General features: G+C 50.3%; 42 protein-coding genes, 3 rRNA genes, 1 pseudogene and 1 riboswitch (2 of these 47 only partly in view). Of the genes and pseudogenes, 36 read left to right on the top strand and 10 right to left on the bottom strand.

Annotation, left to right across the window (positions count from 1 at the left end; all coding sequences use genetic code 11):
- Together MKX76_RS18970 and MKX76_RS18965 are read right to left on the bottom strand one after the other, a co-directional pair.
- Positions 1 to 374, bottom strand: the 5' end (the start) of a protein-coding gene (locus tag MKX76_RS18970) for a Fe-Mn family superoxide dismutase (RefSeq protein ID WP_341034447.1). The gene continues 835 nt to the left of window position 1, outside the view; the window shows 374 of its 1,209 coding nt (coding positions 1-374); its start codon is at positions 372 to 374; its stop codon lies beyond the left edge, outside the window.
- 137 nt (positions 375 to 511) lie between these two features.
- Complete coding sequence (locus MKX76_RS18965; RefSeq protein WP_341034446.1) at positions 512 to 1,513, bottom strand: alpha/beta fold hydrolase; 1,002 nt, start codon at positions 1,511 to 1,513, stop codon at positions 512 to 514.
- Between the two features lie 334 nt (positions 1,514 to 1,847).
- Here MKX76_RS18965 and MKX76_RS18960 point away from each other — a divergent pair, with 334 nt between their 5' ends.
- The gene (locus tag MKX76_RS18960; protein WP_341034445.1) at positions 1,848 to 2,588 is read left to right on the top strand and encodes an IclR family transcriptional regulator; all 741 of its coding nucleotides are present in this window, start codon (positions 1,848 to 1,850) and stop codon (positions 2,586 to 2,588) included.
- Positions 2,589 to 2,829: 241 nt separating this feature from the next.
- Here MKX76_RS18960 and MKX76_RS18955 read toward each other — a convergent pair whose 3' ends face one another.
- Both MKX76_RS18955 and acnA read right to left on the bottom strand, forming a co-directional pair.
- Positions 2,830 to 2,991, bottom strand: a complete 162-nt coding sequence (locus MKX76_RS18955; protein ID WP_007133049.1) for a hypothetical protein — start codon at positions 2,989 to 2,991, stop codon at positions 2,830 to 2,832.
- 184 nt (positions 2,992 to 3,175) lie between these two features.
- On the bottom strand, positions 3,176 to 5,893 hold the full coding sequence (acnA, locus tag MKX76_RS18950; RefSeq protein WP_007133048.1) for an aconitate hydratase AcnA: 2,718 nt from the start codon (positions 5,891 to 5,893) through the stop codon (positions 3,176 to 3,178).
- 298 nt (positions 5,894 to 6,191) lie between these two features.
- On the opposite strand from acnA, the gene MKX76_RS18945 reads away from it, so the two are divergent.
- The 8 genes from MKX76_RS18945 (at position 6,192) to MKX76_RS18910 (ending at position 13,296) form a co-directional block, all read left to right on the top strand.
- Positions 6,192 to 7,214: an amidase domain-containing protein gene (locus tag MKX76_RS18945; protein WP_007133047.1), complete on the top strand. Its 1,023-nt coding sequence runs from the start codon at positions 6,192 to 6,194 to the stop codon at positions 7,212 to 7,214.
- A 46-nt stretch (positions 7,215 to 7,260) separates the two neighbouring features.
- Positions 7,261 to 8,355 (top strand): D-alanine--D-alanine ligase, encoded by a 1,095-nt coding sequence (locus MKX76_RS18940; RefSeq protein ID WP_007133046.1) that lies wholly within the window; start codon positions 7,261 to 7,263, stop codon positions 8,353 to 8,355.
- Positions 8,356 to 8,452: 97 nt separating this feature from the next.
- On the top strand, positions 8,453 to 8,770 hold the full coding sequence (locus tag MKX76_RS18935; RefSeq protein ID WP_007133045.1) for a hypothetical protein: 318 nt from the start codon (positions 8,453 to 8,455) through the stop codon (positions 8,768 to 8,770).
- Positions 8,767 to 9,768, top strand: a complete 1,002-nt coding sequence (gene uvsE / locus MKX76_RS18930; protein WP_341034444.1) for a UV DNA damage repair endonuclease UvsE — start codon at positions 8,767 to 8,769, stop codon at positions 9,766 to 9,768. The genes MKX76_RS18935 and uvsE overlap by 4 nt, the downstream gene beginning before the upstream one ends.
- Positions 9,769 to 10,029: 261 nt before the next feature.
- The gene (locus MKX76_RS18925) at positions 10,030 to 10,893 is read left to right on the top strand and encodes an inositol monophosphatase family protein (RefSeq protein ID WP_341034442.1); all 864 of its coding nucleotides are present in this window, start codon (positions 10,030 to 10,032) and stop codon (positions 10,891 to 10,893) included.
- 206 nt (positions 10,894 to 11,099) lie between these two features.
- Positions 11,100 to 11,393 carry a hypothetical protein gene (locus MKX76_RS18920; protein ID WP_007133042.1) on the top strand — a complete coding sequence of 98 codons (294 nt, stop codon included), beginning with the start codon at positions 11,100 to 11,102 and terminating at the stop codon, positions 11,391 to 11,393.
- Between the two features lie 224 nt (positions 11,394 to 11,617).
- Positions 11,618 to 11,950 (top strand): hypothetical protein, encoded by a 333-nt coding sequence (locus MKX76_RS18915; RefSeq protein WP_007133041.1) that lies wholly within the window; start codon positions 11,618 to 11,620, stop codon positions 11,948 to 11,950.
- 86 nt (positions 11,951 to 12,036) lie between these two features.
- Positions 12,037 to 13,296 carry a stalk domain-containing protein gene (locus MKX76_RS18910; RefSeq protein WP_341034441.1) on the top strand — a complete coding sequence of 420 codons (1,260 nt, stop codon included), beginning with the start codon at positions 12,037 to 12,039 and terminating at the stop codon, positions 13,294 to 13,296.
- A gap of 141 nt (positions 13,297 to 13,437) precedes the next feature.
- Here MKX76_RS18910 and MKX76_RS18905 read toward each other — a convergent pair whose 3' ends face one another.
- The 5 genes from MKX76_RS18905 to MKX76_RS18885 form a co-directional block, all read right to left on the bottom strand.
- On the bottom strand, positions 13,438 to 14,295 hold the full coding sequence (locus MKX76_RS18905; protein ID WP_244152808.1) for a DUF4367 domain-containing protein: 858 nt from the start codon (positions 14,293 to 14,295) through the stop codon (positions 13,438 to 13,440).
- A 76-nt stretch (positions 14,296 to 14,371) separates the two neighbouring features.
- Entirely contained in the window at positions 14,372 to 14,971 is a 600-nt protein-coding gene (locus MKX76_RS18900; RefSeq protein WP_007133038.1) for an RNA polymerase sigma factor, read from the bottom strand.
- Between the two features lie 329 nt (positions 14,972 to 15,300).
- Positions 15,301 to 16,173 carry an aminoglycoside 6-adenylyltransferase gene (locus tag MKX76_RS18895; RefSeq protein ID WP_007133037.1) on the bottom strand — a complete coding sequence of 291 codons (873 nt, stop codon included), beginning with the start codon at positions 16,171 to 16,173 and terminating at the stop codon, positions 15,301 to 15,303.
- Between the two features lie 184 nt (positions 16,174 to 16,357).
- Positions 16,358 to 17,674 carry a glutamate-1-semialdehyde 2,1-aminomutase gene (locus MKX76_RS18890; protein WP_007133036.1) on the bottom strand — a complete coding sequence of 439 codons (1,317 nt, stop codon included), beginning with the start codon at positions 17,672 to 17,674 and terminating at the stop codon, positions 16,358 to 16,360.
- A gap of 86 nt (positions 17,675 to 17,760) precedes the next feature.
- Positions 17,761 to 18,837, bottom strand: coding sequence for an LCP family protein (locus tag MKX76_RS18885; protein WP_341034440.1), 1,077 nt, complete (start codon positions 18,835 to 18,837; stop codon positions 17,761 to 17,763).
- 141 nt (positions 18,838 to 18,978) lie between these two features.
- Here MKX76_RS18885 and bcp point away from each other — a divergent pair, with 141 nt between their 5' ends.
- The 14 genes from bcp (at position 18,979) to MKX76_RS18815 (ending at position 37,829) form a co-directional block, all read left to right on the top strand.
- Positions 18,979 to 19,449, top strand: coding sequence for a thioredoxin-dependent thiol peroxidase (bcp, locus tag MKX76_RS18880; protein ID WP_007133034.1), 471 nt, complete (start codon positions 18,979 to 18,981; stop codon positions 19,447 to 19,449).
- A gap of 183 nt (positions 19,450 to 19,632) precedes the next feature.
- Positions 19,633 to 20,973 carry a polysaccharide deacetylase gene (locus MKX76_RS18875; protein ID WP_341034439.1) on the top strand — a complete coding sequence of 447 codons (1,341 nt, stop codon included), beginning with the start codon at positions 19,633 to 19,635 and terminating at the stop codon, positions 20,971 to 20,973.
- Between the two features lie 271 nt (positions 20,974 to 21,244).
- Positions 21,245 to 21,703: a DUF1641 domain-containing protein gene (locus MKX76_RS18870; RefSeq protein WP_007133032.1), complete on the top strand. Its 459-nt coding sequence runs from the start codon at positions 21,245 to 21,247 to the stop codon at positions 21,701 to 21,703.
- Between the two features lie 33 nt (positions 21,704 to 21,736).
- Entirely contained in the window at positions 21,737 to 22,915 is a 1,179-nt protein-coding gene (locus MKX76_RS18865) for an NAD(P)/FAD-dependent oxidoreductase (protein ID WP_007133031.1), read from the top strand.
- Between the two features lie 569 nt (positions 22,916 to 23,484).
- Complete coding sequence (locus MKX76_RS18860; RefSeq protein WP_007133029.1) at positions 23,485 to 25,260, top strand: cache domain-containing sensor histidine kinase; 1,776 nt, start codon at positions 23,485 to 23,487, stop codon at positions 25,258 to 25,260.
- Positions 25,238 to 26,794, top strand: coding sequence for a response regulator (locus MKX76_RS18855; RefSeq protein ID WP_144867574.1), 1,557 nt, complete (start codon positions 25,238 to 25,240; stop codon positions 26,792 to 26,794). Before MKX76_RS18860 ends, MKX76_RS18855 begins: the two co-directional genes overlap by 23 nt.
- A gap of 154 nt (positions 26,795 to 26,948) precedes the next feature.
- A complete protein-coding gene (locus MKX76_RS18850; protein WP_144867572.1) occupies positions 26,949 to 28,268 on the top strand; it encodes an ABC transporter substrate-binding protein in 1,320 nt (439 codons plus the stop codon).
- 29 nt (positions 28,269 to 28,297) lie between these two features.
- The gene (locus MKX76_RS18845; protein ID WP_007133026.1) at positions 28,298 to 29,251 is read left to right on the top strand and encodes a carbohydrate ABC transporter permease; all 954 of its coding nucleotides are present in this window, start codon (positions 28,298 to 28,300) and stop codon (positions 29,249 to 29,251) included.
- A 29-nt stretch (positions 29,252 to 29,280) separates the two neighbouring features.
- Positions 29,281 to 30,114, top strand: a complete 834-nt coding sequence (locus tag MKX76_RS18840; RefSeq protein ID WP_007133025.1) for a carbohydrate ABC transporter permease — start codon at positions 29,281 to 29,283, stop codon at positions 30,112 to 30,114.
- Between the two features lie 323 nt (positions 30,115 to 30,437).
- Positions 30,438 to 31,445, top strand: a complete 1,008-nt coding sequence (locus tag MKX76_RS18835) for an AAA family ATPase (protein ID WP_085978431.1) — start codon at positions 30,438 to 30,440, stop codon at positions 31,443 to 31,445.
- Entirely contained in the window at positions 31,442 to 32,749 is a 1,308-nt protein-coding gene (locus tag MKX76_RS18830) for a DUF58 domain-containing protein (protein ID WP_341034437.1), read from the top strand. Before MKX76_RS18835 ends, MKX76_RS18830 begins: the two co-directional genes overlap by 4 nt.
- Positions 32,724 to 35,096, top strand: coding sequence for a transglutaminase-like domain-containing protein (locus tag MKX76_RS18825; protein WP_341034436.1), 2,373 nt, complete (start codon positions 32,724 to 32,726; stop codon positions 35,094 to 35,096). The genes MKX76_RS18830 and MKX76_RS18825 overlap by 26 nt, the downstream gene beginning before the upstream one ends.
- 78 nt (positions 35,097 to 35,174) lie before the next feature.
- Positions 35,175 to 36,713 carry a glutamine-hydrolyzing GMP synthase gene (gene guaA / locus MKX76_RS18820; protein WP_341034434.1) on the top strand — a complete coding sequence of 513 codons (1,539 nt, stop codon included), beginning with the start codon at positions 35,175 to 35,177 and terminating at the stop codon, positions 36,711 to 36,713.
- Between the two features lie 159 nt (positions 36,714 to 36,872).
- On the top strand, positions 36,873 to 37,829 hold the full coding sequence (locus MKX76_RS18815; protein ID WP_341034432.1) for a tyrosine-type recombinase/integrase: 957 nt from the start codon (positions 36,873 to 36,875) through the stop codon (positions 37,827 to 37,829).
- Between the two features lie 702 nt (positions 37,830 to 38,531).
- Here the strand turns inward: MKX76_RS18815 and MKX76_RS18810 are convergent.
- Positions 38,532 to 39,200 carry a hypothetical protein gene (locus MKX76_RS18810; protein WP_341034431.1) on the bottom strand — a complete coding sequence of 223 codons (669 nt, stop codon included), beginning with the start codon at positions 39,198 to 39,200 and terminating at the stop codon, positions 38,532 to 38,534.
- A gap of 745 nt (positions 39,201 to 39,945) precedes the next feature.
- Here MKX76_RS18810 and MKX76_RS18805 point away from each other — a divergent pair.
- The 13 genes and pseudogenes from MKX76_RS18805 to MKX76_RS18745 all read left to right on the top strand — a co-directional run.
- Positions 39,946 to 41,100, top strand: a complete 1,155-nt coding sequence (locus MKX76_RS18805) for a hypothetical protein (protein ID WP_341034430.1) — start codon at positions 39,946 to 39,948, stop codon at positions 41,098 to 41,100.
- A gap of 524 nt (positions 41,101 to 41,624) precedes the next feature.
- Positions 41,625 to 42,719: a PIN domain-containing protein gene (locus MKX76_RS18800; RefSeq protein WP_341034429.1), complete on the top strand. Its 1,095-nt coding sequence runs from the start codon at positions 41,625 to 41,627 to the stop codon at positions 42,717 to 42,719.
- 166 nt (positions 42,720 to 42,885) lie between these two features.
- Positions 42,886 to 43,500 (top strand): recombinase family protein, encoded by a 615-nt coding sequence (locus MKX76_RS18795; RefSeq protein WP_341034428.1) that lies wholly within the window; start codon positions 42,886 to 42,888, stop codon positions 43,498 to 43,500.
- A gap of 217 nt (positions 43,501 to 43,717) precedes the next feature.
- The gene (locus MKX76_RS18790; RefSeq protein WP_341034427.1) at positions 43,718 to 44,704 is read left to right on the top strand and encodes a hypothetical protein; all 987 of its coding nucleotides are present in this window, start codon (positions 43,718 to 43,720) and stop codon (positions 44,702 to 44,704) included.
- Between the two features lie 623 nt (positions 44,705 to 45,327).
- The gene (locus MKX76_RS18785; RefSeq protein WP_341034426.1) at positions 45,328 to 46,185 is read left to right on the top strand and encodes a hypothetical protein; all 858 of its coding nucleotides are present in this window, start codon (positions 45,328 to 45,330) and stop codon (positions 46,183 to 46,185) included.
- A gap of 429 nt (positions 46,186 to 46,614) precedes the next feature.
- Entirely contained in the window at positions 46,615 to 48,009 is a 1,395-nt protein-coding gene (locus MKX76_RS18780; RefSeq protein WP_341034424.1) for an ATP-binding protein, read from the top strand.
- A 154-nt stretch (positions 48,010 to 48,163) separates the two neighbouring features.
- Positions 48,164 to 48,346 (top strand): annotated as a pseudogene (locus MKX76_RS18775) (GMP synthase (glutamine-hydrolyzing)); the annotation flags it as partial.
- 274 nt (positions 48,347 to 48,620) lie between these two features.
- Positions 48,621 to 48,719: riboswitch (purine riboswitch) on the top strand.
- 213 nt (positions 48,720 to 48,932) lie between these two features.
- Positions 48,933 to 50,303 (top strand): NCS2 family permease, encoded by a 1,371-nt coding sequence (locus MKX76_RS18770; protein WP_007133020.1) that lies wholly within the window; start codon positions 48,933 to 48,935, stop codon positions 50,301 to 50,303.
- A 772-nt stretch (positions 50,304 to 51,075) separates the two neighbouring features.
- Positions 51,076 to 52,629, top strand: a 16S ribosomal RNA gene (locus tag MKX76_RS18765).
- A 388-nt stretch (positions 52,630 to 53,017) separates the two neighbouring features.
- A 23S ribosomal RNA gene (locus MKX76_RS18760) occupies positions 53,018 to 55,944 on the top strand.
- A 220-nt stretch (positions 55,945 to 56,164) separates the two neighbouring features.
- Positions 56,165 to 56,281, top strand: a 5S ribosomal RNA gene (gene rrf, locus MKX76_RS18755).
- The 16S, 23S and 5S rRNA genes sit together here, the layout of an rRNA operon.
- Positions 56,282 to 56,705: 424 nt before the next feature.
- Positions 56,706 to 57,449 carry a GDSL-type esterase/lipase family protein gene (locus tag MKX76_RS18750; RefSeq protein WP_341034423.1) on the top strand — a complete coding sequence of 248 codons (744 nt, stop codon included), beginning with the start codon at positions 56,706 to 56,708 and terminating at the stop codon, positions 57,447 to 57,449.
- A gap of 124 nt (positions 57,450 to 57,573) precedes the next feature.
- Positions 57,574 to 57,671 carry the beginning of a ketoacyl-ACP synthase III gene (locus MKX76_RS18745; RefSeq protein ID WP_251537867.1) on the top strand. 883 nt of this gene lie beyond the right edge of the window, so the window shows 98 of its 981 coding nt (coding positions 1-98); its start codon is at positions 57,574 to 57,576; its stop codon lies beyond the right edge, outside the window.

The following is a 57,671-nucleotide window of genomic DNA, read 5'->3' as shown; positions in this document are numbered from 1 at the left end:
CGGATGATATGAAGCAATACCGTCTCCGCAAGCGGCACGGTTCGAACGGCAGGGCTGTTATCCTTCATGCCTTCCAGCTGGCGGATGAATTCCCTGGACTGCTCGAAGGAGACGCGCAGCAGATGCTCGACCTGTGCGATGACCTCGGGCGATGGCGGCCCCGGATGGCGGAGAACATATTGCAGCAGGACATCGGCGGCTTTTTGCGTATGATCGAATACGACGGCCCACTGGTCCAAAACGTTCACGTAGGGCTCCTCAAGCCCCGGAACAATCGCTTTAATGACATCCGTATGCTCCATCTCCTGGAGCTTCCAGAAGGCGATCTCCTCCAGAATACGGGCCGGCAGCTTCGCGCCGTAAATATATAACATCGATTTCCCTCCCCATATAGCATTCACCATAGTCACTATATTCCGGGACGGGCTTGTATTATGTAAGGCAATATAAAAACCCCCGCTGCCGGTTCCGGCAGCAGGGGAGAAGGTCATCCACTATAAAGGTACAGCACTTATTGGGCTTGCAGCCCTTCCCGGCCCTCGAGCTTGCCAAGGAAGGTGGAGACTCTGCGCAGATACTCTTTCGGATGCTCTCGGAAGATAAGCTCGTGGTGCGCATCCTTCACAATCCATGAATCGGAATCTTCATGGGTCTGGTTTGCGGCGATTTTCTCGGCGATCGGGTAAGGCGCCTTATCGTCCCTTGTTCCGTGGATGAACAGGATCGGGAACGGATAATCATGCTTTTTTACCTCGTTATAAGGGATTTGATCGAGACTCGTTCCATTCAGCACCGGGAAGAGCAGCTCCAGAATTTCCAAGGAAGGATGCCTTGGAAGATCAATCTGGTTGTGAATATTGTGATAAAGCGTGTCCGGCTCCAGCAAAAAGGTGCTGTCCAGAATCATCGCGTCAACATCCTTCGTCTCGAGCCCCGCCTGTAATGCGGTGCCCGCGCCCATCGAGAACCCCCAGACGACAATCTGCTTCGCGCCGCGGTGCTTCACATGTTCAATCGCGCCTAGCAGCTGGCGCTTCTCCTCCTTACCGCCGGTAGCTGCCTCCTTGCTGGTTTGGGATGCAAAGCCATAGTCGAACATCAGCACATTATAATTCATGCTGTGCGCGTAATGAGCGATATCATACATCGGCACCCAGGTCTCCTCACGATTGGCTCCATATCCATGGCTGAGCACAATCGTCTTATCGGAATGATCCGCAGGGATATACCAGCCGTTCATATTTCGTTTGCCGTCAATGGAATGGAAGGTGACGCTCTCGTAATCCATTTCCTTGGCAAGCTTCGGATTGGAGTAAAGGGGAGCCACCGTCGGATTCGACAGCACCCAGGCAATATAGGCGTGCAGCGCTATAAAGCAGAAGATAAGGAAAAAGACGACGGATAAAATCAAAGCTAGCAAAATATGCTTGAACCGTACCAAGCCTGTAGAAAGCTCGGCCGGGGCGTCATTGACTTGGGAGAGTGGGGCATTACGACCAGTTACCATGCTCATGGATGGCCCCTCCTTACCATAGTTTTATTGCGCGAAAGTGAAAAACGCTGATTTTTTATAATAATCGTATGCCGGGATGCCTATTATGTCAATGTAAATCGAAAGTTTGTTAGATGAGGATTTGGCAAAAATCCAAAGGGCGACCCTCAATCAGCAATAGATAGCAAAACCGTTTTATTCATCTATATATTGTACCCGGGAGCCGATGGAACCGAATTTTACAAAATCCCGCGATAATTGTAAAGCTGGCAAATGGTTTACTTCTGCCGTAATTTTTCATATAATTCTTGTAACCAGGTTTCATGTGATGAAACAGGAGAGGAGCAGGTCGGGGATGGAAGACCGCAAATTAACTGTACGTGCCGTTGAAAGGGCTCTTGATATATTAATATGCTTTACGAAGAACAGTGAGCTCGCTCTGACCGAGATTTCTTCGCTGATCGGGTTGCACAAGAGCACGGTTCACCGCCTGCTGGCAACGCTGGAAGACAAGGGATTCGTGGTGCGGAATCCGGAGACGGAGAAATACAGGCTGGGTCTGAAAATATGGGAGCTGTCCATGCACTTGTCACAGAGCGATGACCCGGCCATTCGGCTGCTGCCGGCAATGGAGGAGCTGCGGGATCGGCTTGGCGAAACTGTAAGCCTGTATCTGCGGGACGGTGCGGAGCGTTTGCGCATTCAGGCGGTACAGAGCAACCAGGCCATCCGGCGGGTCGCCCAGGTAGGCGTGAGGCTGCCGCTGTCCGTCGGCGCTTCAAGCAAGGTTCTGGTTGCGTTTGCGCCGCCGGAGGATCAGGAGGAGCTGCTGAATGCACCGGATTGGCCCGAGTCGGTAGACCGTGAGACGTATCGGAAGCAGCTGGCCGAAATATTGCAGAAGGGCTATGCGATCAGTATCGAGGAGCGCGAGCCGGGGGCGGCAGCGGTATCGGTGCCGATCTTCGACCGTTACGGCAAGGCGGCAGCGGCGCTTTCGATGTCGGGGCCGGTCACCCGCTTGTCAGCCGAGAAGCTGCGCGAGTATGCGCCTGTGCTGAAGGAAGCGGCTCGGGAGATGGGAATGATGATGTGATGGCTGCCCAGGAATCTTAAGCCGTACGCATATCGTTCAAGGGACGAAGGATTCGTCCCGAGTGTGAAAGTGAACAGGAAACAGTACCGCCTGTGCGCTAAAAAAGGAGATGACCCGGACTAGATCCGGTGCATCTCCTTTTTTAGTTCCAAGCTCCAAGCGATGGATATTCATGTTTGCGCTTTCTATTATGTAGACGTTGGCAGTATACGTTCATGGACGCACAAATCAGGCCTGGTGATCAACGTTTCGCTTGGTGTCCTTTCGTCGCCTCTCTCATTTTCTGATTCAAGATCTCTTGAAAGGTAGCCGTCTTGGCATTCGTTGTTGCTTTAGGCGCAACCATTGGCTGCGGGCGTTGATATTGATGGTGGAACGGGGTCATCGTATGGATTTTGATCATCGGTACAAACCTCCTGGATCACTCGAGTATCCGCAATGTTTGTACCCATTAACCTTCCCGGCTCTATTTGAAACGGGACTTCCAATAAACAGGAATATGGTACTGCAAATATGAAAATCCCCATCTTCCGAGACCGAAAGATGGGGATTTGTTCCTGAGACTTAAGTGCCTTTAGAGAGAGGTGTTACTGGTTCGATGCGATCATTTGACGAAGCACCGTTTGGAGGATACCGCCGTTATGGTAGTAGTCCACGTCGACCATGCTGTCAAGACGAGCGATTACCGGGAACTCGAACTTGGTCCCGTCTTCGCGAGTAGCGACAACGGTCAATTCCTGACCCGGCTTCACATCATTGCTAAGGCCGATAATATCGAACGTCTCGCGTCCGTTCAGACCAAGGCTCTTCCAGCCGTGTCCTTCTTGGAACTGGAGCGGAAGTACGCCCATGCCCACAAGATTGGAGCGGTGGATCCGTTCAAAGCTTTCGGCCAGAACGGCTTTGACGCCGAGGAGGTAGGTACCTTTAGCCGCCCAGTCGCGGGAGCTTCCCGTACCGTATTCCTTACCGGCGATAACGATCAGGTTCTGTCCGCCGGCTTGATAGTTCATCGAAGCGTCATAGATGGACATGACTTCGTCCGTAGGCAGGTACGTGGTCACGCCGCCCTCGGTGCCAGGAGCTACCTGGTTGCGGATGCGGATGTTGGCGAACGTTCCGCGCATCATGACTTCATGGTTACCGCGGCGGGAGCCGTAGGAGTTGAAGTCTTTGCGCTCAACGCCACGCTCGCTCAGGTATTTGCCTGCCGGGCTGTTCGTTGCAATGTTGCCCGCCGGCGAAATATGGTCCGTCGTAACGGAGTCGCCCAAGAGAGCAAGCACGCGCGCTTCCTTGATGTCCTGAATGTCGCTCAGGCCATTGCCCAGGCCTTCGAAGAACGGCGGATTTTGAATGTACGTCGATTGATCGTCCCACTCATACAGCTCGCCTTCCGGCACAGGGATCTTGTTCCAGCGCTCGTTGGCTGTAAATACGTTCTCGTATTTCTTGCGGAAAGCATCCGCGCTGACGGACAAGCCGATCGCTTCGCGAATTTCGGCGCTCGTTGGCCAGATATCCTTCAAATATACCGGCTCGTTGTTTGGATCGTAGCCGATCGGATCGTTCTGAAGGTCGATATTAACCGTTCCTGCAAGCGCGTAAGCCACAACAAGCGGCGGAGAAGCCAGGTAGTTGGCTTTAACCTGAGCGTGCACGCGGCCTTCGAAGTTCCGGTTACCGGACAGTACGGCCGCAACCGTCATGTCATTGTCGGCGATCGCTTCGCTGACTTCGTCAGGCAGCGGACCGGAGTTACCGATACATGTTGCACAGCCGTAGCCTGCTACATAGAAGCCGAGGGATTCCAAGTAGTGCAGGAGACCGGCTTTCTCCAGATAGTCGGTTACGACCAGGGAGCCTGGAGTCAAGCTGCTCTTCACATAGCCAGGCTTCTTGAGGCCGCGTTCCACGGCTTTCTTCGCCAGCAGGCCTGCGCCGAGCATAACGCTTGGGTTGGAGGTGTTCGTACAGCTTGTGATAGCCGCGATGACAACCGCACCGGTTCCCATTTCGCTTGTGGAGCCGTCTTTATGCTTAACGGTAACGGTCTGCTCGATCTTCTCGTCGCTGAGGCCGTATCCGCCCTTGTCGATCGGCGTACGGATAATATCGTTGAAGTTCTGCTTCATTGCAGTCAGCTCGATACGGTCTTGCGGACGCTTCGGACCGGCAAGGCTCGGCACGACGGAAGCGAGGTCGAGCTCGATCACGTCGGAGAACTCAGGGTCCGGCGTATCGGCCGTACGGAACATGTTCTGCGCTTTGTAGTAGCTCTCAACGAGTGCAACCTGCTCATCGGTACGACCGGTGTTGCGGAGATAAGCAAGCGTCTCGTCGTCAACAGGGAAGAAGCCGATGGTTGCGCCGTATTCCGGAGCCATGTTGGCTACGGTTGCACGGTCAGCCAAGCTGATGTTGGCGAGGCCAGGGCCGTAGAACTCCACGAATTTGCCGACAACGCCTTTTTTACGGAGAAGCTCGGTGACGGTAAGGGCAAGGTCGGTTGCCGTTGCGCCTTCGGCCAGGCTGCCCGTCAATTTGAAGCCGATAACTTCAGGCGTTACGAAATAGAGCGGCTGGCCGAGCATGCCGGCTTCCGCCTCGATGCCGCCGACGCCCCAGCCTACGACGCCAAGACCGTTGATCATGGTCGTATGGGAGTCGGTGCCGACGAGGGAATCCGGGAATACGAGCGTTTCGCCGTCTACCGTCTTCGTGGCCGCTACGGAAGCCAGGTATTCCAGGTTAACCTGGTGAACGATACCTGTTCCAGGAGGAACCGCACGGAAGTTATTGAAAGCGGTTTGAGCCCAGCGGAGGAAGCGGTAGCGCTCTTCGTTGCGCTCAAACTCGACTTTCATGTTATATTCAAGAGCTTGGTCCGTACCGAAAGCATCAACCATAACGGAGTGGTCGATAACGAGGTCAACCGGTACGAGCGGGTTGATCTGCTTCGGATCTCCGCCGGCTTTCTTAACGGTGTCGCGCATAGCTGCAAGATCGACGACAACCGGTACTCCGGTGAAGTCCTGCAGTACGATGCGTGCAGGGATGAACGGAATTTCCTTGTTGTTGTCACGTCCTTCGTTCCATTTGGACAACAGCTTTACATGATCTTCTGTAATGGCGCGTCCGTCGAATTGGCGAACGGCGGCCTCAAGCAGCACCCGAATCGAGAACGGAAGCTTGGACACGCTGCCGTATCCTTGCTCTTCGAGCGCCTGCAGGCTGAAATAACGATAGTTTTTACCGCCCACCTCGAGGTTGCGCGAGATGGAGAATTGATCCTTTACTGGCATACCTGAACCTCCTTGAGTCATTTCTGAGTTCAACTGTCAGTTGTTTCACTAGATGAAACCCAATTTCATAATTCACACACTCTAAGTATAACGATTTCAAGCCGCTACGTAAAGCATTTTTTATAGAAGAAAAGTATTTCAAAACGGTGAAAATCCGCCTGTTTTCAGCGTCCCTGCAAGCGTCTGCCGAAGCGGTCATGGAGGGCTGTTCTTGGAGCGGGTTCATAGCCCGCTTCCTTGCTTCATATAGTTGTGATAGGGAACCGTGCGTTAGGCCAGGTTAGAGGAGGAGAGAGGTATGAGCAGTCTGCAGCAAGCGGAGAAGCCTTGGAAGCAAAGCTTATATATTTATGTCAATCAATACAACCAAAACCGGGTCGACTATTCTTCAGGCCTGAAAGAGCAAATTGTAGCGGATTTGAATTACTTGGTAGAGAGAGGCGAGAGGCAGTTCCGGCTCCAAGCATGGTACGAAGAACGGGAGGTTGTGCCGCTCAAGAGCGAAACCCGGGCCCGGCTTCAGCGCATCCTAAGGGAGACGGAGGATGACGTCGTTGCCGACGTCAGGCTCAGCAGCGTCTTTTATTATGAAAAAAGAGGGATGACGCATCGGGAGGATATCGTTACGCGCGAGCGCCTTACCCTGATCCGCGACGGCGACGCCTGGCTGATCGTCGGCATCGAGCGGCTGGAGGACGAACGCCATCCGCTGCAGCAGGCTGGGAACCTGAGTGCAGACCCGTCTGCGGCCGGGCGCGAGCCTTCGCTTCCGTTCATGAACGGACGTGTGTATGCGGCGGGAATGAGCCCGAGATCGGGCCGCTACGAGCGGGAGGCAGCCGCAGCTTATGCGGACCGCTGGTGGGATTCGGGAAATCCAGAGTTCGCCGAATTCGATGTGGATTGCACGAATTATATATCCCAGTGCCTCTTTGCAGGCAAAGCCCCAATCCACTATACTGGTAAAAGAGAATCGGGATGGTGGTACAAGGGATATGTGGGCGGCCGAGAATGGTGGAGCTACAGCTGGGCGGTTTCGAACAGCTTTGCGAATTACTTGTACACCAGCACGACGGGTCTGCGGGGCGAATTGGTCGAACGGCCGGAGCAGCTTATGCTCGGCGATGTGATCGTGTACGACTGGGACGGCGACGGCGCCTTCCAGCACAGCACGATCGTCACGGCGTTTGACGCAGGCGGCATGCCGCTGGTGAATGCCCATACGGTGTCCAGTCGCCACCGGTACTGGGACTATCGCGATTCGTATGCGTGGAATGACAAGACCAAGTACCGGTTCTATCATATCCCCGATTATTTTTAAGGCGTGCGCGCATCATGCTGCAAAACGTACAAGAGAGAGGTTATTCATGGGACAGGATAAATTAACGGTCGGCTTGGTATACGGAGGGAAATCGGGGGAGCATGAGGTGTCGCTGTCGACAGCCTTCGCCGTCATGAACGCTTTTGATTTCGACAAATATGATATCATGCCATTTTATATTTCGAAGCAGGGAGCATGGAGGATCGGCACGAAGCTGACGGCGCCGTTCTCCGATCAGGAGGAGCTCAAGCTCGCCGAGGGGGAAGGCACCCGTACCGCGCTGAATGCGGTGTTCAGCAGACTGTACGGAAGTGAAGAGCCGGTAGTTGACATCATGTTTCCGCTGCTGCACGGAACGTTCGGTGAGGACGGAACGATTCAGGGACTGTTCGAAATGGCGGATATTCCTTATGTCGGAACCGGGGTGCTTGCCTCTGCTGCAGGCATGGATAAAGTCGTCATGAAAAAGCTGTTCGCCCAGGCGGGACTGCCGCAATGCGAATACTGCAGCTTCACCAGATCCCAGTGGGAGCGCAATCAGCATGAGCTGCTTCAAGGGATTGAGGACAAACTGGGCTTCCCGAGCTTCGTCAAGCCGGCCAATCTGGGCTCCAGCGTCGGCATATCCAAAGCGAAGGACCGGGAGCAGCTGAAAGCCGCGATTGAAACCGCGCTTCGCTTCGACAACAAGATCATTGTTGAAGAATTCGTGGATGCCCGCGAGGTGGAGGTCAGCGTACTCGGTAACGATGAACCGATGGCTTCGGTCCCGGGTGAAATCGTCTCTTCGAGTGAATACTATGACTACGCGGCAAAATATATCAGCGGACAGTCCAAGATGCAGATCCCTGCCGATATCGATCCGGATACGGCCGACCGGCTGCGCGAGCTGGCCATATCGGCCTTCAAGGCGATCGAGGGCAGCGGCATCACCCGCGCGGACTTCTTCCTCCGCCGTTCGGACGGCGCGATTCTGATCAATGAGGTCAATACGATGCCGGGCTTTACGCCGTTCAGCATGTATCCGCTCTTGTGGCGGGAGACGGGCATGTCTTACCGCGAGCTGCTTGACCGGATGATCGAGCTCGGCCTGGAGCGCTACAACCGCAAACAGGCGTTGATTTACGAGAATCAGGCTTAAGACTTACAATCGGATATGAATAGCCAGGGGGAGTCCGCGAACAACTGATCACGGCTCCCCTTGAGTCTAATATTTAAGCAGGAAAGGAAGAGGTCTTATGGGATTTCAAACCGAGTTTAACTCCGTCTGCAAGTTTAAGAGCGAGCAAGAGCTCTACGAGCTGCTGGAATACGGACGAGGCAAAATGCTGAAGGACGGCCTTCGTGTGTTTCCGACAGGACAGAAGGTGATTGCCTACACGCCGGATAACCGAGCGGTAGCCATCGTGCTGATTACGGCATGCGTATCCGAGATCAATTTCCAAGGACGCGAAGTCACTTCGGTCGAGCTGCAGCTGATCCGCAAGCTGACGGATGAGGAATCCCGCGTCCAGACGGCGCTGGCTCACGAAATGTTCTTCGGGGACCATGCATGATCGTAAGATTCGGATATGTAGCCATGTCCACGGTCGTTCAGAATGCTTCTCCCTCCAAGACCATGACGATGAAGAGTTTTCTGAAGCTGAATGACCGCGAGGCCGGCATCCATAAGCTGGAGCGGATCGCGAATGAAAATCTTCATAATACGCTTCGCCTGCTGAAGCACAACGCAGCGCATGATATTATGGTGTACCGCTTTTCCTCCAAGCTGATTCCGCTGGCAACCCATAACGATATGCGGGACTGGGATCCGTTCCCTGCCTTGCAGGAAGGTTTTCGGGCGATCGGAGACTACGTGAAAAAGCACGGCATGAGGGTATCCTTCCATCCGGACCATTTTACGGTGCTCAGTACGCCCAGGCCTGAGGTGCTCGCTAGTTCCATACGCGACTTGAACGCACATGTCGATATGCTTGAAGCGATGGGGCTGCCGGCCGCGATGAAAAACAACATCCATATCGGAGGCGCTTATGGGGACAAGCCATCGGCGGCCTCCCGGTTCATCGAGCACTTTCATGAACTTGACCAGCGTATCAAGGAGCGTCTGACGCTGGAGAACGATGATAAGACCTTTACGGCACAGGAGACGCTGGCGGTATCCAAAGCGACGGGGGTTCCGATGGTGCTCGACATTCACCACCAATGGGTGAACAATGACGGCGAAGCGCCATGGGAGCTGTGGCCTGAGATCTTTCGCACTTGGGAGACGCCGCTCGCCCAGGCCGGGTCGGATCCCGGGCAGCCGCTGCCCCCGAAGATCCATGTATCCAGTCCGAAAAGCCCGGCGGACATCCGCAGCCATGCCGATGGGGTGGACGTGGTGCCGCTGCTGGCCTTTTTACGGAACATTGCAGGAGAAACGCCGCGGGTGGATGTCATGATCGAGGCGAAGATGAAGGACGGCGCTCTGTTCGGGCTCATGAAGGAGCTGGCAGAGTATAAGAATGAGGGCGTCACGATCTTGGGCGGGGCCTCTGTGGAGATCCATCCATAGAACGAGTAGAACGAGCGGACGGTCCTCTTGCATCCGGAGGGATTTTAAGGTACGGTGAAAGTGGAAGATAGAGGATGATTCCCATGACATACACGCAGAAAAGTTCGTTCTCGCCAAGCATTCACTGCTCCGCAAGGAACGGACTTTTGTTGAAATAGGCGAAATTTTGAGAAACGCTGCCCGCTCCTGTTTCGTAATACCGGAATAGGATAAAGGGATGTTAACAATCAATAGATTGATATAGAAAGTAGAGTGAGCGCTTTGAACGAGAATGACAAGACTCCTTATGTAGTCAGCAGTAAGAGTTACACTGCCGTTGCGATTAATTGTGCCGCGAAGGCGGGGGAGTGGATTAAGAGCAGACTCGGATCCGTGAAACAGCTCAGCACCAAGACATCGCCTCAAGATATTGTCACGGAAGTGGACAAAGGGGCCGAGCAGATGATCCGGAAGCTGATTCTCACTCACTTCCCGGACCACGCGATTCTAGGAGAGGAAGGGGTTGAGCCTGGGGCCGAAGCTGCCGCACGGGCGCTGAAGGCGGCCCAGGAAGAGGAGTATCTCTGGATTATCGACCCGGTTGACGGGACGACGAATTACGTCCATGGTTTCCCGTTCTATTCCGTCTCCATCGCGCTAGCCCATCGCGGAGAAGTGATCGTCGGGGTGATTTACGATCCTTCGCGGGACGAATTGTTTGTGGCCGAGAAGGGAAAAGGGGCCTATGTGCACGGCAATCCTACGTATGTATCCAAGGAGAGCCAGCTGTCGGAGAGCTTGCTTGCGACCGGATTCCCGATTGACAGCAAGGTTAATCTGCCGCTGAACATGGCCGAGCTTCACGCCCTCTTGCCGAGGGTGCGCAATGTAAGAGCCGGGGGCTCCGCCGCCCTTCATCTGGCGTATGTTGCCGCCGGACGCTTAAGCGGATACTGGGAGCACGGGCTGAGCGCCTGGGATATCGCCGCAGGGGCCCTGCTGGTTCAGGAGTCCGGCGGAGCGGTGACGGACACCGATGGCCGTCCGTTCGATCTGTCCGTACGGAATATAGCGGCGACCAACGGCTTGATCCACCAAGGCTTGCTGGATACGCTGAAGGAAGCGGGCGAGGGCTCCGTTCGTTAAGACTGACTTGGCCTAAGCAATATGCAGAAGGTCAGATGGAAATCACGAAAGGCCGGATAAGATACCGGCGGTTGAGGGTAATGTAAGATAGAAGGTATCAAGGATGAAGGTGGCAGCGTCTACAACAGCTTGAGTAAAGTGCGAGTTCAAAAAGTCGGTTTTTCAGGCGAATTTTTGAACAACCTCTTAAAGGAGTTATGCGTGAGATGAATGAGAAATCAGATCAGGATTTGGAACGCCGGCTTAGCGAGATGTTGACCGAAGGCGAGATGGAGAGGAAGGATCGGGAGCAGGAGGAGCGCCGTCAGGTCTCTCCGAAATACGAGATCCGGATTCAGACCCAGCTCGACCCCATCGTGGAAGAAACACTGAAATACCGTAGCATCGCGAAGGAAATCGATGGCCGTTACGACAAATACATGGAGCAGGCAGGCAAAAGCAACGAGCCGAAGGCCGAGCTGGAGAAGGGCCGCAAGGAGCAAGGGGATGCGTCCTCTTGATGAATGGAGTCAGGCTCTGCCCGGTTAGAGGCCGTGAATACGGCAAGCAACTGCATAAGCATTACAGGAATGGACAGCGCGATTAAGGAGGCTGTCCATTTTCTTTTTTTTGTATACCGTTCTTAGTAGCGGAACTTCGGAGGGCATAAAGCACACGCGTTTTCTGCAGGAGCAAAAAAGCAGATATGTATTCAAGGACAGGATTATAGTGAGGAGGCATGAAGATGAGAGGGCTGCGGACGTTTCATATTGCGGGTGCCGTATCGGGCATCGGCTCCATGCTGTTGTGGTGCATCCTTATATTTTTCAATCCGTATACGGATACGGTGAATGCAGATGCGGCACGGAACACCTTTCTCATGCTCTTTCTACCTGGTGTGATCGCACTGATCTCGCTGTTCGGACCGTGGAAACCGTTAATGCTGATTGCCTTCTTATGGTCGGTGCTGCCGAGTCTGTACTTGGCTGGAACTCCGGGCATCTTCGCGTTGTTCGGCGTAACGTCCGCAGGTTATTTAATTGCTTACCTGCTCATGAAAAGAAATGGGAAGGGATAGTTCTGCAAGGGAGGGCTTTGTACCCAATCAGGGACGCAGGTGGTAAAATAAGGAGGGTATCGAATAAATCTAGGGAGAGTGAAGGCATGTTCAAACAATGGAAGAAGAGGCTGGCAGCGGTAACAGGATTTCTGATGCTGGCCGTAACGCTGCTTGGCCCGGGTGCAGCCACGGTGTTTGCCGATGGGGGCAGCGTAAAGGAGGATACTACATACCAAATTGTAGCGCTGGGAGACTCGCTCACGGTCGGTTATGAGCCGGGAGTGGATTTGAACAAGCTGTATGGTTTCGTCGAACGTTTATATGAACAAGGGCTTTTCTACGGAAGAACCGAAGTGACGAATCTAGGGATAGCCGGATTGAAGACGGACGGACTGGACCATTACCTCCAGGCTATCGTTGATGGACGTTCTCTAACAGCCGAGGAGCTGCAGCCTGGGCTGGCGGACCCGCGCGCGAAGCAGATCGGAGCGGACGCACCCAAAGCGAAAGCCGCAATCGCCGAAGCGGATCTGATTACCATTACCATCGGCGGCAATGATATGATGAGCCTGGTCGGCACGATCGACAAGCTGAGTGAGGAGCAGCTCGCAGCCAAGCTGCAGGAGCTGTTTGCACAGTACACCGAGAACGTCACCGCCGTCATCGGTAATCTGCGGCTGCTGAATCCGGATGCGACCATCGTCATCGCGGACCAGTATAATCCGATCCCTAAACTGGCGGGCGAGGCTGCTTATGCGAAGCTGCTGGAAGCGGCCGGCCATTTCACCAAGCTCGTGGATGACATCGCTGCGAGCTTCGCGAACCAAGGCGCGGATATCAAGGTAGCGCATGTAGCGGAAGCCTTCGTGGGATCTGAGATTACGATGACGCATATCCTTAAGGATGATATCCATCCGAACCAATACGGTTACGAGACGATGGCAACCGTATTTGCGGAGACGATCTGGGGCAGCTATAAGCAGCCGCCGGTGCAGGAGCAGGGTCAGCCGATGCGGATCGTCGTCAAGGGACAGGAGCTCACTACGCCGTACAAACCGATTCTTCGCGACAATATGAACTACGTGGCGATTCAAGATATCGTTAATGCGGTGGGGGCAACGACGAAGTGGGAGAATAAAACCTCAAGCGTCACCATCACATACGGCGATAAAACGGTTGTAGTCACGATCGGCAAGAAGTTTGTGAAAGTAAACGGCACGAACGTTCCGATCGATACGCCTGCTTTTCTGCATAAGGTAGGCAAGGAAGACAAGACCTATGTTCCGCTTGCCGTCATTGCATCGGGTCTTGGCTTTGATGTTCAGTACAGCGCCAAACAGCGTACCGCATTCATTAATTTATAAATGCATCCGCCCTAAGATAAGGTTGATCATAGCTGCGGAACCAAAGAGAGACGCCGATTTGGCGCCTCTCTTTTCCTTTTTCAAATTCTCCGTTTAATTGTCTATGATTTTAAAGCGTCAAGTGATATATGAGCCGGCTGCTCACTTGGAAGCCGCCTTCGGAATGATCGTTTCGGCGATACGGATCAGTTCCTCGGCTGGGACATCTCCCTCCATGGAGCTGAGCGTATACAAGTAGTGGTGTCCGGTACTTGGATCCTCATAAGCCCAGTCCAGCTGCGTCGTGCTTCCATCGTTCCATGTTTTTTGCAGGACGTCCTGCCCGTTGATCTCGATCTTCCGGTTGATCATGTCCATATTCTCGTCCCAGTAAGAGGTCACGCTGCCGTGGTCTCCGTTATTCAGAATCGTCAGGGCGATCTCCTTGCTGCCGCTGGTGTAATAAACCGTCGACAGCCAGAAATTGTCCGTAAACTGTATCGGCATCAGGGCGTAATCCTTGCCCGAAGACTTGGCTTTCGTAAGCAGTTTCTTCGCGATGTCGGCCTTTTCCTGCTCGGTCAGCGGCTTTGCGTCAGTCTCGCGCTCCATGTGCACGCTGGCATTATTGAACATATATTTGTCCGAGGCGGAAGCGGAGATCTCCTTGGCCAGCGGTACGCCGGGCACGTTCACCATGCTTGTCAGCTTATCGAAATCCTTGACGGCATGCGGAGTGGATTTGATATCGATGACGTGGTTCGGATTATTCGGCACAATATAAATGGCGGCTGCTTCGCCCGGCTTGATTTGCTCATCCCAGACGGTATTCATAAGATGGATGCGATCCAGTTCCTCTTTGGAATAATCCTTAAGCGGAGGAGACACTGCGCTCGATTTCTCCTCATAGACGACTTCTCCCTTGCCGTTGGTTAAAGAATGGTACTTGACAGCTGCGAAGCCGGTCGATGCGGTAAGCAGCATGCCGGCGATCAAGAGAATGCTTACTTTGTTTTTCACGAACAATCGCTCCTTTTGAATATGTTCTTCCCGAATTTGGCGCATAACGCGTTTCTGGAGGGCGGCTCCGGGCGGCTCAACCCTTTGAAAGAGTGGTTTCAGGTCTTTGTCGCTGTCCATGCTCATTCGTTTCCTCCCCCTCTGCCATGGCGTAATGTTTGCGGAACTTGGCGGCGGCCCGCTCGAACTTTTTCCTGAGATAGGTCGTGCTTTGTTGCAAAATAAGGCTGATCTCGTGATAGCTCTTGTCCTCGACGCAGCGCAGGATGAGCAGGCTTCGTTCCTCGGCGGTCAGCCTGGCCAGCGCCCGGAGCACGGACGGATTGTAGTACTTGTGCTCGATGACCTGATCGACATGCCGGTTATCCTGGTCTTTCTGGTATAGAAAGGGGAGGTACCGATACAGCTTGCGTTTCCGCAGCAAGTCGATGCATTGGTTGCAGGCGATGCGGTAAAGCCAGGCCTCGAAGGGCTTGTCCGTTTCATATTTGGACAAGTGGCGGTACGCCTTCAAGAAAACCTCCTGGGTGCAATCCTCGGCTTCGGCATAATCGCCAAGCATGTGGTAGCAGTAATTGAAGATGGCTTTGTTGCAGCGGTTCATGATCAGCTCGTATTGGTCGATCTCTCCCTTCAAAACATCAGCAACGATCTGATGGAATGCTGGTTCATCCAAGTGGTTTCACCCCTTTACAATCTGTATTACGTATCAGCATGGTGCTAATGTGACAAACAGGCTCTCTCAGAACTTCCCGAGTTTTCCTTTGCAGGAGAACGGCTTGGATCAATATGAGGCCCCGGCAGATGGAGCGAAGGTCTGAAGTGAGGCTAGGGGGAAAACAGGGAGCGTACAAAATAAAAGAGAGACGCCGCGAATGGCGTCTCTCTTTGCTGCTTCCCATAGCCTTGGGAGCCGGGTTAAACGGGTCCCCGGTCTGCCCTGGCCGAGAGCGGCTGCCTTATCCTATTACCCGAATTACGGGCATAGCAGCTTCCCGCATGATTTTAATAGATTTCCTTCGCATCCCGCGGCAGCTGGCGGACATGGTGCAGGAAGCCGGTAACGCGCCCGTCCTGTCCCATGTCATACGTGTAGCCCAGCTGCTCGCCGACGTACAGCGCCGTCTTCCGGAAAAGTGCTCCGGCGGCGAAGAGGGCGTCCCAGACCTCGTCATAGGTTCCCCCGGCGTAGGTATCCATTAGCTCGTTCCAGCTGTCCTCGGGCAAGTATCGCTTCAGATACTTGGCATTCTTGCCAACGCTAAGCGAGAAGCCGGTCAGAACCCCGGCCTGCCATTCCAGCATTTTGATCAGCATCGGCCGAACGATATTGTTCAGGTGATCCTGGGCATACAGAATTTCCTCTCTCCACAAGCCCTTGGCTACATAAGTGGTGACCCACCAGAATTCGTTGCTGCAGTCCGCAAAGAATTCGGCGGACGGACGTTTGACGCGATAGTCCTCATCCGACGGCTCCGGTATTTCGGGAAACGTCCCGTCTTTGTCCATAAGCACCTTGATCAGCTTGTCATGCTGGCTGTAGGATTCCTTTTCCTCGATGGGAATCAGGGTCATGTCGATCCGGTTCCCGTCCGTAAACAGCATCAGATAGGAGAACCAGTTCCCCAGATCAGGAGGGAACATCGCCATATCTTCGGGCGTTTGCAAAATGATGCGTTCCCCGAAGACGTCAATCCAGCCCGGGTCTTGAATGAAGCTGTCCATGTCGGTGACGTGGAAGCTGATATCATAGTCCTGAAATACATCCTTCGGCACATTAGGGTTCGTTCTTGAGCCTTCCAGGGTCACGGCGCGAACACGTTCATCGCGCTTAGCCACACCCAGAATCAAATCCATCATTTCTTGCTCGCTTCTCATCGTTGTTCCCGCCTTTCGTTTTCATTGGAATGGGTCAATCTTATGAACCGTTAAGGCAGGAGGTCCGCGGATGCGAACCGTGGAAGCGGGATATGGACACGCAGCATGTTATAACTTGTTCAGCAGCTTCTTCATATTCCGGTTCCCCTTTCCAGGATTTACCCTACATGAAATATCAATGCCATTAACCTTTCATGGCTTGAAATGAAGCCTCTGCGGCTTCCAATGTTGCATCGATGTCCGCTTCCGTATGGGCAGTCGTCATAAACCAGGCCTCGTATTTAGAAGGGGCCAGATTAATGCCGCGGTCCAGCATATGGCGGAAGAAGGAAGCGAAGGCCTCGCCGTCCGTATCCTGGGCTTCATCATAGTTGGTCACCGGATGATCGCAGAAATGAGTGGAGAAGGAGCCGCGAATCCGGTTGATCGTGAGCGGAATGCCATGGCGGTCCGCCGAGCTCTTCAGCCCTTCGGTCAGCTTGATCGTCAGACGCTCCATTTCCTCATACACGCCTTCGCCTTGCAGCACCTCCAAACAGGCGATCCCTGCGGCGATCGACGCCGGATTGCCGGCCATCGTTCCTGCTTGATATGCAGGTCCGAGCGGGGCAACCTGCTCCATAACGTGCTTCCGGCCGCCGTAAGCGCCGATCGGAAGACCGCCGCCAATGATTTTGCCGAGCGCGGTCAGATCCGGCTGAATGGCTTCGTGATTCGCCAGACCTGCGTATGTCTGGGAAGAGCCGTAGTGGAAGCGGAAGGCGCTGATGACCTCGTCATAGATGACGAGCGAGCCGTTATCATGGGCCAACCGGCACAGTCCTTCCAGGAAGCCTGGCTTTGGCATTACCATGCCGAAATTGCCGACAATCGGTTCGACCATCACCGCGGCCACGTCATCACCCCATTGCTCCAAGGCGTCACGCAGGCTGTCAAGATCGTTAAACGGAACCGTAATGACCTCGTGGGCAATGCTTGTCGGAATTCCGGCGCTGTCCGGAATGCCGAGCGTGGAAGGTCCTGATCCTGCGGCGACAAGCACGAGGTCGGAGTGGCCGTGGTAGCAGCCGGCGAACTTGATGATTTTATTGCGCTTCGTATATGCGCGTGCAACGCGGATCGTCGTCATGACGGCCTCAGTGCCGGAATTGACGAAGCGCACCTTGTCCAAGGAAGGGATGGCATCCTTCAGCATTTTGGCAAGCTTGATTTCAAGCTCGGTCGGCGTCCCGTACAGCGTGCCGTTCTGGGCTGCCGCCGTAATGGCGGCCGTAATGTGCGGATGGGCATGGCCGGTAATAATCGGTCCATAGGCCGCCAAGTAATCGATGTAGCGATTGCCGTCTTCATCCCAGAAATAGGCGCCGCTTGCGCGTTTCATGAAGACGGGGGCGCCGCCGCCGACCGCTTTGAATGAGCGGGAGGGGCTGTTGACGCCGCCGACGATATGCTGAAGAGCTTCCTGGTATAAGGCTTCGGAACGGGTTCTGGATGTGTTCATCGTGTAAAAACTTCCTTTCTTCATGAAGCAGGACAGGCCGCCAAGATTCCAAGCTGCCTGTCCTGCATGCTGTATAGTGTGCTAAGTTAGTTGCGGTCTGTCTCTGTGGATGTAGACGTGGACGTCGATGCAGAAGGATTACTTTCTTTGCCGGCAGGATCGCTCTCCTTGCCTTCGCTTTGGCCTTCCTCGGTCTCCGGGTCAGGATCCGGCGGGCTCATGATATCCTGAATGTACTGCTTTAAGGTGTCCGGATTGCCGACCGTCAAGACAGCTGCACCGCCGATCGTTTCTTCCTTCAGCAGCTTCATCGGAGGGACCTGCTCGCTGCCGCTCATGCTGCTCTTGTATGCGACGGTGGCCAGCTTCCACATGTCTTCGACCTCGAGATTCGTGTCGATGTAAGGGCTGACGGATTTCAAAATATCCGGCAGCTTCATAATGGACGTGGTCGTCTGCATTTTCTTGGCGACCGCCTTAATCAGCTCGCGCTGCCGCTCGGTACGGGTAAAGTCGCCCATAGCGTCGTAACGGAAACGGACGTATTGGAGCGCGGCGTTGCCGTCCAGATGCTGCATGCCTTCCTTCAGATTGATGTCATATTCATTCTTGTCCGCTTTGCTGGAATAATTCATATCCTTCTCAACGTAAAAATCAACGCCGCCGACGGAATCCACCAGCTTGATAAATCCTTGGAAGTCGGTGTAGACATAGTATTGGATCGGGATGCCGAGCAGATCGCCGACCGCCTTCATCGCGGTATTGGGACCATGGGTGATCGCCGTGTTGATCCGGTTCCGGTCATGTCCGGGTATGTCCGTGTACGTATCGCGCAGAATAGAGAACAGGTACATTTTTTTCTTAACCGGGTCGATGGAGGCTACCATCATGCTGTCCGAGCGGGGGATTTCCCCTTCCTCGAAGCCGCGGGCATCGACGCCCATCAGCAGGATATTCACCGGCTCGGTGCCTTCCCATTCCGGAGGCGCAGGGACTTTGGCATCCACCTTCTCAATTTCATGGAACGGAGAGGATTCACCGCTTTTGTTCAAGCTTTGCAGGCCGTCATAGAATGAAACTGCATAATAAGTGCTGTAGGCGATGACAGCCGCAAGTACGATACATATGCTCCATATAATCGTCTTCTTTGTTTTTTTGGTCATTGTGTTCTTCCTTTCGGATTGCGCTGGTGAATAAAATCGATAGAACATTTGAACATTCGACATTCACTCTATTATAATTTTTTTCGAAAAGACAATCAATTTTACGGGTCTAAGGTCCCGTTCAGCAGGAGGAGCTTAATCGTGAAACCATCACATGTTGAAGTAGGGAGCCCGGTCCCTGATTTTACCCTCCCGGCTTCAAGCGGAGAGAATGTATCCTTGAGCGACTTTCGCGGACGCAAGGTCGTGCTGTTTTTTTATCCGAAAAATATGACGCCCACGTGCACTGAGGAGGCCTGCAGCTTCCGCGATCACTACGGCGCACTGAAGGAAGCGGGGGCGGTCGTCATCGGCATCAGTCCCGATCCGCTGAAATCCCATGCCAAATTTATCGATAAGCATAGCCTGCCCTATTTGCTTCTTGCTGATGAAGAGCATAAGGTAAGCGAGCTGTTCGGGGTGTGGCAGTTGAAGACGATGTTTGGCCGCGAGTACATGGGGATCGTGCGCTCCACCTTCCTGATCGACGAGAAGGGGAGGCTCGCCCGCGAATGGCGCAAGGTCAAGGTGAAGGGCCATGTGGAAGCGGTCCTCGAAGCTGTGCTGTCATAAGCTATATGAAGATTTGCCCCTCCGCATGCCTGGACAGGCTTGCCGCCAGGGGCTATTTTTGTTCACCCGTCCTTCTCTCGCAATTCTCGCTAAAATATATATCGGCTGATAGTCTTTTTTCGAAAATACCTCCATATAATCTAGCAGAAAGCCGAACTCATAGAAATGATGGAGGTAGAAATCATGAATATTGTAGCGAGAGTTGCATCCATTGCCTTGTTTTTTGGTGTGTTGGCGTTACTGATAACGGTCTGGGCCGGATTTCCCGGGGGAGAAACGAAGCCGGACGATATGAAGGTATATATGGAGCAGGCGCTGCTGGCTCCGGCATCCGCCACGGGGGTTCAGACGAAGGCGCTGTTAGGCCAAAGCGGTGAAACGCAAATCAAGCAAGCGGTTTACACAGCGGCAGCAGGCAAGCAAGCCGCATCCGCTGCAGCAGCGCAAGCCCAGATCCCGAAAGCTGACCCGAAAGCTGAGAAGAAGGTCTATCTTACCTTTGACGACGGTCCTTCGGATTTGACGCTGGAGGTGCTGGACATATTGCATAAGGAAGGCATTAAGGGAACGTTCTTTGTGCTTGGGGAGCAGGCTGAAGCCCGTCCGGAAATTATCAACCGCATATATGAGGAAGGACACACGATCGGCAATCATACATATGATCATCGTTATGACAAGCTTTACGGTCATTTTCAAGATTTCTGGGCGCAGATCAAGAAGACGGAGGAGCTGATCCGCTTGATTACAGGCGAACGTCCGCAGCTCGTCAGGGCGCCGGGCGGGACAGCCGGACACTTTGACCAGTCGTACTTCGACCTGATGGAGCAGGGGGGATATCGCGTATTCGATTGGAATGTCGACAGCGGGGATTCGAAACGCCGGGGGGTTCCGGCCAAGGATATCGTAAAAGGCGCAACGGCAAAGGTCAGCGGCAGCGAGGCGATCGTGCTGCTGCATGACAGCAAGGGCCATGAGGAGAGCGTGAAGGCACTGCCGGAGATCATCGGTTATTACAAAAAGCAGGGCTATGCGTTCGATGTGCTTACGCCGGAGATGCAGCCGGTCCAGTTCAAGGCGCAGCAAGGCGCGGTTAAGGCCTCGCAGCCTTCCCGGCAATGGATCAAGGATCATGTTCTGGCCAATGCCAAACTATTCGAAACGGGCCGAACGCTTGCGGTCGAGTTTGGGGCCATGGAGACTGCATTCGAGCCGGGCGAGTATAAAATGGAGGACGGGCGCTTGATGGTTCCTCTGCGCGCCTTGTCCGAGCGGCTCGGGGGGACGGTCTCCTGGAAGGCTCACAGCAAGACCGTCAGCGTGGCCCTCGGAGGGAAACGTTGGGAAGCGGACCCGCTCAGACGCTCGATAAGTCCGGCTGAAACTTGGGGGAGGCCGCTGCCCTCCGATGTGCGCCTGATCGGCGGCACGGCTTGGATTCCGCTCCGTGACGCCCTTGCTGCATCCGGGCACCCTGTTACAAGAGTGACATATAAAGATGCGGAAATTCGGATCATAACTTTGTAGTCGGAATTTGTATTTTATGTTTGTAATTATGCTGCACAAGTTATAGACTAGTACTTAGAGATAATAATCACAATCCCTGAGAACGTTATTCGTAAAGGAGGGGGGAGCCATCCCCCTGCCTTTATTTTGGCGCGAGTGAGTCACCTTGAAGTTCACACTTTATGTCAGTGATGCATAATAGATACCGGTTATCCCGAAATTAAAGCTAACCGGTTCGATCGTCGCCAAGTTCATCTTGGGAGTTCACTTAAAGAAAAGGAGGCAATTCTCTATGACAGAAACATCTAACCCGCAACCGTCCGAAACGCCGGATAACGTTGCAGGAAACCAGGCCAGCCGTCCTGATGTGCTGCTCGAACAATTGCTAAAGCCTGAGGTACAGGAATCGCTGACTACGCTCGTGGATAACCTGCCTAAGCTTACGGAAATGCTCACATTCTTCACGAAGGCTTATGATTTCGGCAAGTCCGTAGCTACTGATCCGGTGCTGGCGGAAGACACCATGGCTTCTCTCGCTGGATTCACGAAGCCTGTTACCGACAAGGCAAAAGCAATTGCGTCTGCCGCAATCGAAGCCGGCGACCGTATTCATGCCCAGGGTGATCATGCGCAAATCGGCGTATTCGGTCTGATGAAAATGCTGAAGGATCCTCAAGTTCAAAAGGGTCTTCGCTATGCTCAGGCTTTTCTTGACGTTCTGAACGAGCGCGACCAACAGAACAAGCGTTAATTCCATATATCTTAAGAAGAACGGAGGATGGTCATGTCTAAACATATTTTAATTTTGGGCGGGGGCTACGGCGGCTTGCTGAGCGCACTTTCTGCGCGCGAGCATTTTGGCGTCAACGACGCTAAAATTACGCTGGTCAACCGTTTCCCAACACACCAGATCATTACAGAACTGCATCGATTGGCAGCAGGCAACATCGCAGAGAAAGCAGTGGCCCTGCCGCTGGATAAATTGCTTCGCAACGCCAACGTGGATCTTCGCATTGGCAACGTCAAGGAGATCAAGCCGGATGAGCGCTCGGTATCCTTGGATGACGGCGGAAACTTTACTTATGATATTCTCGTTATCGCACTGGGCAGTGAAACTGCATTCTTCGGCATTCCGGGACTTCAAGAAAACAGCTTCATTCTGAAGTCGGTGAACGATGCGAATCGTCTGCGTGCCCATGTGGAATCCCGCATCGCGGAATATGCTAAAACGAAGAACAAGGCCGATGCAACGATCGTTGTCGGCGGCGGCGGCTTGACCGGCGTCGAGCTTGTCGGCGAATATGCAGATATGCGCAGCGAGCTTGCACGCAAGCACGGGCTCGATCCACAGGAAATTACGCTCTACTGCGTAGAAGCGGCTCCTTCCATTCTGCCAGGCTTCCCTGCAGAGCTGGTTGACCGTGCTACAACAAGCCTGCAGAAGCGCGGCGTGAACTTCCTCACCGGCTTGCCGATCACGAAGATGGACGGAACAACCGTTGAGCTGAAAGACGGCAGCACCATCGAAACAAGCACGCTGGTATGGACCGGCGGCGTACAGGGTAACTCCGTTGTAGCGAACTGCGGTATCGAAGTGAACCGCGGTCGTGCGGTCGTTAACGAGTACCTGCAATCCGCTTCCCATCCTGACGTGTATGTCGCTGGCGACAGCGCGGTTGTTATGGGACCGGAAGGCCGTCCATACCCGCCGACAGCACAGCTGGCATGGCAGATGGGCGAGCTGATCGGCTACAACATCTTCGCGAATCTGAACGGCGGCGCACAAGCTTCCTTCGAGCCGGTATTCTCCGGTACGCTGGGCAGCTTGGGACGCAAGGATGCCATCGGAACGATCGGCGCGAACAAAACGCAATTGAAAGGTTTGCCTGCGACGCTGATGAAGGAAGCGAGCAACATGCGTTACCTCTCTCACATCAATGGATTGTTTACGCTGGCATACTAAGCCGAAGGCTTGCATGAATATGAATTTAAATCAAGAGATGGGCCCTGATATTGGGGTCCGTCTCTTTTTTGCGTTTGCGGTGAGGGAAGGCAAAAAACATAAGAAGATGGACATAGGGACAATCTTTGTCAAACATATTACGATGAATACACTCCGGACGGACCTTACTTGAAGTTGAGGTTTCGCGGGGGGGGGGCCAGAAGGAGACTGGAGCGGGAAGAGGATGGGCCGAAAGGAAAGGGGAGCAGACAGCCGGAAGCGAACGCACGGGAGGTTGAGGTAGGGGAAGAAAGGGGAGCAGACAGCCGGAAGCGAACGCACGGGAGGTTGGGATAGGGGAAGAAAGGGGAGCAGGAGCAGCCAGAAGCGAACGCGCGGAAGGAAAGGTAGCGGACGCGGAAGGAAAGGTTGGAAGGGAAGTAAGGAAAGGAGGGGCCGGAGGGAACCGACACAAGGTACAGATATGCCTGGAAGCTTGTCGACAGATGTACAAGAATACAAAAGCCTCTCATTTGAAAGCGCTGTCAAAAAAATTCATGTTCTGATCTGGTAGAGGAGGGAGTTTGCATATGCGGGGATACCGCCGTCTTCATTCGATCGTAACGCAGCTGTTTTTATTCTTTTTCATTGGTACGACATTGCCGGTTCTAATGATGGGCTTCCTATCCTTCCACAAGTCGGCATCCATCGTGGAGGAGCAGGTGGGCAAGGTGGCATCGCTGACGATTACGCAGGTCAGCGACAAGCTGAATATGTTCTTCAAGAAGCTGGACGATTCCTCGATGATGGTGCTGAACAGCAAAGTCGTCCACGGCATTTTGGAGGATCCGGATCTCAGTCAATATGACCTGAATCTCAAGGTTAAAGAGGGCAAGGATCTGCTGACCTCCATTATGATCAACTCGCCGGAAATCATCGACGTGTACGTCTTTGATATCAAGCGGAACAATTCCGTCCTCAGCGCCGACTCGCTGATGTCTATTCCGAGTCAATGGGAATCGGCGTGGTTTCAGTCGATTTTGGAGGCTCGCGGGCAAACGGTGTGGTTCGGTCTGTCCGACACCTCCTATCTGAAGCAGACAAGCATGGGGTTTCCGGTATTTGGGCTTGGAAGGGCGATCCGCAGCTGGGATACGGGGGAGATCGTCGGCGTCATGTTCTTCGAAATTATGGGGGATGTGCTTATTGACGAGCTGAACCACGTCCAGTTCGGGGATACGGGTTACATGTATGTCGCCAACGACGAGAACCGCTTCTTCTATCATCCAGATCCGGCCATGTACGGGAAGCGCTCCCCTGTGGAGCTGCCGACAGGGCCGACGGAATACGAGTGGAACGACAAGAAAACGCTCATGATCCCTTCCCGGCTGAATAACGGCTGGCATGTCGTAGGAATGGTTCCGCTTAAGGAGCTGACGGCCGATTCGGCCAGCATCCGCAGCTTTACCGTATGGATCGTGCTCGGCTCGATGCTGGCGGCCATCGGGATCGGATACTACATGACGCGGAAAATCGGCAATCCGCTCGTTCATTTAAGCCGGCTGATGCGCCGCAGCGAAGCCGGGGACTTGAGCGTCCGGTGCCGCAATGTCGGTCCAAGCGAGATCGGTCAGCTCGGCAGAAGCTTCAACAAGATGATCGAGCAGATTGACCTGTTGATCCAGCGGATTGCCGCAGAGGAATCGGAGAAGAAGAAAGCTGAAATCCGGGCTCTTCGCTATCAGATCAATCCGCATTTTCTATATAACACGCTGAACTCCATCCGGTGGATGGCCAAGCTGAACCGCACCAATGATGTCGACAAGGCCGTAGCGGCGCTCGTGCATCTTCTTGAAGGCAGCCTGGGGCGCAGCGGGGTATTTATACGCCTTGGCGATGAGCTGGAGCTTCTTCGCCAATATATGATCATCCAGAAATACCGCTATGACCATCCGATTGAGCTGGTCGTCGACTGTCCGGCTGGCATGGATGACGTGCAAATTCCCCGCATGCTGCTTCAGCCGATTGTGGAAAATGCGATTTTCCACGGGATTGCGCCCCTGGACGACAAGGGCGTCATCCGGGTTGTCATCCGGCGGCAGCAGGAGGATGCCATGATCCACATCGAGGACAACGGCATCGGAATCGAGCCGGAGAAGCTTGCCGGGCTGCTGGATTATGAGCGCAACCGCTCCAAGCAGGGAATGACCCACATCGGACTGTCGCATGTCCATCAAACCGTGAGGCTGTATTACGGCAGTCGTTACGGCTTGAACGTCGAGCGGAAGGAAGAGGGAGGCACGCGGGTGACCATCTTGATTCCGGCGAACGGAGGGGATATTCATGTACAAAGTGCTGCTCGTTGATGACGAAGCGATTGCCCGCACAGGGCTCCGGACCACTTTTGACTGGGAGGGATACGGCTATCGGTTGGTCGGGGAGGCATCGAACGGTCAAAAGGCTTTGAAGTGGATCGAGGCGGGAGAGGTCGACATTCTGATTACGGACATCGCGATGCCGGTCATGGACGGGCTTGAGCTTACCCGCCGGACAAGGCAGCTATGCCCATGGGTGAAAGTGCTGCTGCTCAGCTGCCACAGCGATTTTGAATACGTCCGGGAAGGCATTCGGCTCGGCGCGGCCGATTACATTCTGAAGCCGACGCTCGATTCAGCGTCGCTGAAGGATGTGCTGGAGCGGATGCGGCAGAAGCTGGAGGAAGAGAAGCGCCTTGAGCGTATCGTAACCGAGCATGAGCGGCAGCAGCGGGAACAGCGGAAACGGGCCGATGAGAAGACGCTGTATATGGCATTGCACGGCGAAGCTGCCGCCATGGAGAACTTGGCCGGGTTCCGGAGTGACGGCCAATTCGTCGTGGCAGTCTGCCGACTGGACGGAGGGCCGAGATCGGACGGCTTCGGAGCAGCCCCGTTGGACGGAGAAGAAGAAATGGAACGATTCAAGAGCTGCTTATATGAGCAGCTGCCGGATGCGCTTGCGGTCCGAACGGGACCGGATTTACTTGCGGCCTGGGTGCCCGTTGACGGCATGGAGCGTTCAGAGGATCCTCGCTGCGATCATCTCCTCCGTCCGCTTGCCGCCTTCGCCACCATCGGGCTCAGCCGCCGGTATGCCGGGCCCCAGCGGCTCGCCGAGGCCTACGTAGAGGCGAGTGCAAGCCTGGAAGCCTCTTTCTTTTACCGGGAGGGGCGCATCTTTCACGCGGAGGATATTGGTGCCTTGGGCGACCGTGGCGGACCGGAGCAGGCAAAGCCCGAGCTGCAGGCCTTGAGGGCTGCGCTGGCCGTCGGAAACCTGCCGAGGTGCGAAGTGCTTCTGCAGTCGGTAATGGAGCGATGGATGCCGTCCCGAATGGGGAAGCAGGAGGTGCTCGTTGAAGCGGAGGAGCTTCTTGGCATGCTGTCCACGTACAGCCTGTCCGCCCTGCCGATTGTATCCCCGGCGTTTGAGTTAACCCGGCTTCGGTCTGTCGAAGAGGTGCGGAGCGTCATGCTGGACGCGTTTCAGGCGGTCCGGGACGAGCCGAGTCGCGGCCCGCTTCCGGAAGCCACGCTGCACGAGCGTATCGTCCTTCAGGCCATTTCCTATATTAACGCCCATTACACGGAGCCGATCTCCCTTCAGGAGGTCGCCGATGAAGTCGCCGTAAGCCGGAATTACTTCAGCGAGCTGTTCAAACGGGTGACGGGGAGCAATTTTATCGACTACGTGATCGATCTTCGGGTAAAGCGGGCTAAAGAGCTGCTGGCTGCAACCTCGCTCAGGGTGTATGAGGTGGCGGAGCTTTCGGGATTTAACGATGTGAAGTATTTCAGCAAGCTGTTCAAGAAGCTGGTCGGGATGACGCCGGCCGAATATCAGGGATTGAACCGCAAATGACAAGGCGGCAGCAGGCTTCTTGCAGGATCGGAAAAGAAGCCACTTATTCGGAACATAATCCGTTCAAAAGCTTTTTGCCAAAATTTTATAATTAAAGCGTTTACAAGAGTCTTTTCAGGTTAGTCCAAATCGGTCGGAAACGGAGGAAATGAAAATGACAAGAACGCGTAAAAGAGGGGCATTGCTTGCTGTCATTCTAGTGCTGTCCATGCTGCTTCAAGCATGCGGTGGCGGTGAATCGGATGGGGGCGGCTCGGCAAGCGGCGAGAAGGTCAAGATCAAATGGGCGACATGGGGCAACCCTGGCGAGCTCACCCGATTTCAGGAGATGACGAAGGACTTCAACAAGCGGCATCCGGAGATCGAAGTGGAGTTTATTCCGATTCCCGGCGAGTATGACCAGAAGATTTTGACGCAGCTGACAGGCGGAACGGCTCCGGATATTTTCTATGCCGGCGACGGCCTGATCGTTAAGCTGATCGAAAACCAGAGCATCGAGAACCTGACCCCGTATATGGAGGCTCCGGACAGCCTCATCAAGAAAGAGGACTACTTCGAAGGACTATGGGGGGCGGCGGTCCGGGACGGACAGACGTACGGGGTTCCGGTGGATTGCAACCCGATGGTGCTTTGGTACAACAAGAAGGTGCTGAAAGATGCGGGTATCACCGAGATGCCGGCGGAGCTTCAGGCAAGCGGGCAATGGACCTGGGACAAGTTCAAGGAGATGACCGATAAGATCCGGGCGAGCAATAAGTACGGCTACGTGCTGGATAACTCCTGGAACAGCTACCACAGCTGGGTTACCTCCAACGGCGGCCGGGTGTATGACGAGAACGGAAATTTCGTCGCGGCCGACGATCCGAAGGCGAAGGAAGCGTTCCAGTTCCTGTATGACAACGTAAAGTCGAAGAATATCACGTTCTCCGGCACGCTGCCGAAAGGACAGGGCGGGGATGCCATGTTCATGTCCAATCAAGTAGGCTTCGTGGGTGCCGGGCGCTGGTATCTCCCATTGTTCAAGAAAAATGAGAGCCTTGAATACGACGTCGTTACCTGGCCGACCAATACGGGCAACAAAATCGAGCCGGCCGGCATTCCTACGGCATACCTGGTGATGAATAAAGCCTCGAAGAATAAAGAGGCCGCGTATACGTTCTTCTCCGAATATTTGAATAAAGACGGCCAGCGTTTCCGCCTGCAGGGCGGCGGCAATGCGGTTCCGTCCGTCGCAGGCACCGATGAAGTCGTGCTCGAGGGCAATCTGCCGGAGCATGCCCAGTTGTTCCTCGACGCGCGCGAGGTCGGTTATGCGCTGACGCCGTTCGAGGCCGGCATCCCTGGGCTAAGCCAGGATATTACTTCGAAGTTCGAAGCGTTATGGCTGAAGAATCAGGAGCTTGATAGCTCGCTTAAGGATATACAGACCATGGCCAACCAGAAGATCCAGGATTACAAGAACAGCAAAAAATAATCCAGCTCCGAGAGGAAGGGTGAGTAGACATGAACGTGCAGCCTGCAGGAAGCCCGGGAGCCGCCCCTTCTCCGGAGCGGCTCCCGGAGAGAAGGGGCTCTTCCCTGAGCAGCAAAACATCCGAAGGATTGTGGGGATATTTATTCATTTTCCCGCAACTGCTAGGACTGGTCGCTTTTTCATTAATTCCGCTCGTCTCGGCCTTCGTGATCAGCATGATGAATTGGGACGGGATGGGGACGAAGCAGTTCGTCGGCTTTCAGAACTTCATCGGCCAGCTTCGGGACGAGGAGTTTCGCATCGCGCTCGTCAATACGGTGTACTACACCATTCTGTCCGTGCCGACAGGGATCGTGCTGGCGATGCTCGTTGCCGTCGGCTTGAATCGGGTTCGCGGAAAAATCCTTTACCGGCTGATCTATTTCATGCCGAACATCACGATGTCGGTAGCGGTCGCCGTCGTATTCATGTGGCTGTTCAACGCCGACTTCGGCCTTATCAACATGTATCTGAAGCAGTGGTTCGGCATTACGGGGCCGTCATGGCTGACCGATTCGAGATATGTCATGCCTTCGATCGCCATGCTAAGCGTGTGGATGGGGCTTGGAGGCAACATGGTGCTGTTCCTGGCCGGGCTACAGGGTATCTCTAGAAGCTATTATGAAGCGGCTGAAATCGACGGGGCCGGCAAATGGCAGCAGCTCATCCACATTACGATTCCGCTGCTGTCGCCGACCACCTTTTTCGTGACCATTATGTCGATTATCGGCTCCTTCCAGGTGTTCGACCAATCCTTCGTCATGACGTCCGGCGGTCCGGCGAAAGCCAGCTATACCCTTGTCTATCACATTTATGAAACGGCCTTTGCGGACTTCACCTTCGGCAAGAGCACGGCGGCGGCGGTCATCCTGTTCTTGATGATTCTGTCCCTGACCCTGTTCCAGATGAAGATGTCGAGGCGCTGGGTTCATTACGAGGATTAATGGACGTAAGAGGAAGGAGGAGAAGCTACATGCCGTACCGAGGATTGCGGGCGTCGACCGTCCTGCTGCACACCGTCCTGATCATCGGCGCCTGCATCATGGCCTTGCCGTTCGTATGGATGGTGCTCAGCTCGCTCAAGGATTTATCCCAGGTGTTCGTCGTGCCGCCCAAATGGATTCCGGACCCGTTCGTCTGGTCCAACTACAAGGACTCCCTGACGGCGCTGCCCTTCGGGAGAGCTTATCTGAACAGCTTTTATATCAACGTCATCGTGGTGGTATCGCAGCTCGTAACCTGTTCGATGGCCGCCTATGCTTTTGCCAAAATATCGTTTCCGTTCCGGGAGCCGCTGTTTATACTGTTCCTGGCCACGATGATGGTGCCGGGGCAAGTCACGATCATCCCTCTGTACCTCATCATGAAAAATATCGGTTGGCTGGATACGCATCTGGCAATCATCGTTCCCTCCGCCCTGCTCAACGCCTTCGGCGTGTTTCTGCTCAGGCAGTTCTTCAGAGGCATACCGAAGGAGATGGAGGAGGCGGCCATCGTGGATGGTGCGAACCGGTGGACCATCTATGCGCGAATCATGCTGCCGCTTATTAAGCCGGCCTTGTCGGCGCTTGGAATCTTCACCTTTCTCGGGATGTGGAACAATTTCTTCAACCCGCTGATTTTTCTCAGCAGCACGGACAAATTTACCGTGCCGATGATGCTGAACCTGTACCGGGGCATGTATTCCACGGACTGGACGCTGATGATGGCGGGTGCTTCCATCGCGCTGATTCCGGTGTTGATCGTATATATCATCGGGCAGAAATATATCATCGAAGGCGTGACCCTGTCTGGAATTAAGGGGTAGATTACAGCAAGGGGTTCATAAAGGAAACGAACGCACGAGCCGGAGCAGGCCCGTAAGAGGAAGCGATAGCCGCTTTCTTCTTGCGGGCTTTCTTCTGTCCGCTATCCACAAAATAAAGCCGAGCTATGCTCCGATGCTGATGCACTATCGATGCTTCTCATAGCGGCAGACCGGATTTGAACCTTACGGAATTTCCTGCTAACACCGCTATTCGCCTCATTGCCGATGTCTATCTTGGAGTCATCTTGGAAAACCTATTCATAGATTCATAACTAAGGCTATCAACTATGTTTTGTTCTATGAATATGGAAGGTTGGAGGGTGATGTTCTTGCTGCGTTCATCCATGATGGAAGAGGAGCGAATGGATCCCGAGTGGGCTCCGGACCTGCTCGGTAAAGTTAGAAGCCGGATCGGCAGCGTCATTGTCGGGCATGAGGAACAGATTTCGCTCACTATGATCGCACTGCTGGCCGGTGGGCATGTGCTGCTGGAGGATGTGCCGGGCGTTGGGAAGACGATGCTGGTCAAAACGGTGGCCGCGTTGATCGGCTGCGATTTCAATCGGATTCAGTTTACGTACGATTTGATGCCGGGGGATATTACCGGTGCCTCCGTTTATTATCCCCATTCGGGAGAGTTTGTCTTTCGCCCCGGACCTCTCATGGCGAACATCGTGTTAGCCGATGAAATTAACCGGGCATCGCCCAGGGCGCAGTCTGCGCTGCTGGAAGCGATGGAGGAGGGCAGGGTCACCGTCGACGGCCGGACTTACCCGCTGCCGGCCCCATTCTTCCTGCTTGCAACCCAAAATCCCTATGAATATGAGGGGACGAGCCGGCTGCCGGAAGCCCAGCTCGACCGCTTCCTCATGAGAATGTCGCTGGGCTATCCCGATATGGAAGGTGAGATGGTGCTGCTGGATCGGAGGAGCAGCAGCGCCATGGCGGATAAATTGAAGCCATTAATGGCAGGTTCCGAGCTGATGGCGATGCAGCAGGCGGCGGCGCGGGTGTTCGTTGATGAGAGCATCAAACGCTACATGGTCAGCGTCGCTGATGCATCGCGCCGGCAGCGGGGAGTGGCGCTTGGCATCAGCCCGCGGGGCACCTTGGCCTGGTACCGGGCGTCCCAAGCATCAGCCTATATGGATGGGAGAATGTACGTCATTCCGGATGACTGCCTTCGCGTTGCCGTCCCGGTGCTTGCCCACCGGATTCATATGAATCATGAAGGACGGGCTGCGGGACTGACTCAGCAGGAGATGGTGAACGCCATCCTTGCCCAGTTCGAGCTCCCGCGCCAGCGCAGCCGGAAAGGCGGCTCGCGGTGAAGCGGGAGCTGGCGGATTGGATGAGAGCTCTGGCCATATGGCTCGTAGCGCTGGGTCTTTATATGTGGCTGGGGGGCGAAGCTCTCCGGCTGCTGTGGCTCGCGTGCACGCTGGTTCTGATCGGAGGGGCCGCGCTCAGGCTGCTCGGACCGTCCCGGATTACCGTTAGCCGGACATGTACTCCGGCATGCATCTATAGGGGAGACTCCGCTCATGTCACAGTTCGGATTGATTATAAAACCGTGCTGCCGGTGCCTTGGATGATGGTTCAGGATACGATCGGAGGCTGCTCGCATCGGAAACTGCTGTTTCCCGGATTACGCAAAAATCTCACTTACAGCTATCAGCTTGACCGGCTTCCCCGCGGCATCTGGACGGAGGCCTCCAGCGAAATTGCTTGGGGGGACCTGTTCGGATGGTTCCGGTTCAGCCGTCAGCTTGCCGGTGAAATGACCGGGATCTCCGTTCTTCCCCGGCCGGCGGTTGGCCCTGAGCTTCAAGCTGTCCCCCGCGGCGGGTCAGCCGATCGGGAGGATGAACGGACCTTCGCGAAGAGGCGGACGGACATTCGGGGCAGCGGCCTGCGGGATTATATTCCCGGGGATCCGATGAACCGGATTCACTGGAAAAATTCCGCCAAGCTGGGGCGTCTGCAATCGTTCCTGCCGCAGGAAGGGAGCGGCATCCGCCAATGTATCGTGTTGGATACGAAGCGCCAAGGTGTTTTTGGAAGAGAGGGAGGCACGTACGAGGAGGCCTTCGAGGATACGGTTGCTGTCGCAGCCGGGTTCCTCTGTCAGCTTCATGACCGCCGAGTACCTTACAAGCTATGGACAAGCGCGTACCAATCCCTGACGCCTGTGTCCGAATATAGAGGCGATAACGCTGCGCAAAGGCGGGATATCCTCCTTCCGCTGGCATCTGTCCGGATATCGGGCGGGGTGGAAGCGGCTGATCCTTATGAGGAATACGCGCGGATGTCGACGGATGTATTGGAGAGGGATACGGCTTGGACGATCATAACCGGGGCCATGAATGAGCAAGCGGCCCTGCTTGGAATCAAACTGCTGAATAGCGGTGTTCGGGACGTTACGATATGCTGCTTGCGCAGCGGGCAGCAGCGGACAGCCATCCGCATTTCCGGGGATGGCGGGCATCCGATTCGTTCGACGGGACAGGAGCGGGCCGAGGAATTTTACCGCCTGGGAGGAAGGCTGGTTATTGCAGGCGGAATACCGGAAGCTCCGGCAGATGGATCGCTGAAGGGAGGGAATGGGAATGGATCCGGTCAGCTTGCACGATAAGGCGGAAGAACGCGTTCGGCCCGGGAGCCATCCCGCCGGGCATTTCCGTTCTTCCCTCGTTTCCAGAACGTTTCCCGGGACCCTGCTTCAGCGTGCGCTCATTACCCTGCCGGTAGCAGGACTGCTGTCGGAGTGGCTGCTCCCGCTCCAGGCCGTTAACGGGGCGGGCGGGGACCTGATTCTGCAAGCACTGGCTCTTCTTGCGGCGATTCTTCTCCTTCAAGGCCTGTCCACCTGGCGTGAATGGGTGTGGCTGCCGCTGAACGCTTTGCTGGTCATTTGGCTGTGTGCCCAATTGTTTAACTACGCCAATCCGCTGGAATGGCTGCACGAATATGCTTCGGTCATCCTTCCAGGGGACGCGGAGGCCGTCATAAACACGCGGGCGTTTACCGGGCTCAGCGAGGAGAGCAGAACGATGGTTCTCTTGATCGGCTGGGGCATCATGGTATCGGCCATTCATATGCTGTCCCTTTACCGCCTGTCCGTCTGGCTGTTCGGAGGCTCGACGCTGGTTTATTTGGCCGTGCTTGCCTCCGTGTCGGAGCGAAGCTTGTATTCCGACATGGGGCTGGCTATGCTCTACCTTCTGATGGCTCAAGGGCTGATGCATATTGTGAGGCTGGGCCGGGAAGCCTCAGATGATGAAGCAAACCGGAGACGAGCTGTTCATTCTGATGGAGATGCAAACCAGAGACGAGCTGTTCATTCGGGTACTTGTACAAAACTGAGGCCATCTGGTCAGTATGCGTCTCTGCCCATGCTGCGCTGGAGCATGGCCGTGATCGTGACGGCCGTACTGGCAATCGGGGCAGCCCGTCTTGGCGGATCCTTCAACGAGCCTTATGAAGGCGCAGGCTTGACGTTAACGGATCTCGCTGAGCGGATCTCGGGCATAGGGGAGCACGTCCGGGAGGCGGCGGAGGATGCACTGCCTGCCGCCCGAATGATCGGATACTCACCTGTGATGGGCGATTTGGGAGGTCCGCTATCGATGAGCGATGAGGTGTTCTTCACGGCGAAGTCTCCGATTCCGACCTATTGGCGGGGCGAAGCCTATAGCTTGTACGACGGCCGGAAATGGGACCAGGATCGCGCCATCCGAACGACTGCTAAGCTGAGGGACAATTTAAGGGACAAGCTCCCCTTCTGGGAGCGGTCAGAAGGACGAACACTGGTGCAGACCCTGCAGTTTGAGGAGCCTTCCCAGGTGAAGCCGCTGCTGGCCGGAGGAATTATTTCCCGGGTATCCGATGTACAAACTGCCGGAGGGAAGCGGGAGCCGGGGCTCTCTGTGGAGCGGATGTCCGAGACCGTCTCCATGCAAGGGGAGGCTGCACTATCCCGCTATACCGTGGAATCCCTATATATCCAGCCGGATATGCAAAGTCTTCGTGCTTCAGCCGGCAAAGATCCGTCGTATATGAAAGAGCTGTATTTGCAGCTCCCTGATTCACTCCCCGGCAGGGTCCGTGATTTGGCGAAGACGGTTACGTCGGATGCTTCGAACAGGTATGAAATGGTCAAGGCTATCGAATCCTATTTGGAGCGGAACTATACGTATACGCTGCAGACGGCCATCCCCCCGGAGGGCAGCGACTTTACCGATCAGTTTCTGTTTGAGTCGAGAGAAGGGTACTGCGCGCATTTTGCAACGGCGATGACCGTCATGCTGCGAAGCGAAGGAATCCCCGCCCGTTACGTGACCGGATTTGCGCCGGGTGAACCGGTGGAGGGGAAGGAGCATACGTACCGCGTTGCCGAAAAGAACGCCCATGCCTGGGTGGAGGTATTTTTCCCCGGAACGGGCTGGGTGATGTTCGACCCTACCCCTGGATTCGGCACCGAGCCTTCCACGCCTCCAGCGACAGCGGACGAGATTACGGCTTCGCATCTGCCGTGGTCCGGCTTATGGGATCGTATGCTGGATGCCGCCGCAAACGTGCTGATGCTGATCTCTACCCTTGGGCCTGTTTCTTTTGGAGCAGGGCTTTTGATCCTCGTTCCGACGGCTGCGGCAGCGATCTACTGCATTCCGTCCATTCGGGAGAGGCTTTTCTTCCTGATGCTGTCAAGCCGGATCGCGGTCTCTCCAAGGGAAGGGCTTGTCTCTGCCTCGGCTCCCGTATGGGAGAAAATCCAGCGCAGGTTCGGAGCGTTCGAGAGGGGCCAGACTGTCCGTCAATATATTTCGTCGTTATCGGTTACGGATGAGGCTTTCCGGCTTGAATTAATGCAGTTTGCCTGGCGCTGGGAGAGGGCGGCTTTTCAAAATGAACCGTGGACCCGGACGGAAAAGGTACACTTTTTACGCCAGTGTCTTCGAATTGTCAAAAAACTGGCATGAAAACGAAGGGGCCTCTTTCTTGACGGTATGAATTCGGGTTGCGTATAATTAATTTCATTAATCAAGGGAGGCCCGGTAATGAATAAGCCTAATGAAATCATCGTTGTTTTGGACTTCGGTGGACAGTATAACCAACTTATAGCACGACGGATCCGCGATCTTGGCGTATATAGCGAGCTTTTGCCTTATAATACGTCCGTGGAGAAGATTAAGGAATTGGCACCGCGCGGGATTGTTTTTTCGGGAGGCCCTATGAGCGTTTATTCCGAAAATGCCCCGCATGTCGATCCTGCCATTTATGACCTGGGTGTTCCGATTTTCGGCATTTGCTACGGCATGCAGTTGATGGCCCACCAGCTGGACGGTAAAGTAGAGCGTGCTTCCAAGCGCGAGTACGGAAAGGCTGAGCTCGAATTTAATCCGAACACCACGCTCGTTAAGGGTCTGGAGCAGAAGCAGACCGTATGGATGAGCCACGGCGATCATGTGGTATCACTGCCAACCGGCTTCAAGCTGGATGCAGGTACGGAATCCGCTCCGATTGCTGCGATGAGCAACGAGGACAAGAAGCTGTACGCCGTGCAGTTCCATCCGGAAGTACGCCACTCCGTGCACGGGAATGAAATGATCAAAAACTTCCTTTATGAAGTATGTCAGTGCGAAGGCAACTGGAGCATGGAGACCTTTATCGACGACCAGGTTCGCGAAATCCGCGAAGTCGTCGGAGACCAGAAGGTGCTGTGCGCCCTGAGCGGCGGGGTTGACTCTTCCGTTGTGGCCATGCTGATTCATAAAGCGATCGGCGATCAGCTGACTTGCATGTTCATTGACCACGGCTTGCTGCGCAAGGGCGAGGCTGAGAGCGTGATGGAAACCTTCGTCGGCAAGTTCGATATGAAGGTCGTCAAGATCGATGCGCGCGACCGTTTTATGTCCAAGCTTAAGGGCGTGGATGATCCGGAGAAGAAGCGCAAAATTATCGGCAACGAGTTTATTTACGTATTTGACGAGGAATCCAGCAAATTCGACGATTTTGCATTCCTCGCTCAAGGCACGCTGTATACCGATATCGTTGAGAGCGGAACGGATACGGCGCATACCATCAAGTCCCACCATAACGTAGGCGGACTTCCTGAAGACATGAAGTTCAAGCTCATCGAGCCGCTGAAGGCCCTGTTTAAGGACGAGGTCCGCAAAGTCGGCGAGGAGCTTGGCCTGCCGGACGAGATCGTGCACCGTCAGCCGTTCCCCGGACCAGGACTCGCGATCCGCGTGCTTGGCGAAGTGACCGAGGAGAAGCTGAAGATTGTGCGGGATTCCGACTACATCCTGCGTGAAGAGATCGCGAAAGCCGGACTGGACCGCGAAATCTGGCAATATTTCACCGCGCTTCCGAACATGAAGAGCGTTGGCGTTATGGGCGACGCCCGTACGTATTCCTACACGGTCGGCATCCGTGCCGTAACCTCCATCGACGGCATGACGGCTGACTGGGCCCGCATTCCTTGGGATGTGCTCGAGAAGATTTCGGTGCGCATCGTCAACGAAGTGGAGAACGTCAACCGGATCGTGTATGACGTTACGTCCAAGCCGCCTGCAACGATCGAGTGGGAGTAGGAAAGAACAAATTAATGTCGTTAATCGCTTGGAACCCTTGATACATAAGGGTTTCGGGCGTTGGCGATATTGAGTCACGGTCTACACCTGCAACAATAGAGTGCAAAAAATTACTCTCTTTTATCTGCGTTATTTCGCAAATAGAAGGGAGTATTTTTTATGACTAAAATTCATGAGTTGATTGAGGATTTCAAGCTGAACCAAGAAATTTTGGGTAGGGAAAAGAGGTACGTTGATCTTTGTGTGTTCCGCTTGAACAGGTGGCAAAGGTTTACGGTTAAAGAGTTGGGTGTTACCGAGGCTGAGGAAGTGACGCAACTTCATATCAAGAAATACATACAAGAACGTCAGCGTGTCGGAAAAGAAGTCAACAGAACGATCAATAACAACATAGCCACGTTAAAGGTGTTTTTCCAATACTTAGTGAGCGAAGAGTTTATCGATGAGCAGAGTAACCCCATGCGGAGGATTAAGAACCTTAAAGAAGAAAAGACGGTAATTGTCACATTTAATGATGATGAGGTGTCGCGGATAATCAATGATCTCAAAGAAGAGACGTATTCCAATGTGAGGGACAAGCTCATTCTTATTATGCTCTTTGACACGGGTATAAGGGTTTCTGAGCTGTGCGGAATCAAAAATGATGATATAGCGCGGCGGCACATTCTAATTCATGGTAAAGGCTCTAAACAACGTCTGGTGTACATTAGCAATATCATGCGGAAATACATGAGAAAGTACGAAGTGCTAAGGCAGGAAAGGTTTAGGAAGAAACCACAAGATGAAATTGAGGAGTATTACTTCCTCGATCAATCGGCTGTTAGGCTATCCCGCTCCCGCATCAACAAGATTCTAAAAGAGCATTGCAACAACGCTGGCGTGAGAAAGGAAGTTAGATGTTCTCCGCATGATTGTCGCCACTACTTCGCACAGAAACAATTGAGAAATGGAATTGACATTTACAGTTTGAGCAGGCTGATGGGGCATTTTGATACTCAAATTACCTCGAAGTATTTAAGGGGGTTGGAGCAGGAGGATGTTTTGCATATTGGACGGCTACATAGTCCTCTGAACGGAGTGAAGATAAAGCAGAGTTCGAAGGAGGGGCTGAAATGATAAGGTCATTCATTGAACTGGATGATGCTACGAACAATAGGCTCCTGCAGATCGCCCAGCGCCATTGTAAGCTCGTTCTTGAACATTTTAGTGATAATGTACCCTCAGAACGTCGAGAAGCAATAAGGGCGGAAATTGTGCGTCTGAGAGGCGGACGTGACGCTTTAATGTCAATGCAAGGGGATTCCAGATGAAGGAGAAGCGATTATTGACCTCCAAAAGCAAAGACCACCTGTTTTAGTGGTCTTTAAAGTTCTTTTGTAACTCCTGTATTCTTAATTGGGTGATTGAATATTTCACGATGGCATTTGGCTAGATTCAATGCATACAGAGACAAGGCTCTCGTCAGAATGCTCCATATTGCTATCATTTCAACTTCTTAGCCCTTTCTATAATTATGATTTGAAACAGTTATGCAGTTGTTGTTATCCGAAACTGCCGCCGCTAAAGTCATCATCATTACCATTGAAAATCTTGTTGTACAATTCCTTTAATTCTGGCTGATAAAAGGTTAGCGTAAGAGAAATGCTAAACGCTGTGAGAACTAGTGTAGTTGGCTTTACTGATCCTTCTACCATCCACGATATAAGTACCCCAACAATAGCAGCAATGTTCCCGCAAAACATAAATACTCTCCATTGTTTTAGCACTGTGGCACACCTTCCCGTCGAGGTAAGACTCTGAATTGAATCGATATTTTATTTACAGTTTGCGCTTTTTACTAGATGGCTTTGTATGTATGGCTAGGTATTCTTTAGCCTTACAATCGTTAATTATTGTTTTGAAGGTTTCATCGTCTAGTAGCTTCTTTGCATCCTCACTACCGTACGTTTTGACAACGATGGGAATGTTTAGGTTTCTCCACAATCCAGACATTATCAAGAAATGTGGTGAATTGATGTATCTCCCTGCCTTCAAAGAAGCTTTCACCCAAGAGTTTACTTCCTCCATCCATTTGATTGCCTTAACTTCCTCATGACAAGCATAAACCTTCATTTCATATTCCTCTGGGGTCAACTTATGTTTTGCTGCTACATGTTTAATTAATGTTTTCCACTTCTTCGGTGGAATCCCCAATCTAGCTCGGTTTTTTTTATACCATTCAAAAGGGTTCATTGCTCTCTTTGACTCGTTAAACCTTCGAGCCAACATAATCATGTTGGCGTATGTATGACCACCGATACCGTACTTAAATACAACAGTTCCCCAAGACGTTGGAATGAAGTGGTCATACGTGGTGTTTTGGTGTTCACCAGTAAGACCACACTCACCTCCGAAATGACAATAAACCTTATCTAAATCAGATTTTCTTAAAGGATTTGGTACTTGCTTTAATAAGGATATTCTTTTGGAATATGAGGTTTTGAGCAAAAATATCTACCTCCTGTAGAGATAAACAATCAACACCATTATATTCGATGACTAGGTTATTGTAAAATTATGTAAAACCAAAGAAAGTACTCTGACAATAAGTCTCATTTTAGTATTAGGCTTAGTACAAATAAGGCTCACAATGAGAAAATAAAGATGTCTCTAGTGAACCTTAAAATACTAAATGCGCAACGATTCGCTCAGTGTTAGCTGATGCGCCAAAAGCTTCGCTTAGAATAATCAATTAGTTCTGTATGTGTCTGTGAGAGAAAACATAAAATCCGTTCTATGCCGCTCTTATATAATATTTAGTCCGGTGCTTAATGATTCAAATATGCTATTGATTATACTCAACTATTATATAAGGGTGGAGTAGAACGGGTTTTAGGAATCTTAACGTGAGATTAGTGAGAATGTTGCCATAACTATAGAACATGTAAGGGCAAAACATTGACCGACTCAACAACGAGTTGGTCTTTTTTTATGCCCAAAACTTCGTAGAGGTGGTGATCGGTTATGAGAGCAGAAAAGGATTTTTTCTTCTGTTACAACGCAAAATTAATGGGGTTTTTGAAGCGTAATGGGTTTAGTTACATTTGCTCTGCCTTGCATGAAAAGTCCGGTAATAAGTTCTGGTTGTTTCCTAGAAACGCAAAGTTACAAGCAAAGATTGACAGTTTTACTGGGTAGTTTTCGACAGCGGATATTGAAACATATGGGATTAATAGACAGGGGCGATGGCAATATGGCGAGAAAAAGAAAAGCATTTTTTACCGCAAACGAAATGAAAAAAATGATGAATGTAAGCAAGTTGCAAAGTTTCGTGTTCATGCCGAATGAAATCTATTCGGATTTCAGCAAGGGATTTGCTGATTTGAAAGAGGAAACAGATGCAACTGCAAGATCATCTCACGTTGCATATGCGTTTGGCTACACCTTCTTAGCTCACTATATGTGGAGATATGCAAATCACTATTATTGGGATAATGCAAAAGGAGCTTTGCCAATAAACGAAGGAATCATTAAGCAGTTATTGGGTTTTAATGCTAAATCGGAAGCTTACACCTATTTGACCAAAAACAAAACTGGTTTCTTGGAGCAGATCGGATACATCCGTAAAGTCACTGATAAGCCAATTGCCTATTATTACGAAGATGAAGATTGTATAGACCTTGCATTTACAATGGAGAGTGAATCTGCTTCTCCCCAAAAGATCAATCACAAAGCTTGGAAGGTAGCGATGCCAGTAAAAGGTATTTGGAGGACACCAGAAGATGAAACTAATCCAGAAGTCAAGTATCCTACTAGTACAATCCATTTATTTGGTAATACGCACATCGTTGAAATGGAAACATTCATATACTGCATCACCCATCCAGAATTAGGTATCGAAGGATTCTATCTGTATTGTTTCTTGCGGAAACAGTACGATAAATTTCGTATGGGTTATGACTGTTCTAAGAGGCGCATGGCTCAACTCACTGGCCTTTCCATTGACGAAGTAAAATGCCAATTGGAAAACTTAGAGAGATACAACATGATTACAAATGACCACAAACCTTGGTGTCCAGATAAGCCAGATGATAAAGACCCAAAAGCAAACACTTACACGGTCCTCGATTACTCAGATTTTGCACAGAACGTGATGCAAATGAACATTATTCCAAAACAACAAAGGGTATCAGCGGAAGAATATGAACGTATGATTGGGTGGACAAACGAAAAAGAGATTGATGGTAACGTTATCGACATAAAAACAGGTGAAGTAATTCGGAAACTGAACGTTGATGATGAAGTTGATGATATGGATGATATCGATTTTGAAGTTTTCCTAAAATGGGGGGGGGACGAATGTATATTAGGGTCAAGTGGCGTAAACGCAATAATGGTGAGAGGATAGCATATTTGTATTTATGTGAGAGCAAGAGATTTGAGGGGAAAGTAACGAATACTCAGAGATACCTATTTAGCATCAAGCAACATGATTTGCTGGGGGGGATTTCAAGGTTAAAGCATTCACTGAGGAATTGAGTGCTGAGGAAGCTGTTAAGCAAATGATCGAGAAAAAGGTAAACACCTTGACTGAGAAATCAAGCACCGCTCAGTGATTGTAACTGAGCGGCTACAATTACATAGTCTATGGATGCGATAATATGTATGGAGCTAACCAAGGTATCAAGTAAATAACAAGAAATTGTATCAAGGCTTTTCGTATCGTAAAATATGATGTATGAGTTATTGGATAGGAGTGTACCAGTCGAGACGGAATCAATAGATTGTCTAGTCACTGTAAACCTATCCCTGCCCCGCTCCTCTTTGGTAATAAAACTGGTATTAATTACTCGATAAGAGAATCCTACTTTCATAGATTTGACAGTGTGCACATGGTATAATTTTACTTAACTTTTATCATAGGGGTAACTAATGAACATTTTTTTAGATACAACTAATTTCTATGACGATCCATTTCTCAAAAAAATATATAATGACAAGCTCATAAAAATATGCGAAGAGAATGGACTTGTGTTGTACGTATCTAGGGTAGTCTTAGATGAAGCAAAGGCTTTGTATAAACGAAAATTAGAGGAACAGATTAAAAAGTTAAAGGAAACTTTGGTGGAGTACAATCAAGTTCCCAATATAGAGCCTTTAACTATTACGCTTCCAGATGTTCAGCACGCAATGGAGCAATTTGATACCCATTATTGTGAACTTGAAGCTAGAGGTGTAATAAGCATTGTTGAAATTGACAAAGAGCTATTACCCGAGCTTATTAGACGGTCAATACATCGAATTAAGCCTTTCACAGAAAACAAACAGGAATTTAGGGATGCTGTGATATGGTTATCATATGCGAAGATTGCAGAAGTTGAGAATTTAGAAGACTGTGTCTTAATAACAGCGAATGTCAGTGACTATGCCCATAATAACAAGCTTCATCCTGATCTACAGGGTGACTCTAAAAGATTTAGACGGTTTTTTAAGAATACTCACGGTATTATACACTCAGAGGAGTTTAAGCCTTATAAAACTAATTATGAACTTCAACAGTGGGTAGAAAACAATTCAAGTTCTGTAACTAATGCAGAATTATTGGAGCTATTGAATACAGATCAGAATGTTGATATTTTTTATTATAATATAAGTGATATCGTTGGGGATTATAGCCCGTCTGATGTTGATGATGATTTCTATGACCCAGGTTATGTTGAAATGAATGGTATAACAATTGGTAGTTTGTTATCCTTCAGCTTTGATGTGGTTGGTGCAGATATCTTATTAACAGGTTATTTAGAAGTAATTGCTAGTGTTGAAGCTAGTACCGATATGACCGAAGGTGATTACTACCACCATGATGAGGTAGAAATTGTGTATGAAGTTCAGTTTACTGCTAAATATGATTATCAGACAAAAGAAATTGACTCATTAGAGGTAGATGATCATTGGAGAACTAGAACTATAAACAATACGGTAAAAGAGATCGAGTATGATCCAGATGAATACGATGACCGATTTTAATTTGGGAGTGCCTAACGGCACTCTTTTTCATTGCGAAAAGTACACATTTTGACATAGATAATAATACCTCCATTAAGCTGTTTCAGAAGATGTCAATAATACATATGAAATATTTCAAAAATGTATTATACTTATTGAAACAACATTCATTATCTGGGGTGCTATCATGAAACTTGGATATGTTCGTGTTTCAACAAAGGAACAAAACACTGATAGGCAAATTAAGAAAATGTACGAACTAGGAATCGAAGAGAGATACATATTCATTGATAAGCAATCGGGGAAAGACTTTAACCGACCTCAGTATCAAGCTATGCGGCTTGTTATTCGAGAAGGAGATTTGCTCTACCTTGATTCTCTTGACCGTCTAGGACGCGATTATGACGGTATTATAGCTGAATGGAAGTACATAACGAGAGAGGTTAATGCTGACATTGTTGTGCTTGAAAACGAATCTTTATTTGATAGTCGTAAATTCAAGACAATGGGTGACCTAGGCAAATTGTTAGAAGATCAATTTTTGAGTATGCTGTCTTATGTTGCTGAACAAGAACGCAAGAAAACGAAACAACGCCAAGCTGAGGGTATTGAGGTTGCTCAAAAGAAGGGTGTTAAATTCGGTCGACCTAAGAGAGAGATCTCAAAGGAGTTCATTGTTGTATACGAACAATGGAAGAATGGAGGAATTACAGCGGTTCAAGCAATGCAAAAGGTTGGGATGAAGCCTAATACTTTTTATAGAAGGGTTAGTGAGTATGAAGGAAAGCGAAGCATTCGTTAAACTCCCTTGAAAATATAATGAATCAGTGAGATTTATGTTTGAGAGAAAGAGATTGATAAGATTGATTTAGAAAGCAAAGGATATGAAAATACCAGAGTCTTGATGCCGCACTCGTTGGCTATACCTTACAACTATGGTTGGGAGTGGCTTATTTCTTCTGATAGGAACGCATCTCGAACAACATTATTGCGACTTTATAGATTGGTGGCGAAATTAAATGGAAAATAGAAAGTATATCATCAAAGAAAAAGCATTTATTGATGTTTGGGATAAGTACGATAACGTAGAAGAGATTAATGGTGTAGAAAAGTGTTTCGAATTTTTGAATGATTTGATTTCAGTAACAGAAGGGCAAGTGATAGTCGATCATTTTTCTGGAAGTAATTATGACCATATTCAAAGAGTCGAATTGGTAGGAAAATGCGTATATATATATTGGAAGGATTTTGAAGAAAAGCCTTTGGCTGAAGATTGGATGTCCGAGATTTTCGGCTATGCTACATATATGTATACTATCTGTAATTTAAGAAAAATAAAGATACTAAACTTAAAAGGACATTTGTATATACTTTTCTTGCCTAATGTAATATCGCTGAAACAAGCAAAAAACTTACTAGGTATATCTAGTCTTCAAGAAGGCAAAGAGATTCTTGTGGCAGAAGATTCGGACACATTTTCTACAAGTCTGAGATTTCTTAAAGATGGAAAATTACATGAATGTACACTGTTCTCGTACCCCTTCTTCAGCTTTTTGATTCAACCAAAAGAGAATAACACTAACGCTGGAGTTTCAGGGAAGATACTCATGTACGAGACGTTAGCTTACACTGAACAAAGAATTAATCAAGTAAACATAGCACTTAGTTTATCGGATGAGCATGATTATGATGAAATTCAAAGTATTGGGAATAGGCTTAGAACAATACTAGAGTCAATAGTGAAATACTACTGTTTATACATGGATTATTCACTACCAAAGAAAGATAACTACGGGAGTAATATGCTGGGTGAATTGAGAAAACATCTTGTAAAGAACAATGATGATATTGTTGATCGTTTCTCACAAGAAGTAATTACATCTGCAAACAATTATTCTCATGATATTGGAATAATTTACACAAAGGATGATACAAAGAAATTGCTACAAAGTATTCATGAGATATTATTAGAAGTTGGCAACAAGATCGAAAACAAAGAATATTGATCAAATGCTTATTTCTATCTCGGTGTTTAAGGCTATGGATGTAAATATGACGGTATCATTGCCGAATGAAGGTACAGACATTGTTATACTTGACAACGAGTCATTTCGATAGTCTTTTAAGACGATTGGTGATCTTGGAGAGATTTTTGAGAATTATTTTTTATGCTGTCTGCTGTCTAACGTGGCTGAGCAAGAGCGGAAGAAAATAAAGCAACGACAAGCAAAGGGAATTGAGGTTGCCTAGAAAAAAGGTATTTAATTTGGACGACCTAAGAGAGAGGTTACTAAAGAGTTTATAGCAGTTTATGATAAATGGAAGGATGGAGCGAATACAGCGGTTCAAGCTATGAAGGAAGTCGGAATGAAGCCTAACACTTTCTATAGAAGGGTCAATGAATATGAGATGGCAAACAAAGTATCCACCTAGGCTAGGATGCTTTGTTTCTTTATGGGGGAATAATAATTCATAATGTTAAACTGTTTCCAAGGGGATGCAGGAATACCTTTAGTTGGGAGGGGAATTATTTTGGGGTACTTTCATTTTGACCCACGAGATATGATTACAGGTCTATACATAACTTGTCCTAATTGCAATGGGGAAACATTCGGGATATTGTCTATTTATGACACCTCTTACACTAGAAGATGTAGGAGCTGTTTGTACCCAAAAGGTAATGAACGATCTGTGTCTTCCGCGCTTCCAAAGTTTAAACAAGAAGATCATCTACTTAGATCAGTTCGCAATTAGCAATATGATGAAAGTGTTGAATCCAAAGACTAAAGCAAACAAAAAGGGAATCGATGAATTTTGGCTACGGTTGTTTGAAAAATTAGATAGTTTATCAAAGTTACAGCTAATTGTCTGTCCCGATTCTGAATACCATGATAGTGAATCCCAAGTTACAGCATTCTATAAAGAGTTAAAGAGAATGTATGAGCTATTAAGCCATGGAAAAACATTCGATGATAAAGAAACAATCAAGAATTTTCAATTACAAGAACACTTCACTAATTGGTTGGTTGGTAAAAACTCTATTGCTCTTGATCTTGATATAGAAGAGATTATACACGGGAGCATAAATTCCTGGACAAGTAAGTTTATTATTTCAGTTAATCGTGAGATAAATATGGAAGCCATTGAAGCACTGCTAGAGCATAGAACTCAGTCCTATTCTGCAATAGAGGGCGTATTTCGGTTGTGGAGTGAATCGAAAAATACGGACTTCAATTATTGGTACAAGAATGAAGTTGAAGCGTTTGGTAAAGGCACACTCAATATGTATTTTAAGCACCAGCTAAAGTTGTACGAAGTATGGAATAATCCCGAACTTGATGATTTTGAGGATTATGAAGCACTTCTACCTTCTTCATCCGTTAGGCATGTCAACATGATGTTGAAGGTATTGGGTGAACATGGCGTGGAAGATGAACTATTGAAATTGTCAAAAATCGAAGTATTTCAAAACAGCCAATTTCGATAACTTGCCTTTTTTACATTTGTCAGCCTCATTGTTTGCATCGATTGCACGTAAAGCCGCGGCAGGTAGAAAGAAACCGCCTAATAGGTGGACGGTAAATGATATTGAAATGATTTCAACATTTCTGCCTTATTGTGATGCAATGTTCATTGATAACGAGTGTGCAAGTTACTTAAACGAAAAGCCTTTGGTTGATAAAATTGGTTTTCACACAAAAATATTCTCTCAATCGAAAAGAGAAGAATTTATGCAATTCCTAGATGAAATTGAACAAAGTGCTTCCCAAGAACATAAAAACGCCGTATGTAACCCTATATAAACCTACCAAGTAAAGACAGAAAAGTTATTCGAATGGGGGCATTAGTCAGTTTTTATTGCAGGTTAATAGTGGTGAGATTAATTATAGATCATTATTTTTTGAAGGGGATTAATATGTATAATTCTTTAGAAAAATTTTTTGAATTAGTTGAAAAGGGGACGGAGAATAATAAATGGGATTATAAAAGAGATATTCATATTAATCCAAATAACTCATTTGCAAATTTATTAAAGGATATTTTAGCATTTGCAAATAGTGGGGGTGGCTGGCTAGTCTTAGGTGTTGATGATGATTGTAGCATACAGGGTGTAGAAAATAAGATCGATCCAACATCACTAGGTCAAAAAATATTAAGTATAACTGGTGAGCAAATAATTTTTGATTTAAATTACTATACTATTCATACAGAATCAGAAAAAATAGTTGGATTATTGTATCTTTATGATTCTGAAAAAATTTTAGTTTCACCAGTAGATTTTTATAATGATAAAGGAAAACCGATAGTTAGTGAAAATACTGTTTATTATCGTAGAAACGCTAGTTCGATTAAAGCAAATATAGATGATTTAAATTCCCTTATCTATAAAATAAGTAAGCTAGGTAAATATGAACTTAAAAAAGAAGACATAAAATTCTTAGAAAATAAAAAGTCAGAGTATTCATTATTAAAAGAAGAAGATGACTTTTATAGAGGCGAATTTAAGTTTAGTGTTTCTAAATTTGCTGATAAATTAAACACTATTATTAATTTTTATCAAGATAAATATACTAAATATGAAATAGGAATTTTGTTAGGTTTTGAGATTAATGCTATTGATGATTATTTTGAAGGTAAGAGATTTCCTAAACTAGAGCATTTATTACGTGCTGTTGAGATATTTGATTTACCACATGATTACTTTTTCCAAACTACAATGAATATGAATAAACCATTCATACAGAATCCTTTGATAACACATGTAATATTAGAAAAAACTGAAGATAAATTAGGATTGTTTAGTTACGGTTTTGGTAACGCTGTTAGAAAAATATTCAGTGATACAGCAAAAGAGTTTTCTTACTTTAAAAAATGGTTATTTTGTGATGATAGAGAAAAATTAAAACCAAATGAAGATGAATGGAGAACGTTGATTAATGAAAATTTGATTATGTATGAAAACTATGAGAGATGTTTAGAAAATGTTAGTGAAGCGTCATACAATAAATTTAAAAAGCATTTAAGTACTCAATACTATAAGGAAATAGAAAGAACACCAGCTGCAGACGAAAGATACCTCAACGAAAAAATTATTACTAATCTAACATATAGTGATACTGAATTTGTATGTAAGTTTATTTCAGAATTAATTAGAGATATAAATATAAAAGATGGGGAAATTTTTATAGAGTATAATTTCTTGTACGAAGTACAAAATAAACTAATTCGTCATAGAACATATGATAGTAAAAATATGAAAGTGATTTTTAGCGGTGAACAAACATTGGATGAGTTAGTAGTGGATATATAGTGGTTCTGGCTAAAGGGATGATTGGCTGAAAGTAGCTAACGAGTTGACTGATTAGTTACTAGCATATAAATACAATATAAGTTGATAACAATGGTTTTACCCGCTACAATTGATATACAAAAACAACGCAATAATTGAATAGTAATTTACTCTATTTAAGTACACTGTAGGTATCCGTGCCGTAACCTCCATCGACGGCATGACGGCTGACTGGGCCCGCATTCCTTGGGATGTGCTCGAGAAGATTTCGGTGCGCATCGTCAACGAAGTGGAGAACGTCAACCGGATCGTGTATGACGTTACGTCCAAGCCGCCTGCAACGATCGAGTGGGAGTAGGAGTACTCCGGGAGATCGAACGATATAAACCGATTCGTTGAAGTCGAGAGACGAAAAGGATGAAAGTGAACACCTCTGCTACCGGGGATATCAGGTTATGATATGCCTTGATGGCAGGGGTGTTTTTTTACAAATAGTTCTGTCGACCCACAATGATTATGGATTTCTCCCCAAATCCCGAACATTACTTTAAATTAACAAGTGTAATATTCGTTTTTGTTATTGACAAGCTTGGGCATCTCGTCCTAGAATATGAGTAGAAATCGACACGACAACAACAAATAACGAGCTTTTTCGTATAATCCCGGGAATGGGCCCGGGAGTCTCTACAGGTCACCGTAATGATCTTGCTACGAAAAGAGGAGCGGCAATATAATGCGGACACGTACTGCGTTTCTAAAGCCGGCTGTCACTGTCAGGAAAGATGCTTTCCGGCAGTGCGCCCGGTTTTCACGAAGCGATTGTTAGCCTGTGTTCCGATGGCTATTGTTTTGCGGCTCTTTTTTCCAAGCAGCGGCCCTGGGGATTTATCCTTAGGGTCTATTTGTTGTTGCGGGTCATTAATTTTAAGGGGGATATCTCTATAATGGAGCGTTTCTTTAAGCTAAAGGAACACGGAACAACAGTAAGAACCGAGATTATCGCTGGCCTTACGACGTTTATGACGATGGCCTACATCCTGCTTGTTAACAACCTGTTTCTCGGTCCTAACGGGGCAGGCATTCCGCAGGAAGGCGTCTTCTTCGCGACTGCGGTCGGTGCGGGACTCGTAACGATGGCGATGGGCTTCTTCGTTAATATTCCGGTTGCGCTGGCGCCGGGTATGGGTTTGAATGCATATTTCATGACCGTCGTGCTGAGCTCGAATGGAGCCATTACATGGCAGGCTGCGCTCGGAGCCGTATTTATTTCAGGTATCGTCTTCATCATTCTGACGGTAACGAAGGTTCGCCAAATGCTGCTGACGGCCGTTCCGAATAACCTTAAAATTGCCATTACGGTCGGGATTGGCTTGTTTATTACCATTGTCGGATTGAAGCTCGGCAATCTGGTTACCGTGTCGATCAACCCGGGTACGGATGTTAGCCAGCCGGTACCGGGAGGCGCGTTTAATATGGGCCTTGGGAACTTCGTTGAGCACAAGGACACGCTGCTTGCTCTGATCGGGCTGTTCCTGATTGCGATTCTTATGGTGATGAAGCTGAAGGGCGCTTTGCTGATCGGTATCGTGCTGACAACATTGATCGGTATTCCGATGGGCGTAACCGACCTGTCCAGTCTTAGCACCGCAAGCTGGATTCCATCCTTTGATAATTTGGCCGTTGGCCAGATGGATCTGAAAGGCGCGCTCGGAATCGGGCTCATCGAGGTCATTTTTATCTTCACGTTCGTTGAACTGTTTGATACCTTCGGTACATTGGTCGGTACTGCAGGCCGTGCAGGATTGCTCAAGAATAAAGAAGAAGGCGAGAAAAAGCTGGGTAAAGCGATGCTCGTCGATGCGGGCGGCGTGAGTGCCGGCGCATTCCTTGGTACAAGTACAATTACGGCATTCGTAGAGAGCACCTCCGGTGTTGCCGAAGGCGGACGTACCGGTCTGACGGCCGTAACGACAGGCGTGCTGTTCATTCTTGCGCTGTTCCTGGCTCCACTTGCTCTGGTTGTTCCTTCTGCTGCTACGGCTCCGGCGCTTGTCGTTGTCGGCGTGCTGATGATGAGCCAGGTTCGTGATATTGAATGGGATGATTTCATGCAAGCCTTCCCTGCATTCCTGACCATCATCCTGATGCCGTTCACGGGCGGAATCGCCAACGGGATTTCGGCGGGGATCATTGCTTACGTCGTACTTGCCGTATTCGGTAAGCTGACAGGGCGCACCGACACGAAGGTGCACTGGCTGATGTGGATTCTGTTCGTGATCATCTTGGTTCGTTACGCGTTCCTCGGGGCCGAATAATCATTCGTCAATTACGCATAATAAAACCGTCTCTTATTTATATAGAGGCGGTTTTTTGTTTTATATTTTTTATATTTTTTCAATTTTTCATCAGGACCGGTTGCTTCTTCACACGTTTATTAATTAGCAGCGGTTCGATTCCTAAACGTTTGTTTTGCCGAGACATCACCATACGTTGGCTCTGTCCCCGAGCCCGTTCATCATTTAAATAGAAGCTTAGCTGGTGGATGTACGAACAAATCTTATTATTAATGAAGAGGTCAGGCTGTATTATATGCCGTATGATGAAGCGAGGGACGATTACTAATGATCCTCCATATAGCCCAGTTGGCGGATTACTTTGTATCGGTATAGGTGTATTGAAACTCCATTTATAATTATTTTAAAAAAATGCTTGCATTCTTTCTTGAAGATGTGTTATATTCTATTTCCGGCCGAGAAAAAGGCAGGGACAACATTTGAATCACAAGCTGAAATGAATGAACGAAAAATTAAATTCAAAAAAAGCTTGCAAAACTCAAATGGATGTGGTATATTATAAGAGTTGCTGATGCGAACTAGATTTGCCGGTAACGAAAAGGTTGATCTTTGAAAACTGAACAACGAGTGAGTAAAACGAACCGCTTCGGCGGGGAGTTACAATAGAGAATTGAACAAATTCTCGTCAGTTTTTCTAAATGAGCTTAATCGCTCTTTCAAGACTCACCAGATTTGATTCACTCATCCGAGTGGAACCCAAATCCGGCGAGGTCGATCGTCCTTCGGACGATCTTTATTGGAGAGTTTGATCCTGGCTCAGGACGAACGCTGGCGGCGTGCCTAATACATGCAAGTCGAGCGGAGCTGATGGAGTGCTTGCACTCCTGATGCTTAGCGGCGGACGGGTGAGTAACACGTAGGCAACCTGCCCTCAAGACTGGGATAACTACCGGAAACGGTAGCTAATACCGGATAATTAAATCCGCTGCATGGCGGAGTTATGAAAGGCGGAGCAATCTGTCACTTGAGGATGGGCCTGCGGCGCATTAGCTAGTTGGTGAGGTAACGGCTCACCAAGGCGACGATGCGTAGCCGACCTGAGAGGGTGAACGGCCACACTGGGACTGAGACACGGCCCAGACTCCTACGGGAGGCAGCAGTAGGGAATCTTCCGCAATGGGCGAAAGCCTGACGGAGCAACGCCGCGTGAGTGATGAAGGTTTTCGGATCGTAAAGCTCTGTTGCCAGGGAAGAACGTCTCATAGAGTAACTGCTATGAGAGTGACGGTACCTGAGAAGAAAGCCCCGGCTAACTACGTGCCAGCAGCCGCGGTAATACGTAGGGGGCAAGCGTTGTCCGGAATTATTGGGCGTAAAGCGCGCGCAGGCGGTTCTTTAAGTCTGGTGTTTAAACCCGAGGCTCAACTTCGGGACGCACTGGAAACTGGGGAACTTGAGTGCAGAAGAGGAGAGTGGAATTCCACGTGTAGCGGTGAAATGCGTAGATATGTGGAGGAACACCAGTGGCGAAGGCGACTCTCTGGGCTGTAACTGACGCTGAGGCGCGAAAGCGTGGGGAGCGAACAGGATTAGATACCCTGGTAGTCCACGCCGTAAACGATGAATGCTAGGTGTTAGGGGTTTCGATACCCTTGGTGCCGAAGTTAACACATTAAGCATTCCGCCTGGGGAGTACGGTCGCAAGACTGAAACTCAAAGGAATTGACGGGGACCCGCACAAGCAGTGGAGTATGTGGTTTAATTCGAAGCAACGCGAAGAACCTTACCAAGTCTTGACATCCCTCTGAATCCCCTAGAGATAGGGGCGGCCTTCGGGACAGAGGAGACAGGTGGTGCATGGTTGTCGTCAGCTCGTGTCGTGAGATGTTGGGTTAAGTCCCGCAACGAGCGCAACCCTTGATCTTAGTTGCCAGCACTTCGGGTGGGCACTCTAAGGTGACTGCCGGTGACAAACCGGAGGAAGGTGGGGATGACGTCAAATCATCATGCCCCTTATGACTTGGGCTACACACGTACTACAATGGCTGGTACAACGGGAAGCGAAGCCGCGAGGTGGAGCCAATCCTAAAAAGCCAGTCTCAGTTCGGATTGCAGGCTGCAACTCGCCTGCATGAAGTCGGAATTGCTAGTAATCGCGGATCAGCATGCCGCGGTGAATACGTTCCCGGGTCTTGTACACACCGCCCGTCACACCACGAGAGTTTACAACACCCGAAGTCGGTGGGGTAACCCTTACGGGAGCCAGCCGCCGAAGGTGGGGTAGATGATTGGGGTGAAGTCGTAACAAGGTAGCCGTATCGGAAGGTGCGGCTGGATCACCTCCTTTCTATGGAGTACCTCGCTTCCGTAGCGAAGCGGTACAAATACGGTCAGCGTAAGCTGCCGGATAAATAGGCTTTACGAAGTAAAGTCGACCTACTCACTCGTTGGTCAGTTTTGAGAGTTCAACCTCTCATTTGATCCTTGAAAACTAGATAACGAAACGAATTTGCGTTTTAGAAATATCCTTCTCTAACGACTTGTGTCAAGTGATTGACCAAGAAGTGAAAGAGTAGCGTTAGAGCGAAAGATTCGTGACAGGTGATCCTTTGGAAGCTTGTTTCACCATTGAGTGGTTTTATCCAATTAGGAAACAAGCGGACAACAGAGCACATGGCACGAAACTGGAGCGATAGTTTATGCTTTCGAAGTTAGTTTCGCAAGCGAAACTTTGAGGTTAAGCTACTAAGAGCACACGGAGGATGCCTAGGCGCTAGGAGCCGATGAAGGACGTGGCGAACAACGATACTGCCTCGGGGAGCTGTAAGCAAGCTTCGATCCGGGGATGTCCGAATGGGGAAACCCAGCTGGTGTAATAGCCAGTTACCCGTATCTGAATACATAGGATGCGAGGAGGCATACCCAGGGAACTGAAACATCTAAGTACCTGGAGGAAGAGAAAACAAGAGTGATTCCGTCAGTAGCGGCGAGCGAACGCGGAACAGCCTAAACCAGAGAGCTTGCTCTCTGGGGTTGTGGGACGTCTCACATGGAGTTACAAAGGTTTAGATTAGACGAACAGGTCTGGAAAGGCCGGCCATAGAAGGTAAAAGCCCTGTAATCGAAAATGTGAACCCTCCGAGACGGATCCCGAGTAGTGCGGGGCACGTGAAACCCCGTATGAATCCAGCAGGACCATCTGCTAAGGCTAAATACTCCCTAGCGACCGATAGTGAAGCAGTACCGTGAGGGAAAGGTGAAAAGCACCCCGGAAGGGGAGTGAAATAGAACCTGAAACCGTGTGCTTACAAGAAGTCAGAGCCCGATCTATGGGTGATGGCGTGCCTTTTGTAGAATGAACCGGCGAGTTACGTTCCCATGCAAGGTTAAGGCGAGAAGCCGTAGCCGCAGCGAAAGCGAGTCTGAATAGGGCGCTTTAGTATGTGGACGTAGACCCGAAACCGTGTGATCTACCCCTGTCCAGGGTGAAGGTGCGGTAACACGCACTGGAGGCCCGAACCCACGTACGTTGAAAAGTGCGGGGATGAGGTGGGGGTAGCGGAGAAATTCCAATCGAACTCGGAGATAGCTGGTTCTCCCCGAAATAGCTTTAGGGCTAGCCTCGGAATGAAGAGTCGTGGAGGTAGAGCACTGATTGGGTGCGGGGCCCGCAAGGGTTACCAAGCTCAGTCAAACTCCGAATGCCATAGACTTATATCCGGGAGTCAGACAGTGAGTGCTAAGATCCATTGTCAAAAGGGAAACAGCCCAGACCATCAGCTAAGGTCCCCAAGTGTGTGTTAAGTGGGAAAGGATGTGGAGTTGCACAGACAACCAGGATGTTGGCTTAGAAGCAGCCACCATTTAAAGAGTGCGTAATAGCTCACTGGTCGAGTGACTCTGCGCCGAAAATGTAACGGGGCTAAACACACCACCGAAGCTATGGCTTGATGCTTGCATCAGGGGTAGGGGAGCGTTGTGTATGCGTTGAAGGTGTACCGTAAGGAGCGCTGGAGAGTACACAAGTGAGAATGCCGGTATGAGTAACGAAAAGATCAGTGAGAATCTGATCCGCCGAAAGCCCAAGGTTTCCTGAGGAAGGCTCGTCCGCTCAGGGTAAGTCGGGACCTAAGGCGAGGCCGAAAGGCGTAGTCGAAGGACAACAGGTTGAAATTCCTGTACCACCGTAAACCGTTATGAACGATGGGGTGACGCAGGAGGGTAGTGACGCGGACTGATGGATGTCCGTCCAAGCAGTGAGGCTGATGTGTAGGCAAATCCGCACATCGTAAGGCTGGGCTGTGATGGGGAGTGAAAATTACAGTAGCGAAGGTCATGATCTCACACTGCCAAGAAAAGCCTCTAGTCAGGTGAAGGTGCCCGTACCGCAAACCGACACAGGTAGGCGAGAAGAGAATTCTAAGGCGCGCGGAAGAACTCTCGTTAAGGAACTCGGCAAAATGACCCCGTAACTTCGGGAGAAGGGGTGCCTCGGTAGGGTGAATAGCCCGAGGGGGCCGCAGTGAAAAGGCCCAAGCGACTGTTTAGCAAAAACACAGGTCTGTGCGAAGCCGCAAGGCGAAGTATACGGGCTGACGCCTGCCCGGTGCTGGAAGGTTAAGGGGAGCGGTTAGGGGTTAAACCCGAAGCTGTGAACCGAAGCCCCAGTAAACGGCGGCCGTAACTATAACGGTCCTAAGGTAGCGAAATTCCTTGTCAGGTAAATTCTGACCCGCACGAATGGCGTAACGACTTGGGCGCTGTCTCAACGAGAGATCCGGTGAAATTTTAATACCTGTGAAGATGCAGGTTACCCGCGACAAGACGGAAAGACCCCATGGAGCTTTACTGCAGCTTGATATTGGATTTGGGTACGATCTGTACAGGATAGGTGGGAGCCTTTGAAGCATGAGCGCCAGCTTGTGTGGAGGCGACGTTGGGATACCACCCTGATCGTATCTAGGTTCTAACCTGGTACCGTGATCCGGTACGGGGACAGTGTCAGGCGGGCAGTTTGACTGGGGCGGTCGCCTCCTAAAGAGTAACGGAGGCGCCCCAAGGTTCCCTCAGAATGGTTGGAAATCATTCGAAGAGTGCAAAGGCATAAGGGAGCTTGACTGCGAGACCTACAAGTCGAGCAGGGACGAAAGTCGGGCTTAGTGATCCGGTGGTACCGCATGGAAGGGCCATCGCTCAACGGATAAAAGCTACCCTGGGGATAACAGGCTTATCTCCCCCAAGAGTCCACATCGACGGGGAGGTTTGGCACCTCGATGTCGGCTCATCGCATCCTGGGGCTGAAGTAGGTCCCAAGGGTTGGGCTGTTCGCCCATTAAAGCGGTACGCGAGCTGGGTTCAGAACGTCGTGAGACAGTTCGGTCCCTATCTGTCGTGGGCGTAGGAAATTTGAGAGGAGCTGTCCTTAGTACGAGAGGACCGGGATGGACGTACCGCTGGTGCACCAGTTGTTCCGCCAGGAGCATGGCTGGGTAGCTACGTACGGACGGGATAAGCGCTGAAAGCATCTAAGCGTGAAGCCCCCCTCAAGATGAGATTTCCCAGTATGTAAGACCCCTTGAAGACGACGAGGTAGATAGGTTGGAGGTGGAAGTGCAGCAATGCATGGAGCTGACCAATACTAATCGGTCGAGGGCTTATCCTAAAAGTTTTCCAAAGGAAAACTCACTTCGGAAGCGTTACGCTTTGCATCGGAGGAGTACTTTGGGACAATGCTACGGATTCTAAACAACGCAAAGACGTTTCGTATCTAGTTTTCAAGGTTCAAAAGATCTTGAAACGATTTTGAAGCTGCATGCCTTTTCTAAGGCTTGATATTTTGCTGGTGAGCAATCATTGAAGCAAAGTGCAGCGCAAAAATCACGTTTGGTGGCGATGGCGGAAGGGTTCCACGCGTTCCCATACCGAACACGACCGTTAAGCCTTCCAGCGCCGATGGTACTTGGACCGAAGGGTCCCGGGAGAGTAGGACGCCGCCAAGCACAACCAACAAGCGCGTTATCGACATATCGATAACGCGCTTGTTTTTTTGTATGGTTACACGCATAATCGGAGGTTTGCGATTCCTGCCACGTCAAAAGCGTGTGAATGCTCATAAGGTGCTCGTGCACGCTCTGGGCACGCGCTGTTGAGCGAGGGTGTCTGCCCGCTCGCCCGCTCATAATGGAGCTGCAGGCCGTCATGGAGCCTCCAGGCCACCATTTCGTAGCTGCAGGGGACGACGTATCGAAGACAGGACCGGATTTAGGGCATAGCCTTGTCCGGTCCTGTTTTTTATTTATTCGGTGAATATCAGCGTATTACATCACTCCAAACGATCAAGGGCATTGCGGGAAACGTGAAAAGGCTTAGAATGAAAGGGTAAACAAAATCAAAATCTGAACCTTTGAAAGAGGAGGGATATAAATGGCATCAGCGGACGAAAATAAAGGGTGGCACACGGCGGAGGATCGCGAGCCGGGGATTCAGGAAGACACATGGCCTGAAGCGAACGATGAAAAGAAGATGAAGCTGCTGCACTACCAGAAGCTCAATCGATTGGCCCGGAAAGGGCAGGTGGTGATGGTGGGCTCATCGCTGATGGAATTTTTCCCGATCAATGAGCTGCAGCAGACGCTGGCACTCCCATATTGCATCTACAATCGCGGGATTGCGGGCTATGTCACTGCGGAATTATTAGCGTCGATGGAAACTTGTGTTTTTGACCTTGAGCCTTCCAACATCTTCATCAACATTGGGACCAATGATATCAGCGCGCCTGATTATAAGCTGGAGCGTCTGCTTGCAAACTATGACGAGATTTTGACCCGCATCGCTACAAGGCTGCCCGATTGCCGGGTATTTGTCATGGCCTACTATCCCGTTAATGCCAAAGACGACTTTCCGTTTGTGTCCAGAGCTTCGATGGAGGAGATTTTTCAGAGAAGAACGAATGAGGCGATTCGGGAAGCAAACGATGCGATCAAGCAGTTGGCGGCCAAGCACGGGTATACCTTTATTGACGTAAATGACGGGTTGACGGATGCCGAGGGCCATTTGCACAAGGAGTATGCCATTGACGGCATTCACATGTTTCCTGACGGATACGCGGTCGTGTTACAAAATTTGAAGAAATATCTTGAACATCTCGACGTCCCGAAGGACGGTTGACGCCCTTGCGGATAACCTTGATTTTCAGGAAGGGGAGTTCTAATGGCGCCTATCCAAATAAAATTAGTACCAAGTCCTAATACTTGGTGTTATAATAGACGTAAATAAAAATGGAGGTGTCATCATGAATCAATCCAAGTCAAAAATAACGGCCATCGGGACGTATGTTCCCGACCGCGTCCTGAGCAATGCGGATTTAGAAAAGATGGTGGATACGAGCGA

This window comes from Paenibacillus sp. FSL R5-0810, assembly GCF_038002285.1.
GTDB classification, from domain to species: Bacteria; Bacillota; Bacilli; order Paenibacillales; family Paenibacillaceae; genus Paenibacillus_AQ; species Paenibacillus_AQ lactis.
Note: the sequence above shows the minus strand (reverse complement) of the source record. Positions and strands in the feature narration are given on the sequence as shown.

Excerpts from the sequence above, each read along its gene's own strand:
- MKX76_RS18965 (WP_341034446.1), bottom strand. The coding sequence starts at position 1,513 with ATGAGCATGGTAACTGGTCGTAATGCCCCACTCTCCCAAGTCAATGAC.
- MKX76_RS18960 (WP_341034445.1), top strand. The coding sequence starts at position 1,848 with ATGGAAGACCGCAAATTAACTGTACGTGCCGTTGAAAGGGCTCTTGAT.
- MKX76_RS18955 (WP_007133049.1), bottom strand. The coding sequence starts at position 2,991 with ATGATCAAAATCCATACGATGACCCCGTTCCACCATCAATATCAACGC.
- acnA (WP_007133048.1), bottom strand. The coding sequence starts at position 5,893 with ATGCCAGTAAAGGATCAATTCTCCATCTCGCGCAACCTCGAGGTGGGC.
- MKX76_RS18945 (WP_007133047.1), top strand. The coding sequence starts at position 6,192 with ATGAGCAGTCTGCAGCAAGCGGAGAAGCCTTGGAAGCAAAGCTTATAT.
- MKX76_RS18940 (WP_007133046.1), top strand. The coding sequence starts at position 7,261 with ATGGGACAGGATAAATTAACGGTCGGCTTGGTATACGGAGGGAAATCG.
- MKX76_RS18935 (WP_007133045.1), top strand. The coding sequence starts at position 8,453 with ATGGGATTTCAAACCGAGTTTAACTCCGTCTGCAAGTTTAAGAGCGAG.
- uvsE (WP_341034444.1), top strand. The coding sequence starts at position 8,767 with ATGATCGTAAGATTCGGATATGTAGCCATGTCCACGGTCGTTCAGAAT.
- MKX76_RS18920 (WP_007133042.1), top strand. The coding sequence starts at position 11,100 with ATGAATGAGAAATCAGATCAGGATTTGGAACGCCGGCTTAGCGAGATG.
- MKX76_RS18915 (WP_007133041.1), top strand. The coding sequence starts at position 11,618 with ATGAGAGGGCTGCGGACGTTTCATATTGCGGGTGCCGTATCGGGCATC.
- MKX76_RS18910 (WP_341034441.1), top strand. The coding sequence starts at position 12,037 with ATGTTCAAACAATGGAAGAAGAGGCTGGCAGCGGTAACAGGATTTCTG.
- MKX76_RS18895 (WP_007133037.1), bottom strand. The coding sequence starts at position 16,173 with ATGAGAAGCGAGCAAGAAATGATGGATTTGATTCTGGGTGTGGCTAAG.
- MKX76_RS18890 (WP_007133036.1), bottom strand. The coding sequence starts at position 17,674 with ATGAACACATCCAGAACCCGTTCCGAAGCCTTATACCAGGAAGCTCTT.
- MKX76_RS18885 (WP_341034440.1), bottom strand. The coding sequence starts at position 18,837 with ATGACCAAAAAAACAAAGAAGACGATTATATGGAGCATATGTATCGTA.
- MKX76_RS18875 (WP_341034439.1), top strand. The coding sequence starts at position 19,633 with ATGAATATTGTAGCGAGAGTTGCATCCATTGCCTTGTTTTTTGGTGTG.
- MKX76_RS18870 (WP_007133032.1), top strand. The coding sequence starts at position 21,245 with ATGACAGAAACATCTAACCCGCAACCGTCCGAAACGCCGGATAACGTT.
- MKX76_RS18865 (WP_007133031.1), top strand. The coding sequence starts at position 21,737 with ATGTCTAAACATATTTTAATTTTGGGCGGGGGCTACGGCGGCTTGCTG.
- MKX76_RS18860 (WP_007133029.1), top strand. The coding sequence starts at position 23,485 with ATGCGGGGATACCGCCGTCTTCATTCGATCGTAACGCAGCTGTTTTTA.
- MKX76_RS18855 (WP_144867574.1), top strand. The coding sequence starts at position 25,238 with ATGTACAAAGTGCTGCTCGTTGATGACGAAGCGATTGCCCGCACAGGG.
- MKX76_RS18850 (WP_144867572.1), top strand. The coding sequence starts at position 26,949 with ATGACAAGAACGCGTAAAAGAGGGGCATTGCTTGCTGTCATTCTAGTG.
- MKX76_RS18845 (WP_007133026.1), top strand. The coding sequence starts at position 28,298 with ATGAACGTGCAGCCTGCAGGAAGCCCGGGAGCCGCCCCTTCTCCGGAG.
- MKX76_RS18840 (WP_007133025.1), top strand. The coding sequence starts at position 29,281 with ATGCCGTACCGAGGATTGCGGGCGTCGACCGTCCTGCTGCACACCGTC.
- MKX76_RS18835 (WP_085978431.1), top strand. The coding sequence starts at position 30,438 with ATGTTCTTGCTGCGTTCATCCATGATGGAAGAGGAGCGAATGGATCCC.
- MKX76_RS18825 (WP_341034436.1), top strand. The coding sequence starts at position 32,724 with ATGGATCCGGTCAGCTTGCACGATAAGGCGGAAGAACGCGTTCGGCCC.
- guaA (WP_341034434.1), top strand. The coding sequence starts at position 35,175 with ATGAATAAGCCTAATGAAATCATCGTTGTTTTGGACTTCGGTGGACAG.
- MKX76_RS18815 (WP_341034432.1), top strand. The coding sequence starts at position 36,873 with ATGACTAAAATTCATGAGTTGATTGAGGATTTCAAGCTGAACCAAGAA.
- MKX76_RS18805 (WP_341034430.1), top strand. The coding sequence starts at position 39,946 with ATGGCGAGAAAAAGAAAAGCATTTTTTACCGCAAACGAAATGAAAAAA.
- MKX76_RS18800 (WP_341034429.1), top strand. The coding sequence starts at position 41,625 with ATGAACATTTTTTTAGATACAACTAATTTCTATGACGATCCATTTCTC.
- MKX76_RS18795 (WP_341034428.1), top strand. The coding sequence starts at position 42,886 with ATGAAACTTGGATATGTTCGTGTTTCAACAAAGGAACAAAACACTGAT.
- MKX76_RS18790 (WP_341034427.1), top strand. The coding sequence starts at position 43,718 with ATGGAAAATAGAAAGTATATCATCAAAGAAAAAGCATTTATTGATGTT.
- MKX76_RS18785 (WP_341034426.1), top strand. The coding sequence starts at position 45,328 with ATGACACCTCTTACACTAGAAGATGTAGGAGCTGTTTGTACCCAAAAG.
- MKX76_RS18780 (WP_341034424.1), top strand. The coding sequence starts at position 46,615 with ATGTATAATTCTTTAGAAAAATTTTTTGAATTAGTTGAAAAGGGGACG.
- MKX76_RS18770 (WP_007133020.1), top strand. The coding sequence starts at position 48,933 with ATGGAGCGTTTCTTTAAGCTAAAGGAACACGGAACAACAGTAAGAACC.
- MKX76_RS18750 (WP_341034423.1), top strand. The coding sequence starts at position 56,706 with ATGGCATCAGCGGACGAAAATAAAGGGTGGCACACGGCGGAGGATCGC.